Consider the following 57,671-nt stretch of genomic DNA (forward strand, 5'->3'; position numbering starts at 1 on the left):
TTCGTCAATGGTCATTTTTTTCTTAAGAGAACGACCACCGCGCCGTTTGAGATCGCGCACTTTTTCCGTATCACGACGGATTTGTACTTTAATTTCATCTTCAATGATATCAACACATGCCTGCACACTCTGACTCTTTTCTTCTGCTCGATACTCATTACCGTCAGTCGCACGAACAACAGCGTTCATAAAGAAATCACCATCTTTTCTTTGGCTTATTTCTATATATGCATCACGCACCTCCGTCAACTTGCCAATCGAACTGATTTTGTCTTCCACATACGTTCGTGACGCCTCTCCAAGAGGATCGATGTTCTTATAATAATACTCGATATTCATAATCATTTTTATTAACTATTTACCTACTCATTAATACATACGTGATACTACTGCACAGTCTTTCAGATCAAAAACCGGCAAGCACGACCTCCTCCTTCAAGTTTACATCAAATTCATCTCGCACGCGAGTTTTGGCGACTGCTGATAATTGCATGGCTTGTTCAGCTGTACCATTGCCCATATTGATGAAGTAATTTGCATGCTGATTACCTGCCTGAATATCGCCAATACGCTTTTGAAATATACCACACGATTGCAACAGCCATCCTGCGGGCACGCGTCCGTTATGAACTTTTTGTCCTGTGTCCTGTTCAAACAATTGCTGGACATGCTCCGACACCTCCGGATTGATAAACCACGATCCCGCACTTTTGATGTCTTGGATCTGTTTGGTGTTTCTTTTTGATATGACATCATGCATCGCCGCATCAATCTCTTTTTTGTTCCCTCGAGAAAAGTTACATATCACACTAACGATAATGAATGATGGATTTTTTTTAAAAAAACTTTTGCGATACCCAAACTCACACATCTCTTTGGTAAAGACTTTTGTTTCTCCCGTTGTAATATCCAATGCATACACTTCTTTGACGATATCTTTCATTTCTGTGCCAAACGCACCCGCATTGCCACGCACAGCACCACCGACTGACCCGGGAATACCTGTGAGATTTTCCCCGCCGGTATATTCTTTTTCTGCTGCAAACATCAGTAGCGTCATCAAATTTGTCCCTGCGCCACACATGAGATCTCCACCATTATCCGTCATACTGTTATTTTTGATCCTGATCACCAATCCATTGAAACCACTGTCCGCAAATAGTACATTGCTCCCACCGGAAAAAACAAAATATTCCAAATCTTTTTCCTTGGCAAAAGCAATTGCTTCTTTGATTTCTTCGATACTGGACACCTCCACAAAATATCGTGCCTTGCCGCCAATGTCAAATGTCGTGAATGGTGCCAATGCTATATTTTCTTGCATGTTGATCATCATGTTGCATTTAAAACTTATGCTCCTGTAATTATATCGCTTTGACTTTTATAGACTTCATTTACCAGTCCGTAGCTTTAGCGAAGGATGGCTTTATAACTCATTATACACCTTCCAAATATCTCCCGCTCCCATTGTAATAAACACATCACCATCAGACAAATATTTTTTCATCCATGCACCCAACTCCACGATCGTTGGCAGATGTTGTGCTTTGCTCGGAGAGAGATCATTGATTGCTTCCACAACACGCATTGCGTTGATATTTCCTTTCTTTTCTCGTGCACTGCCATAAATATCCAACACGACCACTTGATCCGCAAAAGCAAGCGCCGCAGCAAAATCCGACAGCAATGCTTCCGTACGCGTAAATGTATGCGGGTGAAATGCCACAATGATCTTTTTGCCGGGGAAAACTTCTCGCGTGCCACGCAATGTTTCTACGATTTCCTTTGGATGATGCGCGTAATCATCGACCAAGATTGCCCCATTATATTCGCCTCTGCGCTCAAAGCGCCGTGCCGTACCTGCAAATTGCGCAACGCCCTCCGCAGTTCTATACGCATCGCCTGTCAAAAGAAATGCCAGCAACCATGCAGCAGTCGCATTTGCGGCATTATGCGCACCATACAATTGTGTCATGATCTCGTATTCTTTTTCCTCAAAAAGCACCGTGATCTTTTGTCCATGTGCATCGATACTACGCCGCATGATCACACAATCATTTTTTACGTCTTCTCCATAAAAAACAACACGGCAATCTGCATGCGCCGCCACTGCACACACATCACCCTGATCACCACACGCTACCAAAATTCCATCCTGCGGAATGCGCGCAACAAACACGCCAAATACATCACGATATGACTCCACGTCCGCAAAAAAATCAGGATGGTCATAATCCACACTTGTAAGGATCACATCATGTGGCTGATACAACGCAAGCTTATTTTGATATTCATCCGCTTCAATGATCAAAATGTCATCCCCAGTTACATACGCACCGCCATTCCACGCGGAAATTTGCGACCCTACAATAACTGTCGGCTTGACATCGGTCGCGATCATCGCAAAAGCTGTCAGCGCGGTCGTGGTCGTTTTACCGTGTGTGCCACACACCGCAATTGTCGACATCTCCGCCGTAAGAGCGCCAACTGCTTCCGGATACGAATAAATTGTAATCCCCTTTTCTTTTGCAGCAATAATTTCCACATTATCAGTGCCATTTAGCGCTGTCGTATATACGACAAAATCAATGTGATCAGTAAGATGTGCTACATCAAAAGTATCGTACACAACAATACCATTTTGCACGAGCATTTCATGATAAAAACCATCACCCGTATCCACGCCACTCACATCGTATCCTTTTTTTGCATACACTACAGCGAGAGCCGATGTGCCAGCGCCACCAATTCCAACGATATACACTTTTTTCATAAATTCCTTTTTTACAATTTCAGCCACATCCATCTTATTTTTCTTCGATCATTTTGAGAATGCCGGCAGCAATCTTGGCCGCAGCATCCGGATGATAAAACGCTTTGACATTTTCTTGCAACTTCACGCGCAACTCTTTGCTGTATAAAAGCTCCGTGATCTTTTCCATCAAGATATTACTACCCAAATTTGATTCTTCCAAAACCAACGCCCCGCCAATCCTCGCAACTTCAAACGCATTCATGTGTTGATGATTGTTTGCGCTACCGGCAAGAGGCACAAGAATTGACACTTTCTGATTTGCGGCAATTTCTGTAATGGAATTTGCTCCAGCACGTGATACCACAATGTCAGAAACAGCATAGGCATCCGCCATCTCCTCACGACTAAAGAATGGCGCCGCAAAATATTGATGACGTTCGGATTTAAAGCCATATTCAGCAGCACGATGTAAAACATCCTCATAATTTTCTTTTCCTGTGACATGAAGCACTTGGACAATTTTTGACAATTCCGGCAAAATCCGCAAAATCGCTTCATTGATCACTTGTGCACCTTGACTCCCTCCAAAAACAAAAAGTACGGGACGCGATTCACCAAAGCCCCACCGTTGATATCCGCGAGCACGATCCCCTTGTAGCATCGTTGTGCGAATTGGGTTGCCGGTTAATACTGTTTTCTCTGCGAGAAAATACCGCTTACTCGCCACATAAGACACTGCTACATAATATGACAGCTTCCCACCGACGCGATTTGCCCACCCGGGAACTGCATCAGAATCATGCGTCAATACGCGAATACGATAGATACGCGCTGCGATCACTACAGGAATTGCCGCATAGCCTCCTTTTGAAAAAACAGCATCCGGCATAAAAATAAGGAGATGCCACAATGATTGCACGATACCAAAAGGTATACGAAAAAAATCAAAAAAATATTCTATGGAAAAATATCTGCGCATTTTTCCTGTAGAGATGTTTTTTGTCTTAATACCAACAGCTGCCATGGATTGTTCCGCGAGATCCCCCATCTGTGACTTCGTGCCAATATAGAGAAATTCTACATCTTGACACTGGCGACGAATTTCTTCCGTTACTGCAATCAAAGGAAAAATGTGTCCCCCCGTACCGCCACCTGTCAACACGATCCTCTTTTTATCGTTCATGTGATAATCTTTATTGTTTATATAATACTACATACAACCATTATACCGCATAGCGCAGATCATTCAAATTTTTTCTTTTGATTGCTTGGAAATATTGAGCAAAATCCCCACAGCCGCCAACGAAAAAATAATTGATGTGCCTCCATAACTGATAAAAGGCATCGGGATGCCCGTGAGTGGCATGAGCGATGTGATCGCAGCGATGTTAATGATCGCTTGACCGGTGATCCACACAGTTATACCCCCTGCAACAAGCTTGCCAAATACGTCCGGCGCATTAGCAGCAATTTTCATCCCACGCCACGCAAATAGGAAAAAAAAGATCAAAACGATCAGTGCGCCGATGAGACCGAGTTCTTCGGAAATGATCGCAAAGATCGAATCTCCGACCGGTTCCGGAAGATATAATCCTTTTTGTTTGCTATGTCCCAAACCAACGCCAAGCCATCCTCCGCTACCAATTGCGATCAGTGCTTGTTGGATCTGATAACCTGTCCCCTGTGGGTCAGCCTCCGGATTGATAAATGACATAAAACGTGCCATGCGATATGGCGCGGCAATGATCAAGATAATGATCCCGGCCACTCCCAGCCCGATCACGCCAAAAATATGTTTTGATCTTGCACCCGCAAGATAAAAAACCGCAAGGGCAATAAACACCAAAATACTCGTCGTTCCCACATTTGGCTGCATCAAAACTAAAACGCATGGCAAACCGATAATTCCCAGAAATGGGATGAGACCCGTATAAAAGTCTTCAATCACTTTTGCACCTTTGCCACTGCACCACGCCGCAATATAGAGGATCAATGCCAACTTCATCATTTCAGATGGTTGAAAAGATGGGATAGGACCAAGATTGAGCCAACGGCTTGCACCATATGCCGTAATGCCGAATTCGGGCACCAAAATAAGCACAAGAAGAGTAATCGCGGAAAGATAGATCACATGCGCCCATTTACGAAAAAAATGATAATCGATACGACTAAAAACAACCAGTAAGACCAAACCCAACACTACGCCGATCAGTTGTCTTTTGAAAAAAAAATATGGATCACCAAACCGCACATCCGCATAGACGATGCCCGCCGATGCCACCATAAGGACACCAAAAACCGTCAAAATGCCCACAATGCCAAAAAGCATGCGATCAGATGCACCGGAAAAGTGCAATGTCTCTCGAGAAATTTTATTTTTATTTTGTTTTTTCGAGTGTACTACTCTACTTTTTTTCTTAAACATTATCTGTTTTTTTACTGTGTTCACTTCGCCACTTTTCGATCAATTGATGATTGCCGGAAAGCAATACATCCGGCACATGCCACCCATTGAAATCTTCCGGTTTAGTGTATTGCGGATGTTCACAATATCCTTCTGTGGCGTGTGATTCATGTATAATACTTTCCGCATTACCCAAGACGCCCGGAAGCAAGCGTACGATGCTATCCGCAATAACCATTGCTCCCAACTCACCACCGGTAAGTACATAATCCCCGATTGACAACTCCTCATCTGCAATATGTTCCGCAACACGCTCGTCCACACCTTCATACCGACCGCAGATAAAAATTACGTGTTTATAATTTTTCAATCGCTGTGCGTCAGATTGTGTAAATCGTTTACCTTTTGCAGAGAGTAAAATGATTCGTCGATCTCTCTGTATATCACTGTTTTCCACAACCTGCACAACTGCACGATGAATCGGTGCAACTTGCATCACCATACCCGCACCGCCACCATACGGCGTATCATCCACACGATGATGTTTATCCTCTGCAAAATCACGAATATCCGTATAACCGAAAGACGCCACACCTGCATCACATGCGCGTTTCATGATCGACCCTTCCATATATGGACGGACCAATTCCGGAAAAATTGTCAGAAAATCGATCTTTATCATATGTGTAGCTCTTATTGTACCCTTTTTTTGAGTATTTTAAAAGTAGAACATTATATATTATGGGAAAAATTATCGCAAATCAAAAACCATCCGCCTTGGGCGGATGGTTTTCGTGCATGCGATATTCACCGAGAAAGACTATTTTACACTTACTGTTGCGCCAGCTTCTTCAAGCTTTGCTTTTACTTTTTCAGCCTCTTCTTTTGATACACCCTCTTTGATCACTTTTGGTGCAGCATCTACCATGTCTTTTGCTTCTTTTAAACCAAGACCTGTGATCTCACGCACTGCTTTGATCACATTGATCTTTGATGCACCAACTGCTGCCAATTCTACATCAAATGCTGTTTTCTCTTCCGCAGCAGCTTCACCGCCAGCTACCGGCATAGCCATCGCTACCGGAGCAGCAGCAGACACGCCAAATTTCTCTTCGAGAACTTTGATCAACTCCGCAAGATCGAGAACACTCATCTCTTCGATCTCTTTGACGATCTTTTCAAACTTCTTTGGCACTACTACTTCTTTTTCTTCTGCCTTTTTTTCCTCTGTCATAGGATTATTGGTTAAACTTATTAATTAATTTATAAATAAATTACATGGAAAATATTATGATTCTTTGCTGTCTTTGATCGCTGAAAGTGCTTGTACGAATGTACGCGGCACACCAGCCAACACATTGACGAAACCACTGATCGGCGCCTGCAATTGTCCGAGGAGTCGCGCACGGAGTTCGTCGCGTGACGGCAATTTTGCCAATACATTCACTTCATCCACGCTCATCAATTTCTCTCCAAGCACACCGCCAACGATTTTGATGTTCTCATTTTTCTTTGCTGTGTCAAAAATGATCTTTGCGCTTGTCACCTCATCCGGAGATACACTCACTGCGATCTGTCCTTCAAATGATTTTGGATCGATCTCAATGTTGTTATTTTTGAGTGCGATCGCCAATAGTTTTTTCTTGATGATCTGAAATGTCGATCCCGCCTGACGAAGATCTCTCTTGAGCGTCACCATATCATTTGCGTTTAGGCCTTTGAAATCAGCCAAGACACATGCGGGGGACGATTTGAGTTCTTTTGTCAACTTTGCGACAATCACCTCTTTTTGTTGTCGTGTGAGCATATATTTCTTTGCGTTAACCCATTTATGCAATTAAAAAATCCTGCGGTCAAACTTCGCAGAACTCATTAATAGACGTAATTACCTACATCATCAATGTTCCTCACAAGGACTTATGTCCTGCCTTGCTTCTGCGGAGCATTTGTGCGTATTCATTTTTTCAAAACTCCCCTATCGTATCGCAATATGCAACAACTGTCAACTCATTTACGCTACTGGAGTTGCTTCTGGTGTTTTTTCTGTCTTTTCCACACTCTCCGCCTCTTTTGTCTTTTCTTCCACGACTTCAGCAACCGCTTCCGGCTCCGGCGTTGGTTTTGCAGGGACTTTTACAACACGTTTTGCGCCTTTGATCACGCCATTTCTGACCAAAAGATTGTACACGCTATCAGATGGCTGTGCACCATTTGCCAAAAATTGCTTGATCTTTTCCTCTTTCAAAACTGTTTGCTTGAGATGAGGATCATGGCTTCCCACGACTGCGATGTGTTTTCCTTTCGGTGACTTCGTTTTTTCCTGTACCACGATGCGATATTGCGCGTGATTGTGTCTTCCGACACGACTGTACCGTATTACCAACATAATTTCACTTATTATTATAGACTAATCAAACAACCGCATGAGCATGTACTCTCATGAGTAGTAAAGCATGTACTGTATAGCATAACCAATATCTCATTTTTTGTCAATATTCCACGATTATTCATCACACAGCGCAAAGCGGACATTTGCATCAACAGTTTCTCTATCTTTCCGGTCATGATAAATTAGAGCGTGTTTCCAGATTTCAATTTTTATTATTCACATTTTCCTGATATAATAGAAAAATAAAATATCAAAATAAAAATATGAAAGATCAGAAAGTTTCCACAATACTCGGCACGACAATTCTTATCATCATTGCTGCAACAGTTGCAGGATTTACATTTCTGTGTGTAAAAAATACTTCGATCAAAACGAATATCGCGCCGACTGTTGTTCAACCGCGATTAAGTCAAAAAAAAGGAGTTCTTGACGATGTAAATAAAAATATTACAAAAGAAGATTTGCTCATAGCAAGTGATTGGAAAATGGTTTCTCATAAAAACTTCTGGAATAATCCCGATCTTTTTTCACATTCAAATTATTTTTTTCCACAGATTGTCTTTTATTATCCTGAAAACTGGTACTTTCAGTGTTGCAATGATATGAATTACGCCTCAGTGCATAATATTTTTTCCTCCCAAGATCAAAAAACATCAAAACCATATATTAGGATTACAAATTATAGCCTATTAGGCTGTCCATCTACAAAAAAACAATGTTCATTGGACGAAAAAATTACACTATCCGCAAATGAAAAGTTTCTACAGTTAATTTCAGAAATTCCTCAAAAATATAATCTTCCATCTGTGCATCTTTCGAACATTGATGCTGATGCCTTTATGTATCAAAAATTAGAAAAAGATGGTAATTTTTCCAAAGGATGTTTTGTCAAATTACGCGATGGTGTTATCGGAGTGGATTTTGTGCATGATGATTTATTTGTTGGAGATTTTATTGAAAAATTCTTATCTACTATTTCATACGAAATAAAATAGAAATTTTAGCATTAAAGAAAAAAGACGAAATTCTATTACAGAATTTCGTCTTTATAATTGTACAATCAACGCTCAATAATTTGCGGACTAAAACTATGTAGATTTCCAGATGTATTTTTTCCAGAGTAAACAACAAAGTGCAAATGATTGTTGTCTGTCCCAGTGTTGGAAATATATCCGATTATTGTGCTTGTAGACACAGTATTTCCTATAGCAACTTGAATATTGGTTAAATGGAGATACCCACTCCACCATTTACTACCATTATATTCATGCTCAATAAGAACTTGACCATAATTTCCTCCTGCGTTTATGGCACCAGCATATGTTTGAGTGACAATACCTGAAGTGGTTGCATAGACCGGTTGGGCATTATCATAATCATAGCTTGGAAAATTCAAATTAATATCCCATGCCCATGTGTCATCAGAACTTCCTATTCCACCCGTAGCTGTATGTGCCCCTGTACCATGTTGATTAAAACACCATTTATCAGTAGGGCAATCATCTTGATTATTGACGATTCCCAATTCTCCAATGACAGGAGATAAAATTTTAGACGGAGGAGTACCTCGCACCACCCACAAACGCGTAATATAGCTTGCGTTTTTTGGCGTGTAATTCTTTTCTCCCCACCACAGTGACGCGTGCCACGCATAGCCGGAATTCACTTCCAGCGTGGTGGATGTCCAGTGATGTGCATTGGAAACGTTTGTGAATGGATGTCCGACCGGCAATGCCGGAGCGATTCGACCCATGTCCATCAAACTTTTCAGTTCATTGATATTTGGCATGCGCCAATCCGTATGACCAAAATTTGGATTTGTGCCGGCATTCATGCCGTTGACATAACTGACAGCATTGAGCCATGTGATGTCATAGGTGAGTTGTGAGTTTTTGGTCCACATGAGACCGGTGAGATTGTCTGTGACCGTGCTATCCCCATTATCAGTAAATCTATAGCTATCCCAGCCGACACCTTTTTGGAGGTTGCCATCATCACCCGTGGCATAGGATGTCTTTTGCCATGTTTTTGACAGTTTAGCCGGTCCGGTACTTTCCCCGCACACAGGCCACAGATTAAAAGGGCTTGTTTTCCCGGTAACTGCGGTACTTCCGCGATCAAATTCCACCACACTTGCTGCCGTTGTCTGATTTGCGATAGACGTTGATGTGAAATAGTAATAGTAGGGATAGGTTGTCTGCAGATTCGTGAATGGATGATTTTGTGCAAGAGCTGGAGCTGTGCGTCCATGATCAACAAGACTGAGAAGTTCATTCATGTTTGGCATGCGCCAATCAGTGCGTCCCGCATAGCTTGTGGCATTCATATTTGCAATGTAACTGAGCATTTGCTGCCACGTTCTGCGATTGCCGGTCAGATTTGCATTTTTGGTCCATATGAGACCGGTGAGATTGTCTGTTACGGTGAGATTGTCGTTGTTGAGAGTGAATCGTGGTTCGGGTAGCGGTATACCTCCGGGACCATCATCACTTTGTCCTGTTTTTGGAAGAGAAATGATCTCTGCTGTTGCATTGCTTGTAAAACATAGTAGAAAAATGATCAGTGTAAGACATTTCCATCGCATGCGTTACCTCTTTGGTTTGTGGTTTTTTGGTTACAATATTGTGAATGATGTTAAGCCTTCGGTTTCTTTGTGTGTTCCCTCCTTTATGTGATTTTTGGTTGTGAAAGAACGGCATCAACTGTTTCCTGTCACATTGATGTTATAAAATGTAATTTTTTATTTTGCTTTTCTTTTCAATTACTTACCGCGTAATACATAGAGCGGGAAAATGATCACTGCACGAATAATCCTCTTGATGCGCCGGGGTTGTTGTGCAAAACGAAAGAGCCATTCACAGCCGCATCGGCGCATCCAGTGCGGTGCACGTTTGACCTTGCCGGTTGCAAAGTCAAATGCCCCGCCGACACCGATCCCTACTCTACATGCGTTGCGATCTTTGAGCATATGGATGAACATCTCTTGATACGGTGCACCAAAGTTACACAAGACGATATCGGCAGATGTCTCCGGATCGATATGCGGTGCATGCGGATCCATATTTGCGCCGATAACCCTAATATGCGGATACCGCAATCGGATCACATTGTGCATATCCTGCCACTGTGTCAAGCCAAATGCATTGGTCGCGAGAAAAACCGACAGTCTCCCGCGATCTGCATGATCAAGTAACTGCCACATCAATTCCACACCCGTCATACGGCATTGCACACGCTTTCCGCGCCAGAAAAAAGCACACGACACACCGAAGCCATCGACCACTTGCAGATCTGCTGAATTGAGTACGGCACGAAAATCCTTATCGTGCCGCGCAGTATAGAGAAACTCCGGATTGATGGTGACAACTTGTCGTGCTATATTTTCTTGCAAAAATCGCGAAATCGCTTTCTCGATCTCTACGCAAGACACATTGGTTACATCTACTCCACAAATACGAACACTTTGATTATTTGTCATAATGAGACCTATTGGAGATTTTTATCGCAAATCAAAGACACATACCGGCTCAAATTGCCATGTGTCATCAACATGAGTGCTTTCAAAAAGTGTAAGTGCACTGACATCCATCTCAAAAGGTAACGGCATTTCCATCGGCGGATATTCCGTGAGTTCCTGCCACTTCTGCGCGCGCATACTGCCCAATGCAATGACTGGCCGAAATGAGACATTTTTTCCGAGTGGTAAATGCAATGCTTTCCCAATTGCGTAATATAACTCCTTTAGCATCTCACTGTCCTCCCCAATAACTTGTACACGCTGTGCGTCACGAGGATCGGTTTTGTTGATGTCTTTGCTTCGCGCTACAACCTTTGTAAAAGAAAGCGAAAAAGAGGGTGTTTTTGCACTTAACTCCAAAAGAGCGTTTTCAATCTGCAAGAAATCACTGTCACTCACCCAACCAATTGTGATGAGACCAACATGAAAACTGTCTTCTTTGTGCCACTTGATCGGCAGTTCCTGCCACGGACGTATCGCACGCGAAATTGCCCTCTTAAAATGTGTATCGAGATCGATCCCGATGAATAATTTCTGTTGCATATATATTGATAAATAGATTAATCATGTCCCTACAAGTATAACATCGTTTATGATGATACCAAAACGGTGTTTTTTGCAGGTTACTTTTATAGTATTATCATATCACGCAAAAGATAACAAAAAGCGAACACCGGGATTAACTAAATGTTAACTCACCAAATATGCTACAATACCCCCATGGATACGTCAGACAAAAAATACCTCATTTCTGTTGCTCCGCTTACACGCATTGCCCTTTCACGCGATCAGTCGTTCTTTTATATGTGGCATGAGATGTTATCCACTGGAACGCTTGTGTCAATTTCAATAGGTCGGCGCACGATCGAAGGTATTGTGACAGATAGCGCACCGGATTTCCCGCGCGAAAGTCAATTTCAGATCAAACGAGTCACGAAGATCATTGAGAAGGATTTTCTCACGAAAGAACAACTGGAGTTGGCACAGTATATTTCAGAATACTATTATGCCCCTCTCGGACTCGTACTCAAACACTTTGTCCCCCAACGCACGATGATGCGTGGCACACCAGTCACTCTTCGTATTAAAAAACACACGATCGAAACAAATGTGGCGCAAGAAGATATCATTGCACAATTATTCACTACGCATAAGACATCTAGATCCTTTTTTCTCCACGCCCCAGTTGTCCATGACAAGATGACGATCCTTCTCGGATTGCTTCAAAAGATCCACGCCGAGAGTACATCTCAAACTTTATACATTCTCCCGGAACTGATGCAGACACCCTATATTTCAGAATTCTTTCATCAATTTTTTCCTGCAGATGAGGTCGCGATCCTCCACAGCAAAATTCCACGCGGACAATATTATCACAAGTGGCGAGCGATCCGTACAGGCAAAGTACGCGTCATCATTGGCACACGCAGTGCGCTTTTCGCACCGTTTACCAAACTGGCGACAGTGATCATCGACGAAGCACATGATCCGTCGCACAAACAATGGGACCATTATCCCCTTTATGACGCACGCACGGTGTCCTATACGCTTGCCACATTACATAATGCCACGCACATCCTCACATCCGCTGCCCCGCGTGCGGTGGATTATGTGCACAAACTCACCAAAGACGCGTCCCTCACATTTGTCCAATCCCCCGCGCACGCCCATGCAAAAATTGAGATCGTTGATATGAAAAAGGAACGCTGGGACAAAAACCGCTCACCTCTTTCACGCACGCTGACATATCAGATCAAGACTGCTTTGCAAAAAAACAAACAAGTTTTACTTTTTGTCAATCGTCAAGGGGAAAGTGCTTTTTCGCTCTGTACCAAATGTCGCACGGTTGTGTTGTGTCCCACATGCGATCGCGCACTCATTCATCACTCATCCAAAAAGTACATGTGTATTCATTGCTCTTTCACCATGCCATCCAGCGCAAAATGCACTGCGTGTAAAGCACCTGTTGAACATATCGGCATCGGCACACAGCGCATCGCCAAAGAATTACACAAAGCCCTCCCCAAAGCGCGCATCGCAGTAGTGGATTCCTCGACAATGAAAAAGACAGGTGCGCATAAAAAGATCTACGATGATTTCCGTGACAAGAAGATCGATGTCGTGATCGGTACACAGATGATCACAAAAGGCTGGCACGGCGACAATGTGACACTGGTCGGTATCATTGATATGGACGACCTCCTGAGCCTTCCATCATACGATGGCAACGAAAAAGCGTTTTCCTATATCATGCAACTCACCGCACGCACACATCACGGCACCGTACTTGTGCAAACATTTCAACCGGAGAATCCTGCCCTGCGCTATGCAGGCACATATGACTTTGACGGGTTTTATCGTGAAGAGTTGGATCTGCGCAAAGTACTTTCCTATCCGCCATATACACAACTCATCAAACTGACGTGCAAAGGAGATACAAAAGAAAAAGTGCATGCACTTGTCAAAGAAAAATATGCCACACTCTGTGATGTGTGCAAAAGTGATCCAAAAATTCGCGTCTCAGAACCGCATGATCCCCTCGTGAATAAAGTACGCACAAAATACTATCGCCAAATCGTTGTACGTTGTGCACACAAAAAGATTCCGCAAGCATTACACTATATATTACGCGACTGTGACCTCGCATGGTCGATTGATATGGATCCGATTTCTATCGTATAAAAAGATTCCGGATCACGTCCGGAATGACAAATAAAAAGAATAATATCAAATCAACCCCTTCTCTCACCATAGCGGGGAGAAAGCGACCAGTCAAAGATCTTATTTCCCTGCCAGTTGTCCGCATGCGCCACTGATATCATCGCCGACACTCTTGCGGATCGTGCACGGGATATGCGCTTTTTGCATGATCGATTGAAATTTTTTGACCGTTTCTCGTTCTGACGGTGAGAAGTTTTCTCCGATCGCGTTGTAACGGATCAGATTGATATGAAGAAGTTGCATATGTCCGATCGATGCAACGTATTGCGCAAGCAAGCGTGCATCTTCCGGCGTATCATTGATCCCTTTTAACATAATATATTCGATGAAAATTTTGCGTTTGTTTTTGGATAGATAATATTGCAATGCGTGACGCAATTGTGAGAGATCGTATCCATTGTTCACCGGCATGTATTTTGTACGTTTTGCATCAGATACGAAATGCAAGGAAATCGCCAGATTGATCTGTGGACACGTATCTGCAAAATCCATGATCCCCGACACAATGCCCGATGTGGAGATAGAGAGCCCGCGATTGGCAAATCCAAAGAGGTCCTTATCCGTCAATATGTCAATGCTCTCTTTGACATTCTTCCAATTCATAAACGGTTCTCCCATGCCCATGTAGACGATATTGGCAAATGTGTCGATGATATTATGTTGCTTCAGATATTGACGCCACAAAAGCACCTGACTTGTGATCTCATCCGTTGTAAGATTGCGTACCAAACCCAATTTTCCCGTTGCACAAAAAGCGCACCCCATCGCACAGCCAACTTGCGATGAAATGCACGCTGACCACATTTGTGGTTTGGGAGAAATCAAAACGGTCTCGATCATGTGCTTACCCTCTGTCAGTTGTAACAGCGCTTTGATCGCGCGACCGTCTTGCGAGGCGTGTATTTTGACCACAGTAAACGGCAAAATCGGCACATTGCGTAATAATTCTTCTTGCAATGCTCGTGGAATTGTCGTGATCTCCGCGTATGTTGCACAACCGTCTTGCACAATGCCCTTGATGATCTGCTTGCGGCGAAAATCCGGATGCTTATGTTCTGAGAGATATGTCGATAACTGTGTGATATTCATATAATGTCTTATTTTTACGTGGCTACTTAGTAACTGTCTAATATCTCATGTCGAGTTGAAATGCCAAAATTTCGAGCGAAAAAAACGGAAGTTGAGGGAGAGCTATCGGGTGATAACCCGACGAAACTTACGTTTTTTGTAGCCGAAATTTTGGCATTTCAGCCGACAAGCCATTTTTTGGTGTTGAGATGTTAGGCAGTTACTTAGCATCACATACTACCGTTTGACCGGTATTTTTCATGCAAACAGTATGCTCACGAAAAGTCAGTGTATCATGTTCTTTGTCAAAAGTCACGCCTACCATGAGACCTTTTTGTGTCTCTGGACGGAAATATTGATCAAACACAAAATTGCCCAATGAATAATAGATCTGCTTGCCGTTATATTCCTCTGCATCTTGTACGACGTGCGGATGCGATCCGATGATCACATCACTACCGGCGTCGATCAGCGCATGTGCAAGTTCTCTTTCCACACTACGCGATTGTGTTGCATATTCTACACCCCAATGTGTATAGACCACCACAAAATCACTTTCATTTTTTACAGCGGCCAGGTCGGCAAATACATGTTCGCGCGCATCCGGTACAAATGCGTTATAATTCACCACGCCGATCGCCATACCGCCAATATGGAGAACATCAAACCGTTTTTCTTCCGGCGATCCCGTATCACCGACATACGTGATACCTTTTTCTTCCAAGAATTTTTTGGTACTCCGGATCCCCTCGTTACCAAAATTGTTCATGTGATTGTTGCCGAGGTTGACTGCACACACATGTGTATTTTTGAGTACATCGACTACCTGCGGATCAAATGTAAATTGATAATTTTGTGCGGAGCCAAATGCCGATCCTTCCGACACCGATGCATTTTCTGTCACCGGTCCTTCGAGATTGGCAAACACACAATCACTGCCGCGCATTACATCTTTTGTCCCTGCCAAAATATTCTCATAACCATTTTGACGCGCTTTCTGCCGGATGTGGCGATCAAAATTCATATCACCTGCAAAGAGAATTGTGACGGGACGCACTTCTTGAGTCGCATTGTTTTCATCTTCTTTTGATGCTCCAAGATCATCAGAAGTGGCATGCTCTACAACGCCTGTAGTTTGTATTTGCGATAACTGTTCCGGATGATGATACAAAATAACAAAGCCCCACACCATACTACCCGTGGCAACCATAAGTAAAAAAAGAGTCGTTAATGTATTTTTCATATGCAATAAATTCAACCAATTTCATTATACAACACAAAGTCATATTTTTATTGTATAATGAAGAAATGGAAAGGAATTGGGTACTGACATTTGTCGTCTATTTCGCCGTTTTTAGCCTCATCGTCATTGTTGGGATGGTTTCTGTGCGTCTTATTACACATCAGACCGATACTGCTCCGACAGTGACTCCCAGTCTTGCATCATCATCCGCACCAGAAGAATTACCAAAAATTACACCCGAAGAAACAAAGCAAAATGCAAATGCCCAAAACCCTGTGCCGCCCACGCCAACAAAGCCATTTTCGTTTGTCGTCCTTGCCGATGCCGAGGATTATGGCGTCCCATCCGGACACAATGCTATTCTCGAACACATGCTGGCATCCGGCGCGGCACAAAAGCCGACGTTTGCGATCTTTAGCGGAGATTTGATCACTATGCCCGATACACTCCCTTCACGCATTACCAACCTCCTCGCACTTCTCAATCGCCATTATCCCACCTATTACATCGCGTTTGGCAAACACGACATCGAATGTGGCAACCAATGTGTTGACGTCTGGAACAAACTTTTTTTTCATATAAAAAACCCTACAAAAAAAGATCGTATCTTGTATCATTCATTTGATCATGAGAACACGCACTTCGTCCTCCTCTCATCCGACTATCCGCTCAAGCACGGTGTGGACGATGCGCAATTGGCATGGCTTGATGATGATCTCACCAAAACAGACAAAGAAAATATCATCGTTGTTTCTCACGTGCCACCAATTAACTTTTACAAAGAATCCACCGAAACGTGTCATGACATGACCTGTGACGAGGCACGACGCATGCGCCTCCAAAACATCCTCGCTAAACATCATGTCGACCTCGTCCTCTCCGGACATGAACACACATTCGATCACAGGATCGTCGACAATGTCGTGTATATCCTCGCTGGCAATGTTGGTAATGGTAAGCGATACAAAAACACACTGTGGCAAAGCAGCTTCCTCTACATCACTATCGATGGACCACACATCACATTGAAACTACTCGACGAAAACGGCAATGCCCTCCAGCAAAAGCCGATCAAATAGAAAAAGACCATAAGGCACTGTCCCAAAGCACCCGGAGTCACCCACCTTACTCTATATCGGAAAGTAGTATGTCGATCTGCGCGTAAAGATTCTCAATATCGCTGTTATTATCAAGCACAACATCAGCATATTCTTTGAGTCCGGCGATTTGTAATTCTGCATCTGCCTTGCTCTCTGCTTCGAACTGCTCAAATGTTTTGTCACGATCATCAGTATTTTCACTGCGCTTGATGATGCGTTCATAACGTGTCTTGATATCCACATCGATATACACGAGCTTGAACTCCGGAATTTGTTTGAGGAAGACAATGTCATCCATCCGTCGCACACCATCCACCACGATCACTTCCGCAGGATCCTTTTTGACATCTTCCGCCATCACATGCGCAAGCGCGTCTTGTCCATATGTTTCTCGAATGATCCGTGAAAGTTCTTGTAAATTGTCCCGCGACTGTTCAATATGCAAGCGATCCAACACATCACGCAACATTGTCGAAAAACGATGTGTTGACGCTTTTTTCTCCGCCACCAAATATTGCGCGACTGTACCCTTGCCGCTCGCCATCTCTCCCGCAAGTCCGATAATGATCTTTGCCATAAATATAGTTAAAAGTTTATAAAGTTATAAAGACTCAGCCAACAGCCAATTATTTCTTCTTTTTTATCTTTTGCAAAAGCAATTCATTTTTTGGTACGTACCGACGTAACTTCACGCCCGCCATACGCAACATCTTACGTGACGCTTTGAATATGTCCACATCTGCATATTTGTCAGAGGTATATACGACCTCAGCAATCCCGCTCTGGATGATTATCTTTGCACATTCATTGCAAGGAAAAAGACTAATATACATCCGACAACCTTTCACAGAACTGTTTGCATTCATGATCGCATTTGCCTCCGCATGAACAACGTACGTGTATTTTACATCTAATACTTTTCCCTCACGCTTCCATGGTATTTTGTCATCATGACACCCACGCGGATGTCCATTGTATCCCAGTCCAATGATCACATTATTCTGACCGACGATGCATGCACCCACTTGTGTCGATGGATCTTTGGATCTCTGTGCAATAAGCATGCTCATGAGCATAAATGTTTCATCCCAGTCCAAATAATCTTTTCTCTTATCACCTTTCATAGATTTGCTCTACTTAATTATTCAGAACGACTTTTTAAGATCTCTTTCATCACATCATCCACTTGCCACAGAAGTTCATCCATTGTTCCCTCGTTGCGTACCGTAAAATCCGCTTTTTTGCCAATTGCCGGAATGGCTTTCTCTGTTTCTGCTGTTGCTTCAAATGTCTGAAATGCGTCAAATGTCTGATTATCGTCGGATTTTTCTCCACGACTTGTCGTACGTTTCCATCGCAATTTTTGATCCGCAGTCACATAGATAATATAATTATCAGGGAAAGAGCGGATGAAATCAAGATCCATCATCATGCGCATCCCGTTGACACACATGATCCCGTCATGCTGTGCGATATAACGTGCCACGCCCCGATGCAACACGTCCTCCCCAAATCGTTCTTTGAATATGCTATACAGCCATGATTGATCCTCTTTGGATGATTGTTCAAAAAAGAGATCCAGCGCCTTCTTGAGCGGTCGACTAAAACGCAGAAGTTCCACATCATACCGTCTATGCAAGTAATGTGCAACCGTATCTTTACCGCTTCCTGTTTCTCCCACCAACCCAAGAATAATTTTTTTATTTTGCATAAATTTATTCCCTATAATAAAAAATCATGTATTACTTGTAAATTATATAGCACCCCAACAAAAAAGTCCACGCTACTCACATGAACCGTTTTGTATGAATTCCTCAGAGCTTTACTGCACCTTTACGGATGGGCCCATTGTGGAACACATGCTTATTGATGTAATAAATTGTCCCTTGTGTGCTTCTGTGCGACACGCTTTTACAGAGTCGACCAGTGCATTATAATTTTGTGTGATCTTTTCTCCGTCAAATGACGCTTTGCCGATGACCTGATGGATATTGCCGGAATTATCATTTTTGAAATTTGCCTTGCCCTTTTTGAGTGATTCTACCGCCTCGCCGACATTCACTGTCACGGTATCCGTTTTTGGACTTGGCATGAGACCGCGCGGTCCGAGAATGCGTGCGACTGGCGCAAGCTTTGGCATCATGTCCGGTGTTGCTACGAGAACATCCGCTTCCGGTAATTCACCCGCCTTGATCTTATCAATGAGTTCTTGACCTCCGACGATATCTGCACCCGCCTTTTTTGCCTCGTCTGCCTTGCTCTCTGTGATCACAGCAACACGAACGGCTTTGCCGATGCCATGTGGCAACGATACGCTTCCGCGCACTGCCTGCTCTCCTTTTTTGGGATCGATATTGAGTCGTACATGCACTTCGATCGATTCGTCAAACTTTGCTTTGGCATTTTCTTTGACAAAATTTATTGCATCTGCCAATACCATTTGCTCGCTAACACGTTTCTCCATTGCACCATTGTATCTCTTGCTTCTTTTCATAATATTGTTGTGGTATTACCGAGTCACACTGACTCTCCCACCAATGAGTTTAAAAGTTATAATGTTTACCCTGTTAAATACGATTTGAGCCGATTCTTGAGAAACATTTTACCGTAATATGTTTTGAGATACTTTTCTCTGTGTGTTGCATCTTGCTGATTAAGTGATGCTTCATAATAAATCAATTTTAACGGCCTTCTGTCTTTTGTGGAATCAACCAAACCTTTTTTATGTTGTTCAAATCGTAATTTTAAATTTTTAGTATACCCTGTATAATTTTTTTGATCTTTCTCACTCTTCAATACGTATACATAATACATATCTCTACGGAAATTTAAAATTATTTAACAGGGTAAATTTGTTAACCCCTATTCTTCTACTGTAATACCCATAGATCGTGCTGTGCCTTCGATGATCTTCATCGCGGATTCCACATTTGCCGCATTGAGATCCTCCATCTTTGTTTCTGCGATCTCGCGCACCTGCGCTTTGGTCACTTTGCCCACTTTATCCGTTACAGGATTACTTGCGCCTTTTTGTGCTCCGGCTGCCTTCTTGAGCAGATCCGATGCCGGTGATGTTTTCATCACAAATTTAAATGTGCGATCTTCATACACCGTGATCGCAACTGGGACGATATCACCCATACGTTCTTTGGATGCCTCATTGAACTGTGAACAAAACTCCTGAATATTGAGCCCATGTTGACCCAATGCCGGACCGACCGGAGGAGCAGGGTTTGCTTTTCCTGCCGGAATCTGCAATTTGATGATTGTCTTGATCTTCTTTTCTGCCATATGTTTGAAATAGTGAATAAATAGTATAATTTATAACTGCTTAAAGTTTTTTGATCTGGAGAAAGTCCAGTTCTACCGGTGTTTCGCGACCAAATACGAGCACAAACACCTTGACCTTTCCTTTTGCTTCATCGATCTCTTTTACTTCTCCATCAAAGTCTTTGAACGGTCCATCGACGATCTTGATGCTTTCCCCTTTCTTTACATCAATACGATATTTCGGTTCATTTTGTCCCATCTTCTTTTTGATGGAAGTGATCTCGTTGGCATCTACAGGTGTCGGCGTTGTCCCAAGTCCGATAAATCCTGTTACATTTGGCGTATTGCGCACCACATACCATGACGCATCCGTCACCACCATCTGCACCAATACATATCCGGGATAAATTTTTTCTTCCACTGTTACACGTTTGCCGTTTTTGATCTTGATCTTTTTTTCCACAGGGACGATCACATCAAAAATGTAGTCTTGCATGTCCATGGATTCGATACGTTGTCGCAAATTGCGTGCCACATTATCCTCGTAACCGGAATATGTATGAAGAACATACCACGCCTTGCCGTGATGTTGCGTTTGTTTTGCCATATATACGAACTAAATATTATTGATATAAATTACACGAAAAAAATTTTATTTGAAAAGCACATCTTTGATAATGCCACCAAAGATATAATCCAATATCCCGAGGAAAAGTGCGATTGCCACACTGATCACGACAACCAGCGTCGTGTATTGGATCGTTTGTTCACGCGTCGGCCATGACACTCTGCGCAATTCGCCATAGGCCTCCCGCAAAAATTGTTTGATTTTCTCCATATTTGTTGGATTTTAAAAAAGCCCCCTCGGGCTCTATATACACATTCATACTATCGCTTTTTCCAATTTTTGTCAAATACCTTTTTAGGGAGTAGACATTGGGTGGTAGGTGATAGAAGTTAGGTTGTAGGGGGTGAGGGTCAGAGGTTAGGTGATAGCCGGTTGTTACTCTCGCGCTCGCATGTCGGTCCATTGTCATCCTGTCGCGCCCTGAGCATTTAGGGATCTACACTGGGAATCCACTTGTCATCCTCAGCTGGACTGGGGATCCATAAGCTCTCAATGATCTTTTTTGGTTTCTCTATATTCCCAATAATCTACGCCCTACCACCCTAATTTCTACACCCTCAGAAAACGAGAATCATTGTCTTCAAATTTCCTATACGATCCAATGTGGCAAAAGATAAATTTGCGTTTTGCTTTTCTTTTCAATTTCAATTGAACTCTCATTGGCAATTACTGCACATCGTGGATTATATTCTCTGATAAACGATGTCAACGATTTTGATATTTTGGCACTGGAGAAACCGCTTTTACTTTCCAAGGGAATTTTTTCATTATTAGCGTCGATCACAAAATCCACTTCAGCACCAGTTTTGGTACGCCAAAAATTCATTTCCATGTCCTTTTTAATAAATTGGGTGGCAATGAAATTTTCATACAAAAAACCTTTATCCAGCCTATTCTCCAACTTATTAAAGTCATCAATGACGTAATTGCGCAGTCCCGTATCAAAAAAATACACTTTTGGGTTTTTCACAATTTCCGTTCTCTTATTTACAAAAAATGGTCGAATTGTTTTGCAAATGAATGTTTTTTCCAAAATGTTTATATATTTCTTAAGGGTTATATAATCATATCCGGAGATGTTTCCCAACTCGTTATAGGCAATCAGTTGACCAATTTGTACCGAAAGTGCACGCAATAACCTGGAAAGTCTAAAATCATCAGCCAAACCAAGCAAGTCCTTAACGTCTCGTAAGAAATAGGTATTATAAATATTTTTGAGGATCATTTCCTTTTCTTTCATATCTTCAGCCAAGACGACACGCGGGTATCCTCCCCAGATAATAAATTCCTCCAAAATATTATTCATTTGCCCATTGATATTTTTTGAGACATCAAGTGTGCCGACTTTATTATTTTTCAAATCAACTATTTTTTTATTTTCCTCATAAATTTTAAAAAGGTTTCCGTCTCTAAAGCGCAAAAATTCTTCAAAATCCAGTTGATACAAATTGAAAACAAAAACGCGTCCAACCAAATATTTAATGGCATGGATTGTCAAATCGATAGTTGAGGAGCCGGAAATAATAATCTTGTTTTCCGGAAAAGTATCGAACAAATATTTCAATAGTTTCCCCCCATTTTTGGAATATTGAAACTCATCGATAAAAATATATTTATGATGAAAATATTTTTTTGCAAACCCTTTGATATCCTGCTCAAAAAGTTCCAGATCATCTCGGTCTTCAAAATTCAAAAAAATCGAATTTTCCAGTTGCCCCTGAATCTTTTTGAGAAGAGTTGTCTTTCCGGATTGCCGCGGACCGACAATTGCCAAAATTTCTCTTTTTCCCAAATAGTCTAGAATGAGAGGCTCAATTTTTCGCTCTATATACATATATTTCGATACTTTTTACTAAAATTATATTACAATATCATTTTAGCAAAGCTAGAATTTTATGTCAAACAGAGAATAAAAACGACAGCTAGATTGGTGCATACCACCCCAATTGTCATCCTACCACGCCCTGAGAATTTAGGGAGCTCGACTGGAGATTCCATTGTCATCCTCAGCTCGACTGGGGATCCATAATTTTTCAATGATCTTTTTTAGTTTCGCTAGATTCCCAATCATCTACGCCCTACCACCCAATTTCTACTCCCTAATTTCTACTCTCTATTTACCAGTCCGTAGCTTCAACGAAGGATGGCTCTACCCCCTAATTTCTACCACCTAAAAATCTACTCCCTAATTTCCTTTCGCGATCGGCATTTCGATGATGAATTCCGAGCCTTTGTCGACGCCGTCTGATTTGGCGTAAATGTGCCCACCCTGTGATTCGATCAAGTTCTTGCCCACATACAATCCCAATCCCGATCCATCGGTATAGACTTTGGTCGAATCCGTCCCGCGTGAAAACTTGGCAAAAAGTGTCTTGAGCGATTCTTCGGAGATGCCCATGCCGGAATCCTTTATGGTCACACGCACGACCTCACCATCTTTTTCTGCGATAACATGCACAAATCCCTCCTTGGTATATTTGATCGCATTGTCCATCAAATTTGAGATCACTTCCCGTAATTTGGATTTGTCCGCTTTGATCGCCGGTAATTGTCCATCCGGTGTCTGGATCTCCAGCTCCAATTTCTTGTCCTGCGCGCGCAAGATGAACATGTCTTTGAGCTCATTCAAAATATCCTCCACATGCACATCATCTTCCAAACGATATTCCAGTCGCCCCGACTCGATGCGCGTGAGATTGAGCATATCCTCCACAAGTTGGATGAGTCGTTCATTGGCGAGAAAGATCTTGTTGAGTGCATCATCCGTCTTGTCCGTATTCTCTCCATACGCCCCCTCGAGAATGAGAGAGATATATCCTTTGATCGCCGTAAGCGGCGTGCGCAATTGATGCGACGCGATCGAGATAAATTCCGATTTTGCATTGTCCAATCGCTTGAGCTCGGCATTGGCACGCGCCAGATCCTTGGAGAACTTCATCAACCGATCCTTCTGCATCTCTTCACGTTTCACACTCTTGACCACCCCATAACCGATGATGCACACCAACACAAACGCGATACTATTGAGCACTCTGTTAGTAGGATTACCGATAAAAAAGAACTGCGCCCCGATGAGAAAAATGAGCGACCACACCAAAGCCTGCGCCCGCGCAAGCTTGATATCCATTGCACCGTATTGAACGATCAAATATGCTAACGTAACTATAAAAAACAATATTCCAAACAGTCCATACATCTGAATTTCGTATGTGATGTATCCCAACCAAACCAATATACCAGCAACAAAATCAGACACAATATAGATAAACACACTCATGCCCAGAATTGCAATTTTTTTGCGATTATCACCAGCAGCGCGAAAGTATCGATTAGTCAAAAGAGCAACAACCCACAAAGAAATCACAGCTGTTAATATAAACGCATACGCATTATAATACACACCTTCCGAGGCTTCACAGTTTACCGCATTGAAATTCACCAAACTCCACTCTGACGACATAAAAACAATCAATGGCAACAACAAAGCGCCCCACACTATTTTACTCCGCACATGTGCATCTTTACCATCGACAAAAACATAGATAAAATATAACCCTAAGATTTGGTACATGGAAGAAAATATATTAAACACAGACCACCAAAACATAATCTGAGAACTGTCCACGCTGAGCCATGTCATCAGATCCGCAACAACCCACAACGCGAACGACATGCTGATCCCGCATAAAATATATCCGAGCAACGATCTACTTTTAAGTAATACAAAACCACCCATAAACAAGGCAATGATCATCGTGGGAATATGCGTATACCATAACAGATGAGGAACTACTATATGACACGATTCAATATTTGTCACAAAATTATAATCCATATTTTTTTATTTGTATTCATTTTATCACAAGTTCATAATCAAAGCGATCTTTCACATATTTTTTCACGATTTCTTTTTGTGATACCGCACCACACCACCAATATAGATCATCCAACACTTCTGACGGTGTTAATTGACAAATAAGCGGCTTTACACCAAAAATTTCCTCTACTTTTGTAAAACTCGGCAACAAAATTTCTCTCACAAAATTCCCCTCATCACCTTCTACAACATAATTTTCAAAAAGAATGCCGTGACATAAAAAGAGGGATAAAAAGTACAAATAATAATATTCTGTCAAATTTCGTGTCCGATAAAACCAATCAGAAAAATCGTACACATTTCCGACTAAATCCGGCATCACCATATCCGTCAGGTCGTGATGAAAATCTAATAACGATTGTCCCCACACTGTTTTTACATCACACAACCGCTTACCTTCTTCGGTATTGTAATTAATGATCTTTGTGTAAGGCACATTTGCAAAACTCTCCAGTCCAAATTCATCGCAAAAATACAATTTGCCCAGTAGATACTTAGGAATGCTCTTTGCAACAAATTTGTCCTTTGTGAATTCCAAGCATAATGGCTCTAATTTGATTTCTTTTGCCAACTGCAAAAAACGTTCAGTATCATGTCCCGGAGTAATCACATATTGATTCGTGATCGCGCGCGGACCATTTTTAAATAAAAATGTAATATCATCACCAAGAAATTCTTCTACTTTGGCACGCAAAACAACATCATTCCATCTTTTGTGAATTTCCATCTTTGCATCCTCCAGTGATGTATAAATGCTATAATCTTCTTTCATTTTTTTATCATACAAAAAATCTATACATGTACATCTTCCATGACATCCTTTGGATAACACCACCAATACACATCCATCACCTCTTCCTCCGGTTGTGCGGGAATAATAAGTGGGGATACACCAAATGTATCAACGATTTCATCAAAGGCCGGATTAAATATCTCTCGTGTAAATTCTTCCTCACCCGCCACAACGTCCGTAAAATTTTCAAAGAGTACGCCATGAGCCACAAATAACGCCAAAAATTTTTTGTAATACTGATCAATGGATGTTTTCATATGATTTTCAGCGAACCATTCAAAATCATCAAAAATTTCCACCTGCGGAACATATTTCTGTGCAATTCGATGATGAAAATCAACCAACTTTTCTCCCCACAACGTCACAATCTCATCAAATCTCTTTCCTTGCGCCTGCGCAAGATCAACGATCAATTTATTCTGACTGATAACATCATGATTTTTATCATACCCTTTAAAAAAACGTGGTTTTACAAGAAGCATTTTATCTTCATTGTTCGTTACAAAAATATCATGCACACCCTCTAATCCCAGTGGCGCAAGATGTAATTCCTGTGCCATCTTCACAAAATGACGCAATTCAAAATCCGGTGAAATAATATTCCGTGACAATACAGCGCGCGGCTCATGCTGAAACGGCTCTGGGATTTCTCCGCTCAAATATTCACGCACACGCTCTTTGAGAGCATCATCTTTCCATCTCCTCTGAATTTCTACCTTTGCATCTTCTATTGTGGTGTAAAAACTCCTTTTTTGATCCATATAATTTTTTATTTTTTAATACCTTTCATTTTCTCATCCAATATCTCCTGCATCTGCGCATCAAAATACCACTGATCTGTTTCCATTTCTTCTTGCGTAAAAAGTGGCACAATTAATGGATAGACCCCAATCTTTTCTTTGACATATTCTATCGCAGGATAACTCACTTCCTCCAAAAAACCTTTTGCCGCATCTGGATCATCGTCGTACTCCAAGACTTCGCACGACACGCCAAAGACGGTCACAATCGCATAGAACGCTTTGTAGTATTCCTTGGCTCGCTCTCCATTGTGCACAAGCCAATCGGACATATCTTTCATTTCAGGCTTTTCTTGATGCATTGTGAAAAATGCATTGTGAAAAAATTCAATCAAATTTTCATTCCACATCGTTTGTAATCCTTTTAATTTTTTTCCATCACTGGCAAAATAGTCTATGATATGTGTGGAATGAATGATTGGTTCATTATTTTTGTTCATTTTTTCGCACACATCAATACGACCCCAACGCAATTTATCAGGGTTTACTGTTGTAAATTTATCATCATAATACTCAAATACAAACGGCTTGAGTTGCAACTGTTCCGCAATATGCATAAACCGTCGCGTCTCTGAATCTGGGATGCAAATCTGACGAAACAACACTGCACGAGGCTCCTGTAAAAAAACTTCTGGCACATCACCATGCAAAAAATCTACGACACGTTTCTTTAGATCTTCATCCTGCCAGCGCCTCTGAATTTCTTCTCGCGCCTCTTCAATTGACATATTATATTTTCCCATATTGCTTTCTTAATATTACACCAATCTATTAGATGTTTTTTTCATTTTCTCATTCAATATCTCCTGCATCTGCGCATCAAAATACCATTGGTCACATTGTTCAATTTCTTCATCTGAAAAAATTTGAACTACCAGCGGTTTCATGCCAAATTCTTGTGTTACATGATCAAATGCGGGTCGTACCACCTCATAAAAAAAATTATTCTCGTCACCACCGTCTGCACCAAAGTTATCACACAATACGCCATGTGCAATACACAACGCAAAAAATTGTTTATAGTATTCATTTGCCTTTTTACCATGACACACAAGCCATGCAGACAAATCATAGATTTCTGGTCGTGCCATACCCATCGCATCAAATGATGCGTGAAAAAAATCCACAATAGGTTCACCCCATGTTGTAGCGATATCCGCCAGTGACTTATTATCATTTGCAATAAAATCAATGATGCGTGTCGAACGAATGATCGGCTCGTTGTTTTTGTTCATTTTTTCACACACATCCAATCTACCATACTGCAATTTATCGGCATTACGCGTACAAAACTTATCTGCAAGATATTCCAAATTGATCGGCAATAAACTCATTTTTTGAGAACATTCCAAAAATCGTTTTGTCTCTGACCCGGGGATGCAAATATTGCGAAAAAGAATGCTCCGCGGTTCACGCAAAAACACCTCGGGGATATCACCTTGCAGATATTCGCGCACTTTTGTTTTTACCTCCTCATTTTGCCAACGTTTTTGAATTTCCACTGATGCGGTTTCTGGTGTTACATAAAAATCGGACATATCATGATGTGATTATAATATATTTAATTATAACACAATTTAAAAGTTTATAGACAAAAAATTAAAGAGGTGCATGTTTATAGAAACACACACCTCAATAGTTCTTAGAAAAGATTGGTAACATACTTGATGAAATCACCAGCCTCTTCCAGTCCCTCACTGTACGCCCAGATCCAAAAAACGGCTTGAACGGCAGTGGCCGGGAGAAGGAACATCCACCGTCTTACGACAGTATTCAATTCCTTATGGTAAAAATACATCACCTGATCCGGACCGTCCCACAAAATACCGACAGTATTGATCCAAATCATCCACAAATATGCAATCCATGGAGATCGGGTTTTGACGTGATCAAACACCCGACGAAATGCTTTGCCAAAGGATAAATCCTTATCAAAAGCCTCCGCCATCTTGACCGCACCGGCTGCCTTGATATTGTTACCAAGCCAACCGAAAAGAAAGTACCAGACCAGAGAGAATTGCGCTTTTACACACAACTCCACCATCGCCAGGGAAAACACGGACCAACTCCAATCATAGATCGAGTCAACCAGTCCCCATTTTTCCATCGTGGCAACCTTCTTCACAATCTCATCTTTACCATCTTCTTCTTCGATAGCGTAGAACTCAATCGCTGTGATCTTGATCACATTGACGGAGTACACGACAAATCGTGAAAACCGATGTGACTTTTCTGTCGCCGATGCAACATAATACGCATACAGACGCCCGAAAATCTTTTTTGACAACTCACTGAAAATCACCTTCTTGACCATTGCGATGATCTGTGCAAAAAACACAAACGCCACAATAATCACCGCGACCTTCGGTAAAAATTCCCACAAGTACTTTGACAGAAAGTCAAATACCCGAGGAGCATAGAACACAATCTGATCACCAAAGACTACAGCAACGGTAGTGGCGATCACGATCATACTGATTTTCAGAAACACTTTGTTGCCACTGATGATCCAAATCAGACACAACAGTGCCATAGCAACCATCGCTAACACCAGAGAAAATTCCCCAAGGTTAGCAACCAACCATAGAGTTACCGCATGAAGTTCATGCAATAACCCGTTCTCCAAAAGCCTGTTTACGAGTCCCTGCATGACATCACCTCTTTGGTTTTGGTTAAAGTTGTAAACGAACTACGAAATCCCATTATACACCAAAAAAGCCCCTTTGTCAATCCCCCACACACCAAAAACCGCATAAAAACTCACTTTTTATGCAAAAACAACCTCAAAATCTACCATCTTTGAGAATTTAAAAAGCCATAGTCAGCTTATACAGCTTTATTATCAAAAACTGCATCATAGCAATTACTCACAATACGTTCGACTATTTTTTCACTATACCAACTTCAAAATGATATAATGGGATTATTATGTAACTGTTTATAAATTACTCTATGCACCCACTAGATAAACTATGCCGTCCTGTAGTCACTGCGATCATCAGGAAGAACATCGGCAACATACCTCACATCCTTATGCAAACACGGTGGAAACCAAAAGAAGATCCCCTCTACAGTGGCACGCTGGAATTGCCGGCTGGACATTTGGATGCGTTCGAGGATATACATGAAGCTCTAAAACGTGAGGTTTTCGAGGAAACCGGTTTGCATGTGCGTGTCATTTCACCGGATACGCGAACAAAAACTTTCTCACCACGTGAGGACGGTGCATTTGGTTTTCAACCGTTTTGTGCTCATCAACAGATCAAAAATGGCTTACCCTGGATCGGATTTGCCTTTTTATGCGAAGTTGAAGATGGTGAATTTGTCGCGCAAGAAAGTGAAACACGCGACCAAAAATGGCTGCCGGAATCTGACATCGAAATGATGGTCAAAAATGCTCCTGAAAAAATATTTACATTTCACCTTGCGGCACTCGCATACTATTTTGAGAAAAAATAAAATCCTTATAATGACAAGGGTTTTCAGGCTCGCTAAATTAAAAAATGTGTGGCCATTGACTACTCTTATTTTTTAATGTTAGTTGAATACGAAAAAAACATATCACTTAAAACCGCTCTATGCAAAAAATTAAATGTAAAAATAATTTCGACAAATTAGTCGAATTGCCGATCAACAAATTTGTTTTTAGGCCGAGTGTATATGGAATAATATTGGATAAGGGTGAAGCGGTTTTCATGAAAAATAAAAGTAATGGTAAACTCTGGTTCCCAGGCGGAGGCATTGAAATCGGGGAAACTCTGGAGGTGGCATTAAAAAGAGAAATTATGGAAGAAACCGGTCTCAAAGTCAACATGGGTGAGATGACCCTATTCAAAGAAAATTTTTTCTACTACGAGCCGTTGGATGAGGCTTATCATGCTTTCCTATTTTTTTTCATATGTAAAGCTAAAAATAAAAACCTTTCTGACTCCACCGACTTGGAATCAAAAAATCCAAAGTGGATGAAAATCAAAGAAGTCAAGAAAAATCAAATTAGCGATCTAGCCGATGATTTGTATAAATTATTACAGAAGATCGAGGATTAGAAGTAATCTGTTTGTTCGTTAAAATCAACCCCTATCAAAGGAAGGTGACATCATGAACGAATCCGGCAATGGGTAATGACAGCTCTTTTATTAGAATCAGAAAGGAACAGTTTGGCTACTGAAAAACCGGACGACGAGTTATGTTTTGTTCACCTGCTTTAGCAATAGAAATATTCAAAATTCTTAAACTGCCCATGTTCTCTAGCGAGAAGATTTGGCAGTTTTTATTTTTTTATATGAATAATGATATTATACTATCGTTTTTCATATGAATTTTGATATTTTAACACGCCAATTCGCATAAAACCTCACTTTTTATGCAAAAACAACCTCAAAATCTACCATCTTTTAAAATTTAAAAAGCCATGGTTAGCTTATGCGGATTTATCATCAAAAAAGATATAATTCAACAATACAAAAGGGACGCCCTAAAAAAGATGCTTGACCCCTTATTCATTATCCAAAATAATTTTCCACCGCAAATTCAAACTGCTTCAAAAATAATTCCTTGAAATATGAAATATTATTTTGCTCATAGAATAGAAGAATCGCTTTTTTGTATTCTATTTCGTCCATGTTACGGTAAGAAAGCGGGCAAGAATCAAAGGACTGTAGAATTGCATTGCCGGATAACCGACTGGTTCGTTTATTTCCATCGACAAATGGCTGAATATAGGCAATAAGAAGCATCAGAATAACAGCTTTCTCAAAAACATCTCCTGTTTTGTTCACAAGCTGACAGGATTTTTCTAGAGCCTCTCTGATCTGAAATTCATTGTCAAGCGGCTTGTATTTTGTCCCAGTTATTCCGACCATGGTTTTTCGCAAATTTTTGGTCACATGCAAACTATCCACTATCAGTGAGTGGATGTTTTCTATTTTGGAAACCGATACTAACTGGAAATTTTTTCTGTTGTTCCCGATATAGTCCAGAGCCTTCTTGTGATTAAGGATCATGATCATCTCTTCCTTGGTGTGTCCCAATGCTTCTTGTTGATTCTTAATCAGTTGTTCCGTTTCCAGAAGACTGTAGGTATTCCCTTCAATTTTTGACGACTTCCAACTGAAATCGATATTGAGTCTCTCAATTTCTTTCCTGAGAGCATCAGGAAAGATGTTTTTTATTTTGTCCCTGTAAATTTCATTCAGCTCCAGTAGCTTTTTTTTCTCAGTATCGTTAAAAATGTTTTTTAGATGATCAAAGATATCAAAGTTAAACTTCTCCCCGATATCCCGCTGATCGGCATCAGTAGCAAAATACTTTTCGATATCGATTTTCTTAAGTATAGAGTATTGAGGAGATAATTGATAAATAACTGCCCGCCCGGCTCCCTGCCTCCCAATAAGATTGAGTTCAAGCATTTTCTCCAAATCTCTGGAAATAGTAATTCTGGTCACTTCTCCAATGCTTTCTTGAACATGTGCAAGTATCTGCCCAATAGAGGCAGTTTTATTGATCTCAATAAAGACTAAAATGGCATCTTGCCTTTTGTTTAACTTGTTGTCTACCATATTTTTATATCATTTTTATGCCATAATTGTATCATTTATGATACAGAAAGTCAACACGCATGTCCCTAATTTAATATCAGTTCGTGGGCTTGACTTCCGATACAAAATATGCTATAATACACGGTTGTCATTAGTTGGCACAAAAACAGTTATTTAATTCAAAAAATAGACGAGGAGAGAAACAATGAAGACTACATCAAAGAATTTTCGTTTGCTGTTTGCATTTTTATTTGCAATGACAATCACCTTCACCTCAAGCGCCACTATGGCCACAGAGGATGAGGATGATGTTGCAGATGATGCTGTAGTATCGTCCCAAGATGTCGGCGCTGTGCCTACATCAACAGAAGATGCCGAGGAAGAAACAGCACCTCAACCAACTGATGCGCAAGCATCTGATGAGCAGGAGGAAGCGACCGGTCTTTCGGTAAGCGGTGACGTGACAGTTGCCACGATGAACGTGGACGCACTGTCAGGCGAGAAGTTATCGTCTCACATCACCATCGCGCCGACCGTGATCGTGAGCTACGACGATTTTTATGCAAGTGCCACGCTGACCACGGAGGACTTCGACAAGAGGTTTTCCGACAACACAGCAAATTCCGTTCAGATTTCTGTCGGCATGGAAAAAGAGTTTGCCGGCATCACGTTTGACGGTGGTATGGGCTTCTTAGATACTCAGAATTCCGCAGGAGACTTCTGGTGTATCTACCTCAACGCCGAAATGAAGGAATTAGCAATAATTCCTTACATCAAGGTAGAAGTAGACATCCCTACCAACAAAGAGATCACCGAAGGCGGCTTCCTATACAGGTTTGGTGGGAAGTACGCCTGGAATGAGATCCTGTTCGATCTGTCAGTTGCAGGTCATGATGGCGCTTATGGCTACAAGCCCCAAGCGCTCAGCTCAGGACTCCTCTCCGTTTCTAGAGAGTTCACTCTCTGGGGACAAAAGATCATCCCGTCAGTAAACATTCAAAAAACATTTGACACCGATGGGATCGCGGAAGATCTCGTGTGGTTAAACCTGCAAGTCAAGTTCTAACCAACCGACTGCTCTCCTCGCACAAAAAGACCGGCTGACAGCAATTGTCATCCGGTTTTTCATTTTTTAAATCTCCCTCAGTCCCTCTTTACAAAAGAGGGATATTTTAAATCTCAAATCAGATTTCCTACTTTCTATTTACCAGTCCGTAGCTTTAGCGAAGGATGGCTCTACCAATCTACTAATCTACCAGTCTAAATGTCTACCAATCTAACAAACTACACTCCCGTATGTTGCAATTCGTGGAGTTTTTTGTATACACCACCGTGACGGATGAGCTCATTGTGGTCACCGCGTTCAATGATGCGCCCGTTGTCTACCACGAGGATCATATCCGCTTTACGCACCGTGCTCAGTCGGTGCGCGATCACGATCGTCGTGCGTCCGCGCATCACTTCTTCCATTGCATCTTGAATGTATTTTTCTGACTCACTATCGAGTGCACTTGTTGCTTCATCGAGGATAAGGATCCGCGGATCGCGCAAGATCGCACGCGCGATCGACAAACGCTGGCGTTGACCGGCAGACAGTTTGGCACCGCGATCTCCGATCAATGTGTCGTAATTTTTGGGCAGTTTGTGCACGAACTCATGGCAATGCGCCTTGCGTGCGACACGTAAAATTTCATCCGGTCGCGCGCTCTTGCGTGAATATGTGATATTGCTTTTGATCGAGTCGTGAAACAGTCCATTCTCCTGCGACACGATCGCGATCTGGCGGCGCAAGTCTTCCAATCTGATGTTGCGTACATCGATCCCATCAATGCGCACTGCACCCTCTGTCGGTATGAGAAAACGCGGGATCAGATCCACGAGCGTCGTCTTGCCTTGTCCGCTCTTCCCCACGATCGCCACCATTTGTCCCGGCTGGATCGTGAAATTCACGTCTTTCAATATCTCTCGCTCTCCATAGGAGAAATGTACATGGTCAAACTCGATCTTGCCATCGCAACGATCCATGTGCTCGGCGTGGAGATCGAGATATTTTTCCTCCGGTACGCGGTAGATCTCTTCGGCGCGCGCGATCGTGACTAGGCCTTCTTGCAATTCTTTGTAATTACTTCCAAGCGTTTGGATCGATGCGGATGCCATGTTGATATATGCCAGCAACATAATAAACTGCCCGATCGTGATCATATCCCGCGTGATAAAATACAACCCTGTAAGAAAAAGCAAAAGGAATCCTGTAGAAAAAACCACATGCTGCCAAAACTGCAATTTCATGAGAAATCCTGTGTAACGATCGAATTGACGATAGATCTTCTCATATTTTTCACAGTTTTGCAGGTATTCCGCTTCCTCCGTGCCATGTGCTTTGATCACAAACACGTTTGGCGTACGTTCAAATACGTCGCCGTAGATATCTTCCAGTTTTTCACTGATATCCTCGTTATACGTAATGATCGGCTTTGTCTTGATGATCGTGATAATGATAAACACGCCCACAAACACAAGATAAATTAACGCCAACTCCCACCGAATCCACATGATCACACAAAAGGCCAAAAATGATGTGAGAATATGTGGCGCACTCTGTAATACGCCATCATTGATCACACGATCCATATATGCGTCAGCACGATCAAATCTCTCGATATATTCCCCCGTCTTATTTTCCCTGTGAAATGACAATGGGAGACGGATCAAGTGGCGCACATATCGCGTGAACATATCAATGCCAATTTTATAACCGATCCGCACACCCCACCGCACACGCATACGCATCGCCCATTCACTCACGAGACTGAGGATATACCATCCACCGATAAGGACGAGTACGATCAGAGAAAAACTCTTCTCTCCGACCACGATGTCTATCGACTTTCCATAAAGAAGTGGCAGGATCAATTGGATGCCATTTTCCACAAGCACAAAAAGCAAGGCCACTACAAACATCTTTTTGTGCGGTTGAATATACTTTTTGATCGTTGAAAAATGTGTTTTTACATAACTCATAAGAAAATACTTTCTTGAGTATTGTTTTATTTTTTTATTCCAAAGAGAAATGAATCTCGTTCACCATAGCTCGGGATCATAATATCAGAACGTGTGACATCAGTAAAATATTCTTCAAAAATACCTTGTAACAATAGGGCTGCATCAACGTACTTATCACGATCAACATCAGTGTCTCCAGCCTGAAATGCCACCCATCCCCCGGTTTTTACAACTTTATGCGTCAATGCAATCACCTTTCTGTAAAATTCTGTAAATTCAGCCTTTTCTTCTTCAGTAATCGGCTCTCCTGTAAAATCACAAACGAGTCCGTCATAAAGTTCCTTTCCCTCTTTTACGGCATTTTCCATGTATACCAATCCATCCCCTATATGCAAATGTAATCGCGGATCATCAAAAACCTTTTGTTCCAAAAATTCTTTGGCACAATAAATGATCTCGGGATCCAATTCTGCCAGATCAATTTGCAACTGCGGATTCTGTGTCAACGCCTCCTGCGCAACATATCCATCACCGCCTCCCAAAATCGCCAATGATCGATCTTCCGGTCGCAATAGCGTAAGAATCTCCTTATCATACAAATGATGATCACTTTCTGCTGTCTGCATGCACTTATTGATTATCAAACAACGTCCAAACTCTTTTGTATCAATTACCATAATATCCTGAAATTCAGACTTTTTATCATAAAAAATCTCTTTGACTCCAATTGTCATATTCTCTCCGGTTTCAAAAATCGGCAAGGTGATTGATTGGATATTCTCATTCTCTCCTTTCGTCTTCATTTTTTCCATATTTTTTATAATAATATTTATGCTATATATCTAATACATTATTTCTTTGCAAAAAGAAATGCGTGATTTGTGCCAAAACTCGGGACAAAAACATCGCTTTGCTCGATATCTTTCCATGACTTTTCCTGTAATATTTCCTTTACGATTGAGACTGCGTCGACAGTTTCCACTGAAACTGTTGATGCACCGGCCTGAATCGCGATCCATCCCCCATCTGTCAATTTCTCATACGCCAGATCGCACGCTTCATCATAAAACGCAGAAAACTCCTCCCCATCCTCGCGACCGATCGGCTTGTCAGTAAGATCAAAGATGATACCGTCATAATTTTTGTCCGTTGTTTTGAGATAATGCAACGCATCCGCAATATGCAACTGCGCTTGTTCATTGCAAAAAACATCTTGTCCGAGATGCCGCTCGCACGCTCGCACCACTTCCACATCCAGATCCACCACATCCACCCGCACTTTTGATTGTGGGTTTTCTGCAAGCACGCGCCCTGTAATATATCCATCACCACCACCAAGAATCAAGATATTTTTATCTTCCGGCCGTAATTTTTTGATCATCTCTCGATCATACAGATAATGATCTTTTTCCGCCGCTTGCATCATATTGTCAATGATCAGACATTTGCCAAATTCCTTTGTATCCACGATCATGATCTTTTGCAAAGCTGTTTCGACCTCGACAATATCTTGCACCACATCCACATACATCAATTCTCCCGTACTGAAAACCGGTAAAGCCATGCGATATTTCTCAAATGAACACCCTTGTCTCTCCACGATCGCACCACCCTTTCTTGCAACGCGATACCCGCGCTGGATCTTTTTTATCTCGACACATTCATACGTGATATGTTCTTTGAGATATTGCACTGCTCGTTCTGTTTCTGCTTCTATCGCGCATGTAAACACATCGCACACCACATAATTGTTTTCTGGCCATGTATGGATGGAGATATGCGATGACGACAACAACAAATACCCCGTGATACCCTGCGGTTCAAATTCAAAGAAAAAATCATGCAACGATTCCATCGTTGTCCCCTCAATTGACGCATGAAGTACCTGCTTCCAAAAATTCACATCATTGATCTGCTCGATATCACACCCAAAAAACTCAATAAGAAAATGAAACCCGTCCGGTTTACTGTTAAACATATTGCGTCATCATCACATATTACACATAAAATCTCTGCACTATACCATCAAATTAAAAATATGTCAATCATTCGCTTCAGGAGAAACTACCATGTCCTTATCAGTCATATCTGCGCTTTCATTATCTTCTCCTGCTTCAACACCCTCATCCGCCACTACTCCATCTTCTGCTTCAATCATTCCTCCTTCAACTACCCCTGCCTCATCAACACTTCCTTCTCCTTCCTCCAATTCTTCCTCCTCACCTTCTTCATCTTCCAGAAGAGCTTCCGGATGTTCGTTGATGTATGTCTCAGGATCACTACATGTCACTTCGTCAACTTTTGCTGTCTCCTCAGTACACGTTACCTCACCGCAATCTTCCTCCCCATCATCACATGCGAACGGATCGCAATCCGCATCATCCACATTACATTCTGGCACATTTTTTGCCAATCGTTCCAGATGTGTATAATACCACACATCCTCTTCTGGATTGCCCGTACATTTTTCTTCCTCATCGACAGCATCCGGATCACATTCCCATACATAACAGATCTCTACAGTCGGATCACAATCATCATGATAGACAAGTATATATCCCCGATCAATCACAAAATGCCAGTAGGAATATCCTATCCCGCCAAAGATCACCAAAAACATCATAACCACAAAACCTTTATCTTTAAGTTCCATACTATTTTTTGTTTTATCCACAAAACTCATCCTTCCGTCCGCACCAACAAACGTCTCTTCTATTGTCTATAAGTATATCATACAATGACGTCTTGTGCTTCCTGAAAAAAATTACTTCTTTATTTTGATCATTTGAGATATTTGCCATACTTTCCCGGATCATAATAACAATTCGGGTTTGGATACTCATCAGGATCCAGACAGCACTCCATATCCATATGACGACTTTTGTGTTGGTTGCTTTTGCCAGGCTTGTCATTTTTCTTATTGCAGACACGTCTCCCCGCCGAATCTTTTTTGTACGCGGCAGGTAGCGGTGCACTAATCCTTGCTACAGCAGGCCTCGGCTTGGGACGCACGACATCAATATTTGTAAACTGTGAGACCGCAGAAAAAAATTCCGGCACAACATCCGCAGTGACAACCATCGGATCAATACCATCACCTTGTGCTGTTGTGCTGACAATTGGCACGATATTGTAGATATATTGTCCTTTTACAACAGTAAAAAAGAGTGCACTCTCATAACATTCATTCATTGGTGGCACATACATTTCTTCCGCGGGATATTCCCCCGTTTCGATCATAGATCCACTCGGCACAGCACAGAGCCCCGCCACCGAAAGATCGTTATTTTTCATCGCGGGAAACTCATCCGTATCAGATAAATTTACCGTTTTTGCAGTATCATAGACCGCCACAGAGAAACCCACTGGCTCACTATACATATCACTATGTTTGAGAAAGTCCACGCGATATATTGCTCGCGATGTGGCATCGACTTTTTTTGTCACAACCGTCCACCCGCTTTCAGGATATTTGATCGTAAATCCGTACCATTTACTTGCAAATTCTTTCCACGCATCCGTCGGCAAAGATTCTTGGATCGTTGCAATCTCTTGAATATTATCCTCCTCAAATTGTTGCATGAGCTGCGTGTATGATTCTGAACTGATTTTGCGTTCATACGCAATGATCTCCTTTTGTGTTTGATAATAATAGATACCATACCCCACACCACAAATAACAAGCAGCAAAAAAAGACCTGTCCCGAGCCACATAACAGTTCGCCGATCGATCTTTCGAAATAATTCTTTAAAAAAATGTTTGCCTTTTTTTTGAATATTTTTATGCTGTTCTCCCTGTGCATCATGCGTGCCATCCGTCACTCTTTTATGATCAAATCGATTATCTTTTTTCTCTTCTTGTACGACAGATCGATCTTCATGATCTTTGTTTTCTGCTATCCTCTTTTTCTTTTTTTTCTTTTTTGCGCTCATAAAAAAATCGAGAAATTTAATATCTACCTCATAATATCATGTGTTTCAAACACTGGTCAAACAACACGGAAGATCCTCAAAAACTACATCCCTAATTCATCACCGATGCCCTGCAATGCCGTCAAACTCAGTGTCAAAAATTCATCCAATGGGATTCCCGCATCTTCACACTCCTTGATGATCGCGCGATCACAGCGTGCCGCAAAAGACTTTGTCTTGAATTTTTTCTTGAGCGACTTTGCGCTCACACTTGCCAATTTTTTGTCCGGTTGCATCAGTGCTGAAGCGATCACGAGTCCTGTCACTGTCTCAGCAGCGGCAAGACTGTGTTGGATGCGTGTCGTGCGTTTTTGATCGGTAAGCGCAGGAATTGATGCATTGGCATATCCATGCGAGATAATCGTCGTAATAAGAAATTCCGTCGCTCCCGCATCGCGCAAAATCTCTTGACACATGACACAATGTTGCGCTGGCTCATTTTTGGTCTGATCCCAATCGATATCGTGCAACAGTCCGGCAATGCCCCACACATCTTCATCTTCCCCAAAATGTCGCGCCAGCGCGCGCATGACTTCTTCCGACTCCCGCAAATGCAATCGCGTTACAGGATCAGTAATATATCGATCCACCAATTGCATCGCCCCTTCCCTCGTAATCCCAATATTCTCCATAAAAAATCCTCCTAAAAAAATTACGTATGTTTTTGTGTGTATAATTTATGTCTTGTTTTTATTGTATCACGATATGTGTTGTAAATAAAAGAACGGGAATACACAGCATTATGTGCATTCCCGATATTTGCTCTTGTTGTCATACAGATCGTTTTTTGCCCTCCTTCCATGTGATCTTAACAACCATTTGTTTTTGTCTTCCCCACTTTTTTGCCTTTTTACTTGCAATCTTGCCTTTGCCACAGTAGAGATCCAAGCGATTACCTTTGATCGCACCACCGCGATCAGCAGTAACACCTGCTCCATACCCCGGCACGATCCAAACCGTTCCATAAGGAACATTTGGACCGGCGGCAATTGTCCCAAACGTTGTTTCCGTGGGAATTTGTGGGATGACACCCGTACTCGTCTTTTTTCCTTTCCCATTGAGGGCGACGAGCTTGTGATAGTTCTTTTGCTCTGGCACCGGCGTAATATATGCCGTTGTCCTTACCGGAACCATTTCGATACGTACAGGCACATGCTGCGTGACAAATCGCTGCACATCTGCTACAACAGGATACTCGTACGAAAAGTGTGTAAGAAGCAAAAATAACGTTAACAAAACAACCTCCTTGTGTTTGTGTATGCACATTATTGCATACGTTGATATATAAAGAACAAAAAAACAGGTCCTACTAAATCTAGGGCTAGTTATATAACAGACGACAAAAGACGTGGTGTCTTTTATTCATCATCATTGGTTAGTACGACAAAAAGTCGCTTTTTCTTTCATTCTTCCAAAGATTTCATTCTGTGATACCATTATACTTTATAATAAAATTTCTGTCAATCATTCTCAATTATTTTTAATTTAAAAAACGACATATCCAATATGTGAATATGTCGTCTCATTGATTTCCTTGGATCATTTTATCGATCATACAATTGACGCAGAACACGAAAGATACCGGATGCCATAAATCCTGCAGCTGATACATCATGCACACCACCATTTGTACGATGCATCTTTCCGCGAAAGATCGTATTTGTAAAACAGATCTTGGCAAATGGCTCACCATCAAACAATTTTTCTATCCACTGATTACTACATACCGGATGCGTCACGAACAACATGATCATGGCGGAGCCCCACTGCAATAAATTTTTTGCTTGTTTATTGGCCGTAGTACCGGTTGTCACCTCATCATCGATCATGATCATGATCGCATCTTTGATCCTTTCAGGTATTGCATAATACAAACGGTCATAACCATGTTTTGCAATGATCTGATCAATTTTTTCCTGAGCTGCTTCCACGATCGCTACTTCATTGTTGTGACCACGATCCTTGATCTTGAACAAGACATCCACATCAAGAAGTCGTGCAAAAGCTATCGCTCGTGCAATCGCTCCTTCATCCGGGGCAAAAACAAATGCTTTTTTATCTTCTCCTTTTTCCGGAAGAAAATCCTTGCACACACTTGCGAACGCTTCAGTATAATCAACTTCGCGAAACACAATGCCCACATCCTCACAATTTTTTCGTGTTTGATCAGAGTGGGGTGTGGCTACGATCAAATGGTCTACGCCATTTGCTTTCATCATCTCCATCAACCACCTGTTCCGATGGATCTCATGAATTTTCTCCGGATGATCTTGACGGCGATAGTGCAAGAACGATGTCGCGATAATGATATGCTTTGCACCATAATGATATTTTGCCGCCCAGCACAGTTGCAAAAGACGCATTGTTGTCTCAAAAGATTTGAGGCATTCATAGAAAACAATTGTTTTTCCACGGAGTTCGTCAAACTCAGGAAAAAAGTCTTTGATCTCACCATCATCGAAATATCCATATCTGATATGTCCTTTTTGCGGATCCTCCCGCAAATATTCACGCAATTTGAGACATATACCCTCTACCAACGGATCATTATCCAACCCTGTAAAAATGATCACATCTCCCCAACGCTTACCTTGCTTCATGCCACACCTCCTTAGGTACTTTATTTTTAGAATACGCTTTATTGTGTAAATGAACTATCTGTCCTGTCATCGTTTCATGATGCAGAAATAATGTCAAGATTCCTCCACAAAAAAAATAAAAACCCGATCTCATTTCTGAAACCGGGTGATAAAAGGAACTCCATTAGAGACAAATCTGATCTTTGCCTTTGTCTTTTGCCTCATACATCAATTTGTCTGCGCGTTTCCTAAAAGCATCTTCATTCTCATTTGTTTTTGGATCATATTGCACTACACCACAGCTAAGCGTGATTTGCTCATCGCTGATACCTTCAATTTTTTTAGCCTTCAAGGCTGTAGCGATATGACAAGTAGCAACATATGCCTCGTCCTTTGTTGTTGCCGGGAAGATAATAAAAAATTCCTCTCCGCCAATCCGGCACGGAATATCATTTGAACGGATATTCTCTTTTGTCACACTGGCAATCGCTTGCAACACACAATCACCTACACCATGACCATGATGATCGTTGATGATTTTGAAATCATCAACGTCAAACATAACTGCAGAAAATGGAAGTCCATAGCGCTGAGAAAAATCAATTGCCTGCCTCAGTTCAAACTCAAAGTGACGACGATTGTACAGTTCCGTCAAAGGGTCTGTTGTGCTTAACCTGAGCAATTCTTCACGACTTTTTTTTAATGCCTTAATCATAGCATTCTGATTTGTGTTGTCCCGCAAAATCCCGACGGATCCCCGTTTATCACCAATTGTCATCGGTGAAAGTGCCAATTGCACATCAACAGTGCTACCGTCTTCACGCAAGATCTTTTGATCAGTGATCCTGCCGACAGCCGGTCCTTCGCCGGTACTAAGAAAACGTTCAATACCGGCAAGACACTGTGATCGACACGCCTCAGGAGCGAGAAGCTCGTGCAACGGTTGCCTGATTGCTTGTTCTTTCGTATAACCAGTCAGACGTTCTGCAGCAGGATTGAAAAATGAGATGTTCTTGTCCGGATCCATCACAACGATCGCATCAAGTGCTGATTGGGTAATGGCTCGCAAAAGTTCCTCACTTTTTTGCAAAGCCACCTGAGCAGATTTCAGTTCTGTGAGATCGACATCCACACACACCAACTCCAATTCTCCTTCATAATTTTCAAACAGCCAATGACTGGAGAAAACATTGACGAATGTGCCATCACTGCGCATGAGTTGTAATTCACTGGACGGGATCGGTATCCGCGTCTTCGCCATATCCTGTACGCACTGCCACACACCATCACGCATATCTGGTGGAATGATCAGATCCAACAAATTCTTCCCACAAACTTGTTCTCTTGTAAATCCATAGAGCTTTAGGGCAGCCCCATTGAAATCGATCACTGTGCCATCCATTTTATAGATTTGAATGGCCATACAATCAATGTTCATAAGAAGCGTACGATACCGCTCTTCACATCTTTTGAAACGTGTAATGTCTTCCGATACGATCACCGCACCCCATGGGAAAGCATTGATTGTGATATTCAAGATCTTGCCGTTGTATGGACACTCGGGAAAATTTTTTAATCCACCTTCTGTGATATATTTCATCAATTCCGCACGCATGTCTGCAACAGTATGATTGGCCGCATAATCGATATACATACGCATGCCTACTTCTGCAATGCGATCACTCGACCTTTGCTTGGCATCATTGACTGCGATAATTCTGCCTTCACGATCCACAATGATCATCTGAGCAGATGTATACCTAAATACATCCTCAAAAAAATCCGGGCTAAAAATTTTTTGTTTTTCCATTGCTTCGAACCTCCCTTTTCCTTTTTATAAAGGCAATAAATCGATTTTTTGATTATTCAATTTTTAATTTACAGCAATCAAAAATTATACTCTTTTTTGCAGTTTTGTCAAACCTGTGTCCAAATATATGGTCCAGATACCATTGTGTCTTAAAAAAATAAAAGCGACCTATTTCTCATTGAGAAATAGGTCGCTTTTTAAATTAATTGATCGATCGAATCTTACCATCTACCGGAAGATCCTCCGCCTCCAAATCTTCCGCCTCGGTCTGAAGATCCTATCCTGATATTACCCAGACCTCCCGTGCGTCCTGCAATGATCAAAAAAATAAGCAGTGGAGCGATAGATGCACATGCTAGAAAAATCCCAATCGGCCGCCTCAAATCTCGTACCAATAAGGCCACCATGCCAAAAATTCCCAAAAATGCAAGAAGTCCATAAAGCACCGAGCGATATTCATGCTCCGTAAAGATCATCCTCACGAAATCGATTCCCAGCATCACAGCTTTGAACTCAAACATTGCGGGAGGAAGATCACGTTCCGTCGGCAATCTGGGACTACCAGAAACAACTGGCAATGATGCATAGTCAGACACTTCCCCGGCATTGTGTATCGGTTTTCCATAAAAATCAGATTGTACCCTCTGCACTTTCCCGATCATAAAATGAAGGGAGGGATTGGAAAGTAACAGCCAGCGAAATTCTTTCCATCGCTGACTCCTTTCCGAAAATAAATATCCACCAATAAAACGATAATATTCCGTCTTTCCTATGCGATCTTTTTTGAGCAATTCACCAACTCCCAGCTTATAGTCGACATCCTCCTTCAAGTCAGGATATATGTCACCCAAAGCAAACCGCTGCGCATGGCTGTAATAATCCCACTCATAATAGGATCCGCCATCTTTATCATCTCGATAATGATAGGTATAACGTTCTACGATCACACGTTTGACGCTGGCCGTGTCCGTCACATACATGTCACCTTCCAACCATACATGTGTAAACATGATCGTACACATCCAGCCACCCAATAGCAGTCCGCAGATCGCAGGAATCATTGTCCGACGCTCTTCCCAAAAATTCAGCATCAACTCATCCAGTGTGTAACTAAACCAGCCGATGATCATTCCACCAATCACAGCAATCGTCATCGAAATCCAATTGAAACCAAACTCCCATCCAAACGCACCAACAAAAAACACGGGAAACACGATGATCCCAACGATCGAACACCGCCGTTCATCGGTTCTACCATCCTCTCGGACAATGTGCTTGTTCATAAGAAAAATGCACCAACTCATCATCCCGATAAAAGGTCCAATGAAAAGAAGGCTCTTAAACACATGCGACTCGACCGACGTGATTTGCGGCGAATCACAGCCACTTAAAAATATCATCATCACAACTGCAACCGATACATTGATATATCTCCTCATGACTCTTTCCTCCCTGAAATGGATCTCGATTCTCTTAGATAACGATAAATTCGATCTTTTTTATTATTTACTTGTTAAAAAAAACAACCTATATTTATAACATACTATCAAATCATTGTCAATATCACTCGAATGGATCGAGATTTATTCTTCCCAATAAAAAAAGCTACCTAAGCCTTTTTTGTATATCTCGCCATTTTTTCATTCTTAAAGATAAACCTGATAATCCAAATGTATGGCAAATCATCCAAATATTTTTTTTATAAAAGATTTCACGTATTTTCTTAGACCTCCCTTGCTTTTTTGACTCATTAATTCTTTCAATTGCGGGAGGATCATCTCCGTCGCATCTTCTCCTGCCACAATCAACTTTTCCCCATCCAAAAGCTGTGCCCACCGTGCATCGCCAACGTGAGGATTGATAACTACGTCAGCATTTTTGACGTTTTGACGAGCAAGATTGTTTTGTAAAAGATCGATAGAGTTTTCAGCAATTTTATAAAAACCAAATTTATCGTCCTTGGTATTTTCACTGGCAAAGAAACCCGCATTCAAATTAACCGCTATGATCAATTCTGCTCCCATGTTTTTCAAAACATCCACGGGAACAGGTTGGGATAGCCCTCCGTCAGCTAACACTTTTCCCTCCCAATGCACAGGATTAAAAACCAATGGCAATGAGATGCTCGCCCTGATCGCAGAAGAAACCTTGCCCTTCGTTATCACAACCGCATCCCCACTCTTAAAATTAGTCGCCACCACGGAAAGAGGTATCTTTAAATCATCAAAATGTACCTTGTCTATGTTTTTTTCGATAAAATTTACCACCTTTTCGCCACCAAGCAACCCTTGGCTAAAAGACGGGTCCAGTAGTGAAAAAATCAACGTGCGATCAATCCCGAGAGCTATCTTTTCAATTTGTTTTATATCTTTCTTGTAAGCATAAAATCCACCGATCATTGCACCGATGCTTGTCCCGGCAATATAATCGATCGGAATGTTATTTTCTTCCAGAACTTTGATCACACCAATATGCGCCAAGCCCCTAGGACCACCAGCACCCAAAGCCAAACCAATTTTAGGTCGTTTCATTTTTATTCGAAAAAATAAATTTATATCACTATTGTATCATGATTCCACGTTCTCATCTTGTGCATTTCTATGAAATGATAATATCAAAACCGGCCAACAGGGACATGACCTCCGGCGATGAAAATTTTGCTTTTGCAATTTTATTGGCAGTCGGATCTATATAATAGTTTACCGCTCCAACAAAATTTGCCTTGCTCAAATTAGCATTGTGGAATTTACTGCCTTTCAGATCAGAGTTTGCAAAATCAGATCCGGTGAGATCACTATCCACAAAATCAGTTTCATGGATCTCACATCCGACAAATGCAGAATTTTTGATATCCAACATGCTAAAACTGCACAATTTTACCGCACAGTCATGAAATTTCCACGAAAGCAGAAACTTATTTATTTCACCAAAGACCACACCGCTTATTTTACATTCCGTGAATACAACATCGCAAAAACTGCAATTGACAATCTTTGAATTTGAGAAATTGCACCCATCAAAGACGCATTCGATAAATTTGGTGCCCGTAAAATCGGTTTCGGTAAAATTGCATCCATTGAATACGCAATTGGAAATCTCAAAAGACTCCCGTTTTTCCCCGGACCAATCTTCTTTTTGGATCGTTTGATCTTCAATGATGTTTTGCATATACGTAATTCGATTATATCATGACGCAAGATCTAACTTCAATAATACAAATAAAAGAGGTAGATTTCTCTACCTCCAGTAAGAATAATTCCTCCCTTTTTACAGAAAACCGCTAGATCTGGCAATCCCAACCAAACCAACAAGAATCCAAAAAGTATTCAGTAAGGCGTAAGCCTTATCCCGCTTCAGAATCGAACACCATGATAATAAAGCCGCATCAGTCGTGTTAAATATCCACACAAACATAAAAGGGCTTTGCGGTCCAAGCCAACTCACTAGTGAAAAACTGAATATGCGCATTGAAACTCCGACCATTTCCAGAGTTTTAATGTTGTTAAGTACAAATGCATTTAATACTTCTACAACATGCCTAAGTCTGCTCATTGTGCCTCCTTTTGTCTGATTTCTATTAAGGTACTTCTTACTATTAGACTAATGTATAAATGCTAACGTGACAAGTTTTGAGTGATAAAAACTCACAACAATAACTCAAAGATCTTACATTGTCAGTAACTTCCACTTAGTGCACAAAAAAGATAATTGCACAAGATATCGCGCAAATATTTATTTCAATTCATGCCAAATCAAACTAAAAAATAATTATTTATTTGTTCATAATCTATATTTTTTCCAACAATAGTCTTGGCACCGCAAAATTTACAGAACCCACTTTCTTCTAAAATTTGTTTTCCGCAATTTTCACAGAATATATTTTTATGCTAATTGATTACCACAAAATTTACAGAAGTTTCCTTCAAAATTAATTTTTTTTCCACAATTATGACAGAACCTTTTACCCTCAAGAAAATTTTCATCTGTATTTACTGGTTGAATATTATCCTGTTTGTCGGATTTGTTTCTTTTTTTCCTTTCATTCTCTATCTTAATTGCTCCATACAGAGGGGCAACAAGTATGAGCCACCAAACTAAAACCATAAAAACTCCTTTTCCATTAAGCGCGATGAGTTGGTATCCTTTTTCGATTGTCCATAAAATTATTCCAAGATACATCGCCCATCTGTGCCCCTTATATATAAAAAAGAGAACAGGTATATAAATTATCAAACTATAAAGAACATCAGCTAGGGGCATAATATCAAAATATCCAAGGATCAGAGATGCTATTATAATTCCCCCAAGAATTAAAGTGGCCTGTCCTCTTTTTGACCTTGTCATACCTAATTCGTCATACTTTTCTACTTGCATTTTGAATTCTCTCTCTGCTTTTTCACTCGCTTGTTTTTTTTCTTCATCTTTTTCTTCTTGCAACTGTAATTTAAATGATTTCATAAATAGAGAGTTTATTACAAATAAAAAACAGCCCAAAAAAGACTGTCGGCATCAAAAATGTGGTTTTGTGTTTTTCGCAAAAACATTGAATTGCAACTTTTTAATATTAATCTATTTTAAAAATAGCACTTAGTTGGGAAAATGCAAGTTTTTTTATTCAAAGAATGAAAATTAGTTCGACTCAAACCAGACCAAATCAAACTAAAAAATTCCATATGACTATAGCATCCTTTTCACACCATCCCGGTCTAGTACCTCCTTTTAGACAATTTTAAGAGGTTTTTTGACCTTTTTGGATGAGTATCGATCTTTGTCAAATGAGACAAATGAGACACTGCAATAGTATGAAGTCTCATTCACAAAAATTTGACTTATCAGATTAATTGTTACAATAGTCACGAAATTCTTTCGTCTAAACGCGAAAATAGATTACTAACCATGATCAGCCTACCAAGTGCCTCATGATGCGGCATTTGCTCCTCATCTCCATGACTTAGATTATTACGCCACCAAGTCATCAAACCCATTGTCGTAAGCCTAAAACCCATTTGTTCATTAATTTCCTGAGCTGTTTCAAGATTATTAAGCTTAATTTTTGGATCATTCTCATTAAACACATTAGCCATCAGTTTTTGTCCATCCATTTTTTTTAACAAAGATAAGTCCTGCACTGTTTTTTCAAATTTCTCTAAAGATTTTCTAACAGCTTCATTTAAATGACCATCCACAAACATTTTCTTGCAATCAGGCAAAAGTGTTGGATGCAGAGGAAACGTATCAAGAATTTTTTGTACTGCTATTGGTGGTGGAACGATTTTTGGTCTTTGAGTTGGAAGTTTTAATTCTTTAATTTCTTTTTTTAAATCAACTCCTAGTAGAAACAATTGACTTGCAAGCTCAGAGGCTTCTTGTTCCAAAATTGGATTTCCTTCCGAATGTCTCTTTTCAATAGCCCTTGGAAGAATTTCGCGAACAATTAACTTTAAGGTTCGAGGTTTCTCTTTAATAAGATTCCTTATAAAAACAGAAAATGCTTCCTTCTTATTTACTTTTTTTGGAATATATTCCACAAGCCCTCGTGTTTTTGCAATCGTCATAAGGGAAAATGAGCTTCTATACCCATCTAACGGAATAAGTCTTCCTAACTGTTCAGCGAGGATGCGTATGTTTTGAATATTCGCAGCGGATAGCATTTTGAATTTTCGCACTTTATTTTTTTTCGAAACAGTCTTGTGATTGCTTTTTCCTAATTTCATAATTTCTTAAACTATTATATGGTTACATAAAATCCCGAGACACCTTAGTGACTCGGGATTTTTTTGCTATTTTTTCGCCAACTTCTCCTGCAAGGAATGAATGATCACGGTATTTGCAATATTCTGCCAAAGCACCTTGCTCTTTCCAGTTTTATTAGGGTTACTATTATATTCCCTAGTATGAGCTTCCAAAACTTGTGAGACTATCTTAGATCCGTGCTTATCAAGAAATTCCTTCGGATCAATCACCCATACATAACATCCATTCTTCTCTTCCAATAGAAATCGAAGGGCTGCAAAAATCGGCATGGAAAAACCCTTTGATAGTTTATATCCAACAGTCTTGTTTGAGAATGGAAGCTTCACGGTAACAGGCTTCTTGTTATCTCCCCTTCCACGATATTTTTCAACACCGTTTATACCGCCAAATTTCTTTACACCAACCTCCTTTGCATAACTCTCAAATTTCGAATAGAGGTGCTCATATGTTTCAAGAATTGAGGGGAGTAGCTTATAAAGTTTTTCATACGTAGGTCTGTTTTTTTTATTCAACCATTTAGTAAAACAGGTAGATATTCCGGTATAAGCAACTGTTGGCTGGCTACTACTATCATACAGATCCTTATTCAAAGCAGTTAGTAGGGCGAGCAATTCCTCTATGGGAAACATCGCCTCATCGCTATCCAAGTTCTCATTCTCAAAATAAATTACCTTTTGACTATAACCACCTAGCGCATCCTTGATAGGTAAAAATTCATTATCAAGATTAACTATAGACTTTTCAGTCACCTGAACACTGGTATTCCTTGCTCTTGCCAATTTGGTAGCAAACCCCTCAGCACCTTCAACAACAGTAATAAATATAGGAAGATCCTCTAATGATTCATCCTCCATTTTCTTCTTTAGAACCGCGTATGTATGTCCACCATCAACTAATCCTCCTTTTGGATTTCCGTCTTCATCCACCCCAAAATCAACCAGGATTTTCTTTTCGTCCCCATCTACATTTGGATAGTAGACTTTTTCAGCAATCAAGACAAGCCCCCTATTGCAGTCTGTAAAATACTCTGGCTCTTGCTCTAACGTGTCAATCATCTGTCGACAAGGCTTTGCGTTAATATCGGGTTTTCTAGGATTCGGGGTGGTTGGAAAATTATTAGGTAAGTTTTTAAGCAAAATAAAAAGGAAATGAGTTTTAATAACATCGTTTCCCTCAGGATCGTAATAGTTTAATTTTCTTCCGATTGTTCTTGCTTGAGAGTAGTTAAACTCCAAGACTTGCTTTGTCTGTGACATAGTTTTGTCATTAAAATTAGTTAATTTTTCGCTTCGCTGAAAGCAATATTACTTCAGTTAGCTGAACTTGCGGTAAGATTACCTGCAAATCTAATACGAGTATAACAAAAATATTTCAACTTGTCAATATCTCTTTTCTTTCATCTGCACGGGATGTAGGAATCGAACCTACGCCAAAGGTTTTGGAGACCTCTATACTACACCTGTCACTCACGAGTGACGGGTCGGACACTATACGAATCATTTGCACGGGATGTAGGAATCGAACCTACGCCAAAGGTTTTGGAGACCTCTATACTACCACTATACGAATCCCGCAATTTTTATTATTTTAAACCCAATCTCTTCATTAAACTCATATATACCGAACCGCTTGTTTTTAATCCCTTCTCCCTATTACGTGCCAACTGTTCATTTTCAAATGCTTCATAATAGATCAGTTCCGGTTTTTTGTTCTTTGTGGTGTTATTTTGTCCTGCACAATGTTGCGCGAGACGTTTACGCAAATCAGCTGTATATCCAATGTAAAACTCCTTATCGCCACACTTTTGCAATTTTAGCACATACACATAGTACATCACAATTTGAATTTATTTCACAGGAGACCTCTATTGCACCTGTCACTCACGAGTGACGGGTCGGACACTATACGAATCCCGCCTGCCTAAATCTTGTAAAAAAATTGTAGCCGTCACGCCATTCTCACCATTCATCTTTATACCAAAATGTCTTTACATACTTGCAGTACAAGATTTTGGCAGGCACGCCGTATCCACATTCTATTGTAACGATTATTTCATTTTTTGTCACATTCTGAGCCCACGAGCAGAATTGAACTGCTGGCCTTTTCCTTACCATGGAAATGCTCTACCATCTGAGCTACGTGGGCACAATCCTTTACAGATAAAGCCGACACTTTACAGTAATCGGCCGCATCCGCTATGTCTTCCTCTGTATTTCTTTCGTTTGGGTTTACACTGAGCAAGTCCCTACTTGTGGGACGAGTCGACGTGTGGGCCGGGAGGGATTTGAACCCCCGAAGACCGAAGTCGCCTGATTTACAGTCAGGTGCATTTGACCACTCTGCCACCGACCCAGTTCAATATCAAATATAAAAAATGAAGAATCAAAAATATTTTTGATATTTGATTTTTCATCTTTAATTTAATACTGAGCCACTTGTCAGACTCGAACTGACGACCTGCGGTTTACAAAACCGATGCTCTACCAATTGAGCTAAAGTGGCATACTTTTTTATAATGTCCTCGTTAAACGTTTTCTCAAATCTTTCTTTTCATCACTACTTTTGAGAAACTTTTCTCTATTCATTGTTTCTTCTTTGTGTAGATATGCCTCATAACAAATTAATACCACTAGATTCCCGTTTTCACGGGAATGACACTAAAAAATCAACATTAAACAAACCCTTTCCGTATCAGTATACACTGACAGAAAAAAATAATCAACACGTCTCAAGCCTATAGGACACGATCAAGGTTTTTCATTGCAACTTGTGCGCGCTTGTGTCGAGGATCCAGACGTAACACATATTTGTAACACTCTCGCGCATCTGCAAATTGTTCGTGTTCCATGTAGTAATCCCCCAATTTCTCGTATTTTTTACTGTCTTGTGGCGCCTCCTCGATCTCGGTCATCAGTGCCAGCTCTTCAGGATCTCTCGTTTCGCCGTTCTCGATCTTATCACTTACCATGCTCTTCTTCCGAAGGGTGACGATCTTGTCACCGCTTCCATTGCTTGATCCTGCATATGCCGTTTTTGCATCTTGCGTGCTATGACGATCTTTCCATGAGAGACTGTTTTTGATCCGTTGCGATGCCCCTTCGCTTGCGCCACGCAAATACCTCTTCCCCGAGCTGAAGTGCTGTCGGATCCCTTTGTGCTCTTGCAAAACAAAATTGCCAGAATCACGATCTTTCGATGATACTTTTGTAAGAAAAATGATCAAAATCGCTACAGCAAAAACGATAATTATGGGCGGGACAATCAAATAAATCATAACAGTTATTACAAAATGTATTTACACCTAATCCAATAATACATTTAGAATGCAAAACGTGCAAATTCCCCAATCTCGATCTTTTCACCGATCTTTGCGATATGTTCAGTGAGGTACTCTTCCACTGTTTTATCCGGCTGTTTGACAAAGGATTGTGTCAAAAGTGCGAGTTCCCCGCGCAATTTTTGCTCTTTTCCCGCCATGATCTTTTCCATGATATCCGCCGGCTTGCCCTCATTTTTCAGTTGTGCGGTCCAAATTTCCCGCTCTTTGGCGACGAAATCACTGTCCACATCTTCCGGTCGCAGGCATTGTGGAGCGCTTGCAGTAATATGCATCGCGATGTCGCTGGCAAATTTTTGGAAATCCGCATTACGCGCAACAAAATCCGTCTCACACAAGACTTTTACCATCGCACCCATTTTTTGATTGGAGTGTACATACGTGCCAATGATACCCTCACGTGCATCACGCGTGGCTTTTTTTAGCGCCTTACTCTGTCCACTTTTACGCAAGATCTCAATTGTCTTCGCTTCATCTCCCTTTGCCTCATCAAGTGCTTTTTTTACATCAACAATTCCTGCGCCTGTTTGTTCACGGATTTTTTTTATTTGTTCTAATGTGCTCATATAGCTTTGAATTTTAGAATTTTGAATAGAAAATTTTATCCTCTCCCGTTATCTACATTTATCGCAACGCTTTACAAAAATGCGCCAAAATCATCGTCAGTGAAGAGATGGCATCGTCATTTGCAGGGATTGGATATGCAATACCCTCTGGATTGACGTTTGTATCCGCCAAAGCGATCACGGGGATCTTCATATGCATTGCTTCGCGAATCGCAAGTTTGTCCAATTCGACATCCGTCACAAAAATCGCGCCCGGCAGGTCTTTCATGTCTGCAATACCTCCCATACGACGATCCAGTTTTTGCGCTTCTTCTATTTTTTTCATTTGCTCAAATTTCGTGTATTTTTTTATCTCACCTTTTTCGATCTGTTCTTGCAAACGCACCATGTATCTGGTACGGCGACGAATATTGCTGAAATTGGTGAATGTGCCCCCAAGCCATCTCTCTACAACAAACGGATTACCTGTATATTTTGCAATATCGGTCACGAGGTCATGCGCTTGTCTCTTTGTGCCTACAAAGAGAATTTGTTTACCACTCTTTTTTACTGAAGCAATAAATGCCAACGCCTCTTTCATTCGTTCAACCGTCTTTGCAAGATCAATGATGTTGATATTGTTTCGTGTCGTATAGATGTATTGATCCATGCGCGGATTGCGACGTGATTTTTGATGACCAAAATGAACACCCGCTTTGAGGAGTGATGCCATCGTTAGGTCAAGACTATTGAGATCGATCGTCTCAAAAATGTTCTTTCGTGGAGTTTTTGATTCCACGACACCGTCTTCTGTCTTTATGGTCTTCTTTCGTGCCATATGTTTTATCCTTAAAAATTATACGCATATATCACCGATGCAACCCTTACCGGATCGGGACGAAAAAATCCTGCCGGCAGGAATGGATTGCGTGAATATACGCTTGATAAATAATGCACCAATATTAGCGCATAATCAGACCCTTGTCAATTTTTGTTTCTTATGTTAGGCTGTGTGGAGTATATTAAGTACATATTAACCACTTGACGCACATCCTATGAAAAAAGGCACTCATCCAAAATATTATACACAAGCGATCGCAACATGTTCTTGCGGCGCAGTTTTTGAAGTTGGAAGCACGCGAGAAAAAATTTCCATTGAAACATGCTCGCAATGCCATCCAATCTACACAGGCAAGCAAAAAATCGTTGATGCGACAGGACGCGTTGACCGATTCAAAAAACTTGCAGAAAAAACGCAAAAGGCGAAAGAATCACGCAAAGTGGCAAAAAAAGTAGCAGTAAAAAAAGTGGTAAAATCAAAGAAAAAGATCAAGACTGCTGCGTAGCGATACTTCCCAAAAAACACCGCCTTTTCTATGTCGGTGTTTTTATTTTGACGACGTGACCATTGTGCCATATAGTACATAGTAGAAAGAGAAATTGAATTGAAAATTATGCAAGACATCATTGATAAAGTAAAAAAAGAATATCGTGAGATCGGCGAAGAACTCGCCAATCCGCTCATCGCACAAAACACAGAACGCATGATCGTTCTGAGCAAAAAACAGGCAGAGATGAATGCCGTGATCGCCAAGATCGATGAATTCGAACATGTGGTCAATGCCATGAAAGAAAATGCCACGATCATCAATACAGAATCTGATCCGGAACTCACACAAATGGCTGTAGAGGATAATGTTTCTTTGGCACAAAAAAGCGAACAGCTGGGGAAAGAATTGGAAATACTCCTTTTGCCTGCAGATCCGCGCGACACCAAAAATGTTATCATGGAAATCCGTGCCGGTGCCGGCGGTGACGAGTCAGGTCTGTTTGCCACTGATTTGTTCCGTATGTATTTGCGTTTTGCCGAGATCAACAACTGGAAAACATCCATCCTCCATTCCAACGTCACCGAAGTAGGGGGCTACAAAGAGGTGATTTTTGAGATCGAAGCGCCTGCCGGTGCCACGTCTGTTTACAAGCTCATGAAATATGAGTCCGGCGTTCACCGCGTACAGCGCGTACCAGAAACAGAAAAGCAAGGTCGCATCCACACATCTACCGCCACAGTCGCCGTTTTGCCGGAAGCAGAAGAGGTGGAGATCGACGTCAATGAAAAAGACCTCCGTATTGACACATTTGCGTCATCCGGTCCCGGCGGTCAAAGCGTCAATACGACAATGAGTGCGGTACGCATCACACATATTCCCACCAATACAGTCGTTTCTTGCCAAGATGAAAAGTCTCAGCATAAAAATAAAGCAAAAGCGATGAAGGTGCTTCGATCGCGCCTCTTGCAACTCGAAGAAGAAAAATATGCCAAAGAGATCGGCGATGCGCGCCGAACCCAAGTGGGCACTGGTGACCGCAGTGAAAAGATCCGGACATACAATTTCCCGCAGGACCGCATCACCGACCATCGCATCAAACAAAGCTGGAGCAATATAGAAAGCGTCCTCAATGGAAATCTCACCAATATTATTCGCGCACTGCAAGAAGAAGACATCCGCATCAAACTTGCCAAACAGGCATCATAAAACTCTTCGGAGATCTTACAAAAAAACGCTCCTCCCGTTATGGGAAGGAGCGTTTGTTTTACGCAGTATAAAACCTACACACTCATATGATACATGAGGTTGAAAATCAAAACGATCGCAAGAATGACCACAAGAAAAAGATAGATCACTTCTTGTTTCGATTGAATTATCCCGTTTGTTTTTTCGTCCAAAAATGTTCGTAATCGATCAAGCATATTTTTTTTATTTTAAAAAATTAAAACCCTGCAAAAACCCTGCACGAAGAACCATCTGCCGGCGTCACATCTGTAATAACCTCACATCCGTCTTTTTTGCAACAAAACACTTCAGTGTCATGCGGCGTTGGTGGCACAGCACCATTTGTGCGATAAACCGAAAAATAATATTCTCCAGTGCCAGAACTAGATCCTGCCTGCGTAGCATATGCGAAATCCAATTTTGCAAGATCAGACCATTGCGCATCAGAGCCCTCACAAACAGACCCCTGCAAACCTGGTAAAGATATTTCCTTTTTTACCAATACGCACTCTTCGATCTTTGGAAGTAGCTGACGTGCTTCCGCATAGGCAGCTGAGCGATTTGCCTTGACCTTTGCTGTGGATAATGCAACCAAAACATTCGCCGCCAACAATCCGATAATTGCCATGATAATTAAAAGCTCAATGAGCGTAAACCCTTTTTTATGCATACCTTGTCATAAATAATTACTTAAAAAATATCCTTACAAAACATTATATCATACTACATCGTCTCTTGCCCATATACTATGATTTTTTCGTAAATGATAAAAAGCGATTGCTCCACACACTGTTCGATATGTGATCAATGCGATAAGAAACACCGTGATCGTCACTGTTTGTGTCACATATGCAATGCAAATGATACTTGCATAGGTAATGAATCCAAATACAAATGACAGATTGTACCGTTTATACCCCTTTTGCGATATACTTGATAAGATCCACCCATAAAGCGATGCGAAGAAATGCACACCCATATACACCGCACCTAAAAAGATCCATAGCCACACAAAAGGATACCCATTACCATACAGCGCAACAATACAAGCGATGCCCACTCCGGAAAAAAGAACAACCGGCAAGAACGTACGAATACACATGCGATCAATTTTTGCGATCACCGATTGGATACGATCGGCATGCATACGCACCGATGGAAAAAACACACTGACAAAAAGTTGTGTGATCCGTGCACCGATCACTACGATTGCCGTAAAATATACCGCATATACACCGGCAGTTTTCACGCCAAGCACAGCAGCAATGATCAACGTGTCCGCATTTTTGATCACGCCATTGACCACCGCATTAATGAGACCAAACGCATTATAATGGAATACTGTGTTCATTTTTTCCACATCCCATGCCTTCACCGTCAACAGGCGACGTGTAGCAATTCCTCCTGCAATAGTAAACGCTCCCCCTGCAATCGTCAGTGCCAATGCATAACTTGCAAAAGTACGATCATGCATCCCCCACATAAAGATCACCAAAAAGATCACGACAACGATTCCCTCTCCGAGTCGCAAGATCGCCTGCCACACAAATTTTTCATCTGCACGTAAAAATGCGTCCATCATGCGTTTTGTAGAAAATACCACCGCAAAACCCAATGCGTACAAAAAAACACCTTGTGACATCTGTACAAAATGAAAGAAATGAAAAACACTTTCCGCCAAGAGTGAAAAAACAATGATGTTGATCCCAAACATCAAAAGAATTGATGACATGAGTCCTTTTTTATCTTCTTTTTTTTCTGAAAGAAAATACAACGCCGATACATCCAGCTCAAGCACATACAATAATGACACGATTTGCGCAATAGAGAAAAATACGGAATACAGCCCATATTCCTCTGGACCCAAGACGCGCGCAACAACAACATTGGCAGAAAAAAGCAACGCAAAAGCACCTAACCCGCCCACAATCGATACGGTAAGATTTTTGGCGAACTGCATTGTTCGTGCTCCCGCATCGCCACCGATCACGATCCTATGGATGACATTGGCGAG

At 41.3% G+C, this 57,671-nt stretch carries 60 protein-coding genes, 4 tRNA genes and 1 pseudogene (2 of these 65 running past the window's edge); 8 read left to right on the top strand and 57 right to left on the bottom strand.

The window, feature by feature from the left end:
* The 9 genes from WC819_01745 to rpsP all read right to left on the bottom strand — a co-directional run.
* Window positions 1–339: the 5' portion of an HPF/RaiA family ribosome-associated protein gene (locus WC819_01745; GenBank protein ID MFA5986054.1), read on the bottom strand. 15 nt of this gene lie to the left of the window's left edge; only the first 339 of its 354 coding nucleotides appear in the window; it begins with the start codon at window positions 337–339; its stop codon lies off the left edge, out of view.
* Between the two features lie 67 nt (window positions 340–406).
* A complete protein-coding gene (murB, locus tag WC819_01750; protein ID MFA5986055.1) occupies window positions 407–1,324 on the bottom strand; it encodes a UDP-N-acetylmuramate dehydrogenase in 918 nt (305 codons plus the stop codon).
* A gap of 102 nt (window positions 1,325–1,426) precedes the next feature.
* Window positions 1,427–2,773: a UDP-N-acetylmuramate--L-alanine ligase gene (gene murC / locus WC819_01755; GenBank protein ID MFA5986056.1), complete on the bottom strand. Its 1,347-nt coding sequence runs from the start codon at window positions 2,771–2,773 to the stop codon at window positions 1,427–1,429.
* A gap of 34 nt (window positions 2,774–2,807) precedes the next feature.
* Complete coding sequence (murG, locus tag WC819_01760) at window positions 2,808–3,938, bottom strand: undecaprenyldiphospho-muramoylpentapeptide beta-N-acetylglucosaminyltransferase (GenBank protein MFA5986057.1); 1,131 nt, start codon at window positions 3,936–3,938, stop codon at window positions 2,808–2,810.
* Between the two features lie 63 nt (window positions 3,939–4,001).
* Window positions 4,002–5,180, bottom strand: coding sequence for a putative lipid II flippase FtsW (gene ftsW / locus WC819_01765; protein ID MFA5986058.1), 1,179 nt, complete (start codon window positions 5,178–5,180; stop codon window positions 4,002–4,004).
* Complete coding sequence (gene trmD / locus WC819_01770) at window positions 5,173–5,841, bottom strand: tRNA (guanosine(37)-N1)-methyltransferase TrmD (protein ID MFA5986059.1); 669 nt, start codon at window positions 5,839–5,841, stop codon at window positions 5,173–5,175. The genes ftsW and trmD overlap by 8 nt, the downstream gene beginning before the upstream one ends.
* A 138-nt stretch (window positions 5,842–5,979) precedes the next feature.
* Window positions 5,980–6,393, bottom strand: a complete 414-nt coding sequence (gene rplL, locus WC819_01775) for a 50S ribosomal protein L7/L12 (protein ID MFA5986060.1) — start codon at window positions 6,391–6,393, stop codon at window positions 5,980–5,982.
* Between the two features lie 54 nt (window positions 6,394–6,447).
* Window positions 6,448–6,966, bottom strand: coding sequence for a 50S ribosomal protein L10 (gene rplJ, locus WC819_01780; GenBank protein MFA5986061.1), 519 nt, complete (start codon window positions 6,964–6,966; stop codon window positions 6,448–6,450).
* 204 nt (window positions 6,967–7,170) lie between these two features.
* Window positions 7,171–7,545, bottom strand: a complete 375-nt coding sequence (gene rpsP, locus WC819_01785; GenBank protein ID MFA5986062.1) for a 30S ribosomal protein S16 — start codon at window positions 7,543–7,545, stop codon at window positions 7,171–7,173.
* Between the two features lie 266 nt (window positions 7,546–7,811).
* Here rpsP and WC819_01790 point away from each other — a divergent pair, with 266 nt between their 5' ends.
* Window positions 7,812–8,543: a hypothetical protein gene (locus WC819_01790; GenBank protein MFA5986063.1), complete on the top strand. Its 732-nt coding sequence runs from the start codon at window positions 7,812–7,814 to the stop codon at window positions 8,541–8,543.
* 65 nt (window positions 8,544–8,608) lie between these two features.
* Here WC819_01790 and WC819_01795 read toward each other — a convergent pair whose 3' ends face one another.
* The 3 genes from WC819_01795 to WC819_01805 all read right to left on the bottom strand — a co-directional run bounded on the left by WC819_01795 (window position 8,609) and on the right by WC819_01805 (window position 11,608).
* Complete coding sequence (locus tag WC819_01795) at window positions 8,609–10,132, bottom strand: DUF1566 domain-containing protein (GenBank protein ID MFA5986064.1); 1,524 nt, start codon at window positions 10,130–10,132, stop codon at window positions 8,609–8,611.
* Window positions 10,133–10,309: 177 nt separating this feature from the next.
* Window positions 10,310–11,026: a WecB/TagA/CpsF family glycosyltransferase gene (locus WC819_01800; GenBank protein MFA5986065.1), complete on the bottom strand. Its 717-nt coding sequence runs from the start codon at window positions 11,024–11,026 to the stop codon at window positions 10,310–10,312.
* A gap of 21 nt (window positions 11,027–11,047) precedes the next feature.
* Window positions 11,048–11,608, bottom strand: a complete 561-nt coding sequence (locus tag WC819_01805; GenBank protein ID MFA5986066.1) for a hypothetical protein — start codon at window positions 11,606–11,608, stop codon at window positions 11,048–11,050.
* 177 nt (window positions 11,609–11,785) lie between these two features.
* Between WC819_01805 and priA the strand changes: the two genes are divergently transcribed.
* On the top strand, window positions 11,786–13,747 hold the full coding sequence (gene priA, locus WC819_01810) for a primosomal protein N' (GenBank protein ID MFA5986067.1): 1,962 nt from the start codon (window positions 11,786–11,788) through the stop codon (window positions 13,745–13,747).
* A 99-nt stretch (window positions 13,748–13,846) separates the two neighbouring features.
* Here the strand turns inward: priA and rlmN are convergent, their stop codons facing one another.
* Window positions 13,847–14,875 (bottom strand): 23S rRNA (adenine(2503)-C(2))-methyltransferase RlmN, encoded by a 1,029-nt coding sequence (gene rlmN, locus WC819_01815; GenBank protein MFA5986068.1) that lies wholly within the window; start codon window positions 14,873–14,875, stop codon window positions 13,847–13,849.
* A 199-nt stretch (window positions 14,876–15,074) separates the two neighbouring features.
* Window positions 15,075–16,097 (bottom strand): CapA family protein, encoded by a 1,023-nt coding sequence (locus tag WC819_01820; GenBank protein ID MFA5986069.1) that lies wholly within the window; start codon window positions 16,095–16,097, stop codon window positions 15,075–15,077.
* 65 nt (window positions 16,098–16,162) lie between these two features.
* Here WC819_01820 and WC819_01825 point away from each other — a divergent pair, with 65 nt between their 5' ends.
* On the top strand, window positions 16,163–17,176 hold the full coding sequence (locus tag WC819_01825) for a metallophosphoesterase (protein ID MFA5986070.1): 1,014 nt from the start codon (window positions 16,163–16,165) through the stop codon (window positions 17,174–17,176).
* 46 nt (window positions 17,177–17,222) lie between these two features.
* Here WC819_01825 and WC819_01830 read toward each other — a convergent pair whose 3' ends face one another.
* The 15 genes from WC819_01830 to WC819_01900 all read right to left on the bottom strand — a co-directional run bounded on the left by WC819_01830 (window position 17,223) and on the right by WC819_01900 (window position 29,215).
* Window positions 17,223–17,774 carry an AAA family ATPase gene (locus WC819_01830; GenBank protein ID MFA5986071.1) on the bottom strand — a complete coding sequence of 184 codons (552 nt, stop codon included), beginning with the start codon at window positions 17,772–17,774 and terminating at the stop codon, window positions 17,223–17,225.
* A gap of 49 nt (window positions 17,775–17,823) precedes the next feature.
* Window positions 17,824–18,321: a dCMP deaminase family protein gene (locus tag WC819_01835; GenBank protein MFA5986072.1), complete on the bottom strand. Its 498-nt coding sequence runs from the start codon at window positions 18,319–18,321 to the stop codon at window positions 17,824–17,826.
* A 17-nt stretch (window positions 18,322–18,338) separates the two neighbouring features.
* Window positions 18,339–18,908: a hypothetical protein gene (locus WC819_01840; protein ID MFA5986073.1), complete on the bottom strand. Its 570-nt coding sequence runs from the start codon at window positions 18,906–18,908 to the stop codon at window positions 18,339–18,341.
* A gap of 111 nt (window positions 18,909–19,019) precedes the next feature.
* Complete coding sequence (gene rplA, locus WC819_01845) at window positions 19,020–19,691, bottom strand: 50S ribosomal protein L1 (GenBank protein MFA5986074.1); 672 nt, start codon at window positions 19,689–19,691, stop codon at window positions 19,020–19,022.
* 65 nt (window positions 19,692–19,756) lie between these two features.
* A complete protein-coding gene (locus WC819_01850; GenBank protein MFA5986075.1) occupies window positions 19,757–20,011 on the bottom strand; it encodes a GIY-YIG nuclease family protein in 255 nt (84 codons plus the stop codon).
* 48 nt (window positions 20,012–20,059) lie between these two features.
* A complete protein-coding gene (gene rplK / locus WC819_01855) occupies window positions 20,060–20,488 on the bottom strand; it encodes a 50S ribosomal protein L11 (GenBank protein MFA5986076.1) in 429 nt (142 codons plus the stop codon).
* A gap of 40 nt (window positions 20,489–20,528) precedes the next feature.
* Window positions 20,529–21,074, bottom strand: coding sequence for a transcription termination/antitermination protein NusG (gene nusG / locus WC819_01860; protein MFA5986077.1), 546 nt, complete (start codon window positions 21,072–21,074; stop codon window positions 20,529–20,531).
* A gap of 45 nt (window positions 21,075–21,119) precedes the next feature.
* Window positions 21,120–21,305, bottom strand: a complete 186-nt coding sequence (gene secE, locus WC819_01865) for a preprotein translocase subunit SecE (GenBank protein MFA5986078.1) — start codon at window positions 21,303–21,305, stop codon at window positions 21,120–21,122.
* A gap of 379 nt (window positions 21,306–21,684) precedes the next feature.
* Entirely contained in the window at window positions 21,685–22,929 is a 1,245-nt protein-coding gene (locus WC819_01870) for an ATP-binding protein (GenBank protein MFA5986079.1), read from the bottom strand.
* A 351-nt stretch (window positions 22,930–23,280) separates the two neighbouring features.
* Window positions 23,281–24,930 carry an ATP-binding protein gene (locus tag WC819_01875; GenBank protein MFA5986080.1) on the bottom strand — a complete coding sequence of 550 codons (1,650 nt, stop codon included), beginning with the start codon at window positions 24,928–24,930 and terminating at the stop codon, window positions 23,281–23,283.
* A 16-nt stretch (window positions 24,931–24,946) separates the two neighbouring features.
* Entirely contained in the window at window positions 24,947–25,744 is a 798-nt protein-coding gene (locus WC819_01880) for a hypothetical protein (GenBank protein ID MFA5986081.1), read from the bottom strand.
* Between the two features lie 20 nt (window positions 25,745–25,764).
* The gene (locus tag WC819_01885; protein MFA5986082.1) at window positions 25,765–26,526 is read right to left on the bottom strand and encodes a hypothetical protein; all 762 of its coding nucleotides are present in this window, start codon (window positions 26,524–26,526) and stop codon (window positions 25,765–25,767) included.
* An 8-nt stretch (window positions 26,527–26,534) separates the two neighbouring features.
* A complete protein-coding gene (locus WC819_01890; protein MFA5986083.1) occupies window positions 26,535–27,308 on the bottom strand; it encodes a hypothetical protein in 774 nt (257 codons plus the stop codon).
* 15 nt (window positions 27,309–27,323) lie between these two features.
* Window positions 27,324–28,103, bottom strand: coding sequence for a hypothetical protein (locus WC819_01895; protein MFA5986084.1), 780 nt, complete (start codon window positions 28,101–28,103; stop codon window positions 27,324–27,326).
* 104 nt (window positions 28,104–28,207) lie between these two features.
* On the bottom strand, window positions 28,208–29,215 hold the full coding sequence (locus tag WC819_01900) for a hypothetical protein (GenBank protein MFA5986085.1): 1,008 nt from the start codon (window positions 29,213–29,215) through the stop codon (window positions 28,208–28,210).
* A 302-nt stretch (window positions 29,216–29,517) separates the two neighbouring features.
* Between WC819_01900 and WC819_01905 the strand changes: the two genes are divergently transcribed.
* Window positions 29,518–30,024: an NUDIX domain-containing protein gene (locus WC819_01905; protein MFA5986086.1), complete on the top strand. Its 507-nt coding sequence runs from the start codon at window positions 29,518–29,520 to the stop codon at window positions 30,022–30,024.
* A 119-nt stretch (window positions 30,025–30,143) separates the two neighbouring features.
* Entirely contained in the window at window positions 30,144–30,611 is a 468-nt protein-coding gene (locus WC819_01910; GenBank protein ID MFA5986087.1) for an NUDIX hydrolase, read from the top strand.
* A 456-nt stretch (window positions 30,612–31,067) separates the two neighbouring features.
* On the opposite strand, the gene WC819_01915 is transcribed toward WC819_01910, so the two are convergent.
* Window positions 31,068–32,123: a Fic family protein gene (locus WC819_01915; protein MFA5986088.1), complete on the bottom strand. Its 1,056-nt coding sequence runs from the start codon at window positions 32,121–32,123 to the stop codon at window positions 31,068–31,070.
* 184 nt (window positions 32,124–32,307) lie between these two features.
* On the opposite strand from WC819_01915, the gene WC819_01920 reads away from it, so the two are divergent.
* A complete protein-coding gene (locus WC819_01920; protein MFA5986089.1) occupies window positions 32,308–33,168 on the top strand; it encodes a hypothetical protein in 861 nt (286 codons plus the stop codon).
* Window positions 33,169–33,386: 218 nt separating this feature from the next.
* On the opposite strand, the gene WC819_01925 is transcribed toward WC819_01920, so the two are convergent.
* The 24 genes and pseudogenes from WC819_01925 to rpsB all read right to left on the bottom strand — a co-directional run bounded on the left by WC819_01925 (window position 33,387) and on the right by rpsB (window position 53,940).
* Window positions 33,387–35,123 (bottom strand): ABC transporter ATP-binding protein, encoded by a 1,737-nt coding sequence (locus tag WC819_01925; protein ID MFA5986090.1) that lies wholly within the window; start codon window positions 35,121–35,123, stop codon window positions 33,387–33,389.
* A 26-nt stretch (window positions 35,124–35,149) separates the two neighbouring features.
* On the bottom strand, window positions 35,150–35,917 hold the full coding sequence (locus WC819_01930; GenBank protein MFA5986091.1) for a hypothetical protein: 768 nt from the start codon (window positions 35,915–35,917) through the stop codon (window positions 35,150–35,152).
* A 38-nt stretch (window positions 35,918–35,955) separates the two neighbouring features.
* The gene (gene speD, locus WC819_01935) at window positions 35,956–37,083 is read right to left on the bottom strand and encodes an adenosylmethionine decarboxylase (protein MFA5986092.1); all 1,128 of its coding nucleotides are present in this window, start codon (window positions 37,081–37,083) and stop codon (window positions 35,956–35,958) included.
* 63 nt (window positions 37,084–37,146) lie between these two features.
* Complete coding sequence (locus tag WC819_01940) at window positions 37,147–37,758, bottom strand: hypothetical protein (GenBank protein ID MFA5986093.1); 612 nt, start codon at window positions 37,756–37,758, stop codon at window positions 37,147–37,149.
* Window positions 37,759–37,886: 128 nt separating this feature from the next.
* Window positions 37,887–39,038, bottom strand: a complete 1,152-nt coding sequence (locus WC819_01945) for a hypothetical protein (GenBank protein MFA5986094.1) — start codon at window positions 39,036–39,038, stop codon at window positions 37,887–37,889.
* A gap of 83 nt (window positions 39,039–39,121) precedes the next feature.
* Window positions 39,122–39,709, bottom strand: a complete 588-nt coding sequence (locus WC819_01950) for an HDIG domain-containing metalloprotein (protein ID MFA5986095.1) — start codon at window positions 39,707–39,709, stop codon at window positions 39,122–39,124.
* Window positions 39,710–39,848: 139 nt separating this feature from the next.
* Window positions 39,849–40,076: pseudogene (locus WC819_01955) on the bottom strand (3D domain-containing protein).
* 545 nt (window positions 40,077–40,621) lie between these two features.
* Window positions 40,622–41,677: a hypothetical protein gene (locus tag WC819_01960; protein ID MFA5986096.1), complete on the bottom strand. Its 1,056-nt coding sequence runs from the start codon at window positions 41,675–41,677 to the stop codon at window positions 40,622–40,624.
* A gap of 163 nt (window positions 41,678–41,840) precedes the next feature.
* The gene (locus tag WC819_01965) at window positions 41,841–43,466 is read right to left on the bottom strand and encodes a PAS domain S-box protein (protein ID MFA5986097.1); all 1,626 of its coding nucleotides are present in this window, start codon (window positions 43,464–43,466) and stop codon (window positions 41,841–41,843) included.
* Window positions 43,467–43,687: 221 nt separating this feature from the next.
* Window positions 43,688–44,905, bottom strand: coding sequence for a hypothetical protein (locus WC819_01970; GenBank protein ID MFA5986098.1), 1,218 nt, complete (start codon window positions 44,903–44,905; stop codon window positions 43,688–43,690).
* 243 nt (window positions 44,906–45,148) lie between these two features.
* A complete protein-coding gene (locus WC819_01975; protein MFA5986099.1) occupies window positions 45,149–45,997 on the bottom strand; it encodes a patatin-like phospholipase family protein in 849 nt (282 codons plus the stop codon).
* 67 nt (window positions 45,998–46,064) lie between these two features.
* On the bottom strand, window positions 46,065–46,634 hold the full coding sequence (locus WC819_01980) for a pentapeptide repeat-containing protein (protein ID MFA5986100.1): 570 nt from the start codon (window positions 46,632–46,634) through the stop codon (window positions 46,065–46,067).
* A 99-nt stretch (window positions 46,635–46,733) separates the two neighbouring features.
* Complete coding sequence (locus WC819_01985; GenBank protein ID MFA5986101.1) at window positions 46,734–47,018, bottom strand: hypothetical protein; 285 nt, start codon at window positions 47,016–47,018, stop codon at window positions 46,734–46,736.
* Window positions 47,019–47,348: 330 nt separating this feature from the next.
* Window positions 47,349–47,924 (bottom strand): hypothetical protein, encoded by a 576-nt coding sequence (locus WC819_01990; GenBank protein MFA5986102.1) that lies wholly within the window; start codon window positions 47,922–47,924, stop codon window positions 47,349–47,351.
* A 395-nt stretch (window positions 47,925–48,319) separates the two neighbouring features.
* Window positions 48,320–49,180, bottom strand: coding sequence for a TIGR02391 family protein (locus tag WC819_01995; GenBank protein MFA5986103.1), 861 nt, complete (start codon window positions 49,178–49,180; stop codon window positions 48,320–48,322).
* Between the two features lie 66 nt (window positions 49,181–49,246).
* Entirely contained in the window at window positions 49,247–50,476 is a 1,230-nt protein-coding gene (locus WC819_02000) for an AIPR family protein (protein ID MFA5986104.1), read from the bottom strand.
* Window positions 50,477–50,723: 247 nt separating this feature from the next.
* Window positions 50,724–50,794: transfer RNA gene (locus tag WC819_02005), tRNA-Trp, on the bottom strand.
* 8 nt (window positions 50,795–50,802) lie between these two features.
* The gene (locus WC819_02010) at window positions 50,803–51,054 is read right to left on the bottom strand and encodes a GIY-YIG nuclease family protein (GenBank protein ID MFA5986105.1); all 252 of its coding nucleotides are present in this window, start codon (window positions 51,052–51,054) and stop codon (window positions 50,803–50,805) included.
* Window positions 51,055–51,292: 238 nt separating this feature from the next.
* Window positions 51,293–51,365 (bottom strand) — tRNA-Thr (locus WC819_02015).
* Window positions 51,366–51,489: 124 nt separating this feature from the next.
* A tRNA-Tyr gene (locus WC819_02020) sits at window positions 51,490–51,572 on the bottom strand.
* A 77-nt stretch (window positions 51,573–51,649) separates the two neighbouring features.
* Window positions 51,650–51,722, bottom strand: a tRNA-Thr gene (locus WC819_02025).
* Window positions 51,723–51,954: 232 nt separating this feature from the next.
* Window positions 51,955–52,494, bottom strand: a complete 540-nt coding sequence (locus tag WC819_02030) for a tetratricopeptide repeat protein (GenBank protein MFA5986106.1) — start codon at window positions 52,492–52,494, stop codon at window positions 51,955–51,957.
* A gap of 44 nt (window positions 52,495–52,538) precedes the next feature.
* Complete coding sequence (gene tsf, locus WC819_02035; protein ID MFA5986107.1) at window positions 52,539–53,123, bottom strand: elongation factor Ts; 585 nt, start codon at window positions 53,121–53,123, stop codon at window positions 52,539–52,541.
* A 58-nt stretch (window positions 53,124–53,181) separates the two neighbouring features.
* On the bottom strand, window positions 53,182–53,940 hold the full coding sequence (gene rpsB / locus WC819_02040; protein MFA5986108.1) for a 30S ribosomal protein S2: 759 nt from the start codon (window positions 53,938–53,940) through the stop codon (window positions 53,182–53,184).
* Window positions 53,941–54,157: 217 nt separating this feature from the next.
* Between rpsB and rpmE the strand changes: the two genes are divergently transcribed.
* Window positions 54,158–54,448: a 50S ribosomal protein L31 gene (gene rpmE / locus WC819_02045; GenBank protein ID MFA5986109.1), complete on the top strand. Its 291-nt coding sequence runs from the start codon at window positions 54,158–54,160 to the stop codon at window positions 54,446–54,448.
* 108 nt (window positions 54,449–54,556) lie between these two features.
* On the top strand, window positions 54,557–55,639 hold the full coding sequence (gene prfA / locus WC819_02050) for a peptide chain release factor 1 (protein ID MFA5986110.1): 1,083 nt from the start codon (window positions 54,557–54,559) through the stop codon (window positions 55,637–55,639).
* 74 nt (window positions 55,640–55,713) lie between these two features.
* Here prfA and WC819_02055 read toward each other — a convergent pair whose 3' ends face one another.
* The 3 genes in view from WC819_02055 to WC819_02065 are tightly spaced (at most 48 nt apart) and all read right to left on the bottom strand, a layout consistent with a single transcriptional unit that may run on beyond the window.
* On the bottom strand, window positions 55,714–55,854 hold the full coding sequence (locus tag WC819_02055; protein MFA5986111.1) for a hypothetical protein: 141 nt from the start codon (window positions 55,852–55,854) through the stop codon (window positions 55,714–55,716).
* Window positions 55,855–55,874: 20 nt separating this feature from the next.
* Entirely contained in the window at window positions 55,875–56,327 is a 453-nt protein-coding gene (locus WC819_02060; GenBank protein ID MFA5986112.1) for a type II secretion system protein, read from the bottom strand.
* A 48-nt stretch (window positions 56,328–56,375) separates the two neighbouring features.
* Window positions 56,376–57,671, bottom strand: partial view of an oligosaccharide flippase family protein gene (locus WC819_02065; GenBank protein MFA5986113.1) — the 3' portion only. It continues 36 nt past the right edge of the window; the window shows 1,296 of its 1,332 coding nt (coding positions 37–1,332); the start codon falls outside the window, past its right edge; the stop codon is at window positions 56,376–56,378.

The sequence above is a fragment of the Parcubacteria group bacterium genome, from assembly GCA_041660065.1.
In the GTDB taxonomy this organism is placed as follows: Bacteria; Patescibacteriota; Minisyncoccia; order Moranbacterales.

Excerpts from the sequence above, each read along its gene's own strand:
- murB (MFA5986055.1), bottom strand. The coding sequence starts at position 1,324 with ATGCAAGAAAATATAGCATTGGCACCATTCACGACATTTGACATTGGC.
- murC (MFA5986056.1), bottom strand. The coding sequence starts at position 2,773 with ATGAAAAAAGTGTATATCGTTGGAATTGGTGGCGCTGGCACATCGGCT.
- murG (MFA5986057.1), bottom strand. The coding sequence starts at position 3,938 with ATGAACGATAAAAAGAGGATCGTGTTGACAGGTGGCGGTACGGGGGGA.
- ftsW (MFA5986058.1), bottom strand. The coding sequence starts at position 5,180 with ATGTTTAAGAAAAAAAGTAGAGTAGTACACTCGAAAAAACAAAATAAA.
- trmD (MFA5986059.1), bottom strand. The coding sequence starts at position 5,841 with ATGATAAAGATCGATTTTCTGACAATTTTTCCGGAATTGGTCCGTCCA.
- rplL (MFA5986060.1), bottom strand. The coding sequence starts at position 6,393 with ATGACAGAGGAAAAAAAGGCAGAAGAAAAAGAAGTAGTAGTGCCAAAG.
- rplJ (MFA5986061.1), bottom strand. The coding sequence starts at position 6,966 with ATGCTCACACGACAACAAAAAGAGGTGATTGTCGCAAAGTTGACAAAA.
- rpsP (MFA5986062.1), bottom strand. The coding sequence starts at position 7,545 with ATGTTGGTAATACGGTACAGTCGTGTCGGAAGACACAATCACGCGCAA.
- WC819_01790 (MFA5986063.1), top strand. The coding sequence starts at position 7,812 with ATGAAAGATCAGAAAGTTTCCACAATACTCGGCACGACAATTCTTATC.
- WC819_01795 (MFA5986064.1), bottom strand. The coding sequence starts at position 10,132 with ATGCGATGGAAATGTCTTACACTGATCATTTTTCTACTATGTTTTACA.
- WC819_01800 (MFA5986065.1), bottom strand. The coding sequence starts at position 11,026 with ATGACAAATAATCAAAGTGTTCGTATTTGTGGAGTAGATGTAACCAAT.
- WC819_01805 (MFA5986066.1), bottom strand. The coding sequence starts at position 11,608 with ATGCAACAGAAATTATTCATCGGGATCGATCTCGATACACATTTTAAG.
- priA (MFA5986067.1), top strand. The coding sequence starts at position 11,786 with ATGGATACGTCAGACAAAAAATACCTCATTTCTGTTGCTCCGCTTACA.
- rlmN (MFA5986068.1), bottom strand. The coding sequence starts at position 14,875 with ATGAATATCACACAGTTATCGACATATCTCTCAGAACATAAGCATCCG.
- WC819_01820 (MFA5986069.1), bottom strand. The coding sequence starts at position 16,097 with ATGAAAAATACATTAACGACTCTTTTTTTACTTATGGTTGCCACGGGT.
- WC819_01825 (MFA5986070.1), top strand. The coding sequence starts at position 16,163 with ATGGAAAGGAATTGGGTACTGACATTTGTCGTCTATTTCGCCGTTTTT.
- WC819_01830 (MFA5986071.1), bottom strand. The coding sequence starts at position 17,774 with ATGGCAAAGATCATTATCGGACTTGCGGGAGAGATGGCGAGCGGCAAG.
- WC819_01835 (MFA5986072.1), bottom strand. The coding sequence starts at position 18,321 with ATGAAAGGTGATAAGAGAAAAGATTATTTGGACTGGGATGAAACATTT.
- WC819_01840 (MFA5986073.1), bottom strand. The coding sequence starts at position 18,908 with ATGCAAAATAAAAAAATTATTCTTGGGTTGGTGGGAGAAACAGGAAGC.
- rplA (MFA5986074.1), bottom strand. The coding sequence starts at position 19,691 with ATGAAAAGAAGCAAGAGATACAATGGTGCAATGGAGAAACGTGTTAGC.
- WC819_01850 (MFA5986075.1), bottom strand. The coding sequence starts at position 20,011 with ATGTATTATGTATACGTATTGAAGAGTGAGAAAGATCAAAAAAATTAT.
- rplK (MFA5986076.1), bottom strand. The coding sequence starts at position 20,488 with ATGGCAGAAAAGAAGATCAAGACAATCATCAAATTGCAGATTCCGGCA.
- nusG (MFA5986077.1), bottom strand. The coding sequence starts at position 21,074 with ATGGCAAAACAAACGCAACATCACGGCAAGGCGTGGTATGTTCTTCAT.
- secE (MFA5986078.1), bottom strand. The coding sequence starts at position 21,305 with ATGGAGAAAATCAAACAATTTTTGCGGGAGGCCTATGGCGAATTGCGC.
- WC819_01870 (MFA5986079.1), bottom strand. The coding sequence starts at position 22,929 with ATGTATATAGAGCGAAAAATTGAGCCTCTCATTCTAGACTATTTGGGA.
- WC819_01875 (MFA5986080.1), bottom strand. The coding sequence starts at position 24,930 with ATGGATTATAATTTTGTGACAAATATTGAATCGTGTCATATAGTAGTT.
- WC819_01880 (MFA5986081.1), bottom strand. The coding sequence starts at position 25,744 with ATGAAAGAAGATTATAGCATTTATACATCACTGGAGGATGCAAAGATG.
- WC819_01885 (MFA5986082.1), bottom strand. The coding sequence starts at position 26,526 with ATGGATCAAAAAAGGAGTTTTTACACCACAATAGAAGATGCAAAGGTA.
- WC819_01890 (MFA5986083.1), bottom strand. The coding sequence starts at position 27,308 with ATGGGAAAATATAATATGTCAATTGAAGAGGCGCGAGAAGAAATTCAG.
- WC819_01895 (MFA5986084.1), bottom strand. The coding sequence starts at position 28,103 with ATGTCCGATTTTTATGTAACACCAGAAACCGCATCAGTGGAAATTCAA.
- WC819_01900 (MFA5986085.1), bottom strand. The coding sequence starts at position 29,215 with ATGCAGGGACTCGTAAACAGGCTTTTGGAGAACGGGTTATTGCATGAA.
- WC819_01905 (MFA5986086.1), top strand. The coding sequence starts at position 29,518 with ATGCACCCACTAGATAAACTATGCCGTCCTGTAGTCACTGCGATCATC.
- WC819_01910 (MFA5986087.1), top strand. The coding sequence starts at position 30,144 with ATGCAAAAAATTAAATGTAAAAATAATTTCGACAAATTAGTCGAATTG.
- WC819_01915 (MFA5986088.1), bottom strand. The coding sequence starts at position 32,123 with ATGGTAGACAACAAGTTAAACAAAAGGCAAGATGCCATTTTAGTCTTT.
- WC819_01920 (MFA5986089.1), top strand. The coding sequence starts at position 32,308 with ATGAAGACTACATCAAAGAATTTTCGTTTGCTGTTTGCATTTTTATTT.
- WC819_01925 (MFA5986090.1), bottom strand. The coding sequence starts at position 35,123 with ATGAGTTATGTAAAAACACATTTTTCAACGATCAAAAAGTATATTCAA.
- WC819_01930 (MFA5986091.1), bottom strand. The coding sequence starts at position 35,917 with ATGGAAAAAATGAAGACGAAAGGAGAGAATGAGAATATCCAATCAATC.
- speD (MFA5986092.1), bottom strand. The coding sequence starts at position 37,083 with ATGTTTAACAGTAAACCGGACGGGTTTCATTTTCTTATTGAGTTTTTT.
- WC819_01940 (MFA5986093.1), bottom strand. The coding sequence starts at position 37,758 with ATGGAACTTAAAGATAAAGGTTTTGTGGTTATGATGTTTTTGGTGATC.
- WC819_01945 (MFA5986094.1), bottom strand. The coding sequence starts at position 39,038 with ATGAGCGCAAAAAAGAAAAAAAAGAAAAAGAGGATAGCAGAAAACAAA.
- WC819_01950 (MFA5986095.1), bottom strand. The coding sequence starts at position 39,709 with ATGGAGAATATTGGGATTACGAGGGAAGGGGCGATGCAATTGGTGGAT.
- WC819_01960 (MFA5986096.1), bottom strand. The coding sequence starts at position 41,677 with ATGAAGCAAGGTAAGCGTTGGGGAGATGTGATCATTTTTACAGGGTTG.
- WC819_01965 (MFA5986097.1), bottom strand. The coding sequence starts at position 43,466 with ATGGAAAAACAAAAAATTTTTAGCCCGGATTTTTTTGAGGATGTATTT.
- WC819_01970 (MFA5986098.1), bottom strand. The coding sequence starts at position 44,905 with ATGAGGAGATATATCAATGTATCGGTTGCAGTTGTGATGATGATATTT.
- WC819_01975 (MFA5986099.1), bottom strand. The coding sequence starts at position 45,997 with ATGAAACGACCTAAAATTGGTTTGGCTTTGGGTGCTGGTGGTCCTAGG.
- WC819_01980 (MFA5986100.1), bottom strand. The coding sequence starts at position 46,634 with ATGCAAAACATCATTGAAGATCAAACGATCCAAAAAGAAGATTGGTCC.
- WC819_01985 (MFA5986101.1), bottom strand. The coding sequence starts at position 47,018 with ATGAGCAGACTTAGGCATGTTGTAGAAGTATTAAATGCATTTGTACTT.
- WC819_01990 (MFA5986102.1), bottom strand. The coding sequence starts at position 47,924 with ATGAAATCATTTAAATTACAGTTGCAAGAAGAAAAAGATGAAGAAAAA.
- WC819_01995 (MFA5986103.1), bottom strand. The coding sequence starts at position 49,180 with ATGAAATTAGGAAAAAGCAATCACAAGACTGTTTCGAAAAAAAATAAA.
- WC819_02000 (MFA5986104.1), bottom strand. The coding sequence starts at position 50,476 with ATGTCACAGACAAAGCAAGTCTTGGAGTTTAACTACTCTCAAGCAAGA.
- WC819_02010 (MFA5986105.1), bottom strand. The coding sequence starts at position 51,054 with ATGTACTATGTGTATGTGCTAAAATTGCAAAAGTGTGGCGATAAGGAG.
- WC819_02030 (MFA5986106.1), bottom strand. The coding sequence starts at position 52,494 with ATGATTTATTTGATTGTCCCGCCCATAATTATCGTTTTTGCTGTAGCG.
- tsf (MFA5986107.1), bottom strand. The coding sequence starts at position 53,123 with ATGAGCACATTAGAACAAATAAAAAAAATCCGTGAACAAACAGGCGCA.
- rpsB (MFA5986108.1), bottom strand. The coding sequence starts at position 53,940 with ATGGCACGAAAGAAGACCATAAAGACAGAAGACGGTGTCGTGGAATCA.
- rpmE (MFA5986109.1), top strand. The coding sequence starts at position 54,158 with ATGAAAAAAGGCACTCATCCAAAATATTATACACAAGCGATCGCAACA.
- prfA (MFA5986110.1), top strand. The coding sequence starts at position 54,557 with ATGCAAGACATCATTGATAAAGTAAAAAAAGAATATCGTGAGATCGGC.
- WC819_02055 (MFA5986111.1), bottom strand. The coding sequence starts at position 55,854 with ATGCTTGATCGATTACGAACATTTTTGGACGAAAAAACAAACGGGATA.
- WC819_02060 (MFA5986112.1), bottom strand. The coding sequence starts at position 56,327 with ATGCATAAAAAAGGGTTTACGCTCATTGAGCTTTTAATTATCATGGCA.